The organism is Microbulbifer maximicatervae (SeqCode) (assembly GCF_052467955.1).
Map to the genome: position 1 here is coordinate 57,672 of NZ_CP174329.1, position 57,671 is coordinate 115,342.

General features: G+C 54.1%; 44 protein-coding genes (2 of these 44 cut by a window edge). 13 read left to right on the forward strand and 31 right to left on the reverse strand.

Annotation, left to right across the window (positions count from 1 at the left end):
- Positions 1–2,280, forward strand: partial view of a DUF6531 domain-containing protein gene (locus ACJJI5_RS00145; protein WP_445355223.1) — the 3' portion only. 804 nt of this gene lie to the left of the window's left edge; the window shows 2,280 of its 3,084 coding nt (coding positions 805–3,084); its start codon lies beyond the left edge, outside the window; the stop codon is at positions 2,278–2,280.
- A 93-nt stretch (positions 2,281–2,373) separates the two neighbouring features.
- Positions 2,374–3,396, forward strand: a complete 1,023-nt coding sequence (locus tag ACJJI5_RS00150; RefSeq protein WP_445356337.1) for a succinylglutamate desuccinylase/aspartoacylase family protein — start codon at positions 2,374–2,376, stop codon at positions 3,394–3,396.
- Positions 3,397–3,403: 7 nt separating this feature from the next.
- Here ACJJI5_RS00150 and ACJJI5_RS00155 read toward each other — a convergent pair whose 3' ends face one another.
- The 13 genes from ACJJI5_RS00155 to ACJJI5_RS00215 form a co-directional block, all read right to left on the reverse strand.
- A complete protein-coding gene (locus tag ACJJI5_RS00155) occupies positions 3,404–4,624 on the reverse strand; it encodes a lytic murein transglycosylase (protein ID WP_445355224.1) in 1,221 nt (406 codons plus the stop codon).
- Between the two features lie 177 nt (positions 4,625–4,801).
- On the reverse strand, positions 4,802–5,455 hold the full coding sequence (trhA, locus tag ACJJI5_RS00160; protein ID WP_282930278.1) for a PAQR family membrane homeostasis protein TrhA: 654 nt from the start codon (positions 5,453–5,455) through the stop codon (positions 4,802–4,804).
- A 141-nt stretch (positions 5,456–5,596) separates the two neighbouring features.
- Positions 5,597–6,919 carry an adenylosuccinate synthase gene (locus ACJJI5_RS00165; protein WP_445355225.1) on the reverse strand — a complete coding sequence of 441 codons (1,323 nt, stop codon included), beginning with the start codon at positions 6,917–6,919 and terminating at the stop codon, positions 5,597–5,599.
- A 112-nt stretch (positions 6,920–7,031) separates the two neighbouring features.
- Complete coding sequence (locus tag ACJJI5_RS00170) at positions 7,032–8,225, reverse strand: ATP phosphoribosyltransferase regulatory subunit (protein WP_445355226.1); 1,194 nt, start codon at positions 8,223–8,225, stop codon at positions 7,032–7,034.
- 199 nt (positions 8,226–8,424) lie between these two features.
- Positions 8,425–9,297, reverse strand: a complete 873-nt coding sequence (gene hflC, locus ACJJI5_RS00175) for a protease modulator HflC (RefSeq protein WP_282930281.1) — start codon at positions 9,295–9,297, stop codon at positions 8,425–8,427.
- Positions 9,298–9,308: 11 nt separating this feature from the next.
- The gene (hflK, locus tag ACJJI5_RS00180; protein WP_282930282.1) at positions 9,309–10,463 is read right to left on the reverse strand and encodes an FtsH protease activity modulator HflK; all 1,155 of its coding nucleotides are present in this window, start codon (positions 10,461–10,463) and stop codon (positions 9,309–9,311) included.
- Between the two features lie 186 nt (positions 10,464–10,649).
- Positions 10,650–11,960 (reverse strand): ribosome rescue GTPase HflX, encoded by a 1,311-nt coding sequence (gene hflX, locus ACJJI5_RS00185; protein ID WP_445355227.1) that lies wholly within the window; start codon positions 11,958–11,960, stop codon positions 10,650–10,652.
- A 131-nt stretch (positions 11,961–12,091) separates the two neighbouring features.
- Positions 12,092–12,376, reverse strand: coding sequence for an RNA chaperone Hfq (gene hfq, locus ACJJI5_RS00190; protein ID WP_020413623.1), 285 nt, complete (start codon positions 12,374–12,376; stop codon positions 12,092–12,094).
- A 191-nt stretch (positions 12,377–12,567) separates the two neighbouring features.
- Positions 12,568–13,491 carry a tRNA (adenosine(37)-N6)-dimethylallyltransferase MiaA gene (gene miaA / locus ACJJI5_RS00195; protein ID WP_444935152.1) on the reverse strand — a complete coding sequence of 308 codons (924 nt, stop codon included), beginning with the start codon at positions 13,489–13,491 and terminating at the stop codon, positions 12,568–12,570.
- Between the two features lie 70 nt (positions 13,492–13,561).
- Positions 13,562–15,448 (reverse strand): DNA mismatch repair endonuclease MutL, encoded by a 1,887-nt coding sequence (mutL, locus tag ACJJI5_RS00200; RefSeq protein ID WP_444934689.1) that lies wholly within the window; start codon positions 15,446–15,448, stop codon positions 13,562–13,564.
- A 45-nt stretch (positions 15,449–15,493) separates the two neighbouring features.
- Complete coding sequence (locus ACJJI5_RS00205) at positions 15,494–16,804, reverse strand: N-acetylmuramoyl-L-alanine amidase (RefSeq protein ID WP_444906617.1); 1,311 nt, start codon at positions 16,802–16,804, stop codon at positions 15,494–15,496.
- A 55-nt stretch (positions 16,805–16,859) separates the two neighbouring features.
- Positions 16,860–17,354 (reverse strand): tRNA (adenosine(37)-N6)-threonylcarbamoyltransferase complex ATPase subunit type 1 TsaE, encoded by a 495-nt coding sequence (gene tsaE, locus ACJJI5_RS00210; RefSeq protein WP_108731443.1) that lies wholly within the window; start codon positions 17,352–17,354, stop codon positions 16,860–16,862.
- Positions 17,354–18,835, reverse strand: a complete 1,482-nt coding sequence (locus tag ACJJI5_RS00215; RefSeq protein ID WP_445355228.1) for an NAD(P)H-hydrate dehydratase — start codon at positions 18,833–18,835, stop codon at positions 17,354–17,356. Before ACJJI5_RS00215 ends, tsaE begins: the two co-directional genes overlap by 1 nt.
- A gap of 134 nt (positions 18,836–18,969) precedes the next feature.
- Here ACJJI5_RS00215 and queG point away from each other — a divergent pair, with 134 nt between their 5' ends.
- On the forward strand, positions 18,970–20,079 hold the full coding sequence (gene queG, locus ACJJI5_RS00220; RefSeq protein ID WP_445355229.1) for a tRNA epoxyqueuosine(34) reductase QueG: 1,110 nt from the start codon (positions 18,970–18,972) through the stop codon (positions 20,077–20,079).
- 13 nt (positions 20,080–20,092) lie between these two features.
- On the opposite strand, the gene orn is transcribed toward queG, so the two are convergent.
- The gene (gene orn / locus ACJJI5_RS00225) at positions 20,093–20,632 is read right to left on the reverse strand and encodes an oligoribonuclease (RefSeq protein WP_413664091.1); all 540 of its coding nucleotides are present in this window, start codon (positions 20,630–20,632) and stop codon (positions 20,093–20,095) included.
- An 86-nt stretch (positions 20,633–20,718) separates the two neighbouring features.
- On the opposite strand from orn, the gene rsgA reads away from it, so the two are divergent.
- Genes rsgA through asd form a run of 3 tightly spaced genes read left to right on the forward strand, consistent with a single transcriptional unit; the run spans position 20,719 to position 23,439 of the window.
- A complete protein-coding gene (rsgA, locus tag ACJJI5_RS00230) occupies positions 20,719–21,759 on the forward strand; it encodes a small ribosomal subunit biogenesis GTPase RsgA (RefSeq protein ID WP_445355230.1) in 1,041 nt (346 codons plus the stop codon).
- Positions 21,756–22,550 (forward strand): sulfurtransferase, encoded by a 795-nt coding sequence (locus tag ACJJI5_RS00235; RefSeq protein ID WP_445355231.1) that lies wholly within the window; start codon positions 21,756–21,758, stop codon positions 22,548–22,550. Before rsgA ends, ACJJI5_RS00235 begins: the two co-directional genes overlap by 4 nt.
- Before the next feature lie 25 nt (positions 22,551–22,575).
- Positions 22,576–23,439 (forward strand): archaetidylserine decarboxylase, encoded by an 864-nt coding sequence (gene asd, locus ACJJI5_RS00240; protein WP_444934683.1) that lies wholly within the window; start codon positions 22,576–22,578, stop codon positions 23,437–23,439.
- Between the two features lie 51 nt (positions 23,440–23,490).
- Here asd and ACJJI5_RS00245 read toward each other — a convergent pair whose 3' ends face one another.
- The 11 genes from ACJJI5_RS00245 to ACJJI5_RS00295 all read right to left on the reverse strand — a co-directional run bounded on the left by ACJJI5_RS00245 (position 23,491) and on the right by ACJJI5_RS00295 (position 39,129).
- Positions 23,491–24,843 (reverse strand): cyclic di-GMP phosphodiesterase, encoded by a 1,353-nt coding sequence (locus tag ACJJI5_RS00245; protein WP_444934682.1) that lies wholly within the window; start codon positions 24,841–24,843, stop codon positions 23,491–23,493.
- Positions 24,844–25,013: 170 nt separating this feature from the next.
- Positions 25,014–26,093 (reverse strand): uroporphyrinogen decarboxylase, encoded by a 1,080-nt coding sequence (hemE, locus tag ACJJI5_RS00250; protein WP_108731435.1) that lies wholly within the window; start codon positions 26,091–26,093, stop codon positions 25,014–25,016.
- 160 nt (positions 26,094–26,253) lie between these two features.
- Entirely contained in the window at positions 26,254–27,672 is a 1,419-nt protein-coding gene (locus ACJJI5_RS00255) for a glutamate synthase small subunit GltD family protein (RefSeq protein ID WP_445355232.1), read from the reverse strand.
- A gap of 20 nt (positions 27,673–27,692) precedes the next feature.
- Entirely contained in the window at positions 27,693–32,141 is a 4,449-nt protein-coding gene (gltB, locus tag ACJJI5_RS00260; RefSeq protein ID WP_445355233.1) for a glutamate synthase large subunit, read from the reverse strand.
- Positions 32,142–32,485: 344 nt separating this feature from the next.
- Positions 32,486–33,571 (reverse strand): 3-dehydroquinate synthase, encoded by a 1,086-nt coding sequence (aroB, locus tag ACJJI5_RS00265; protein WP_445355234.1) that lies wholly within the window; start codon positions 33,569–33,571, stop codon positions 32,486–32,488.
- Positions 33,572–33,638: 67 nt separating this feature from the next.
- The gene (aroK, locus tag ACJJI5_RS00270) at positions 33,639–34,160 is read right to left on the reverse strand and encodes a shikimate kinase AroK (protein WP_413665828.1); all 522 of its coding nucleotides are present in this window, start codon (positions 34,158–34,160) and stop codon (positions 33,639–33,641) included.
- Positions 34,160–36,316 (reverse strand): type IV pilus secretin PilQ, encoded by a 2,157-nt coding sequence (locus tag ACJJI5_RS00275; protein WP_445355235.1) that lies wholly within the window; start codon positions 36,314–36,316, stop codon positions 34,160–34,162. Before ACJJI5_RS00275 ends, aroK begins: the two co-directional genes overlap by 1 nt.
- On the reverse strand, positions 36,316–36,846 hold the full coding sequence (locus ACJJI5_RS00280; RefSeq protein WP_445355236.1) for a pilus assembly protein PilP: 531 nt from the start codon (positions 36,844–36,846) through the stop codon (positions 36,316–36,318). The genes ACJJI5_RS00275 and ACJJI5_RS00280 overlap by 1 nt, the downstream gene beginning before the upstream one ends.
- Positions 36,843–37,463, reverse strand: coding sequence for a type IV pilus inner membrane component PilO (locus ACJJI5_RS00285; protein ID WP_445355237.1), 621 nt, complete (start codon positions 37,461–37,463; stop codon positions 36,843–36,845). The genes ACJJI5_RS00280 and ACJJI5_RS00285 overlap by 4 nt, the downstream gene beginning before the upstream one ends.
- A 15-nt stretch (positions 37,464–37,478) precedes the next feature.
- The gene (locus tag ACJJI5_RS00290; protein WP_444926459.1) at positions 37,479–38,051 is read right to left on the reverse strand and encodes a PilN domain-containing protein; all 573 of its coding nucleotides are present in this window, start codon (positions 38,049–38,051) and stop codon (positions 37,479–37,481) included.
- 1 nt (position 38,052) lies between these two features.
- Positions 38,053–39,129: a pilus assembly protein PilM gene (locus tag ACJJI5_RS00295; RefSeq protein ID WP_445355238.1), complete on the reverse strand. Its 1,077-nt coding sequence runs from the start codon at positions 39,127–39,129 to the stop codon at positions 38,053–38,055.
- Positions 39,130–39,277: 148 nt separating this feature from the next.
- Here ACJJI5_RS00295 and ACJJI5_RS00300 point away from each other — a divergent pair, with 148 nt between their 5' ends.
- Entirely contained in the window at positions 39,278–41,938 is a 2,661-nt protein-coding gene (locus ACJJI5_RS00300; RefSeq protein ID WP_445355239.1) for a penicillin-binding protein 1A, read from the forward strand.
- A gap of 63 nt (positions 41,939–42,001) precedes the next feature.
- On the opposite strand, the gene ACJJI5_RS00305 is transcribed toward ACJJI5_RS00300, so the two are convergent.
- The 6 genes from ACJJI5_RS00305 to pilG form a co-directional block, all read right to left on the reverse strand.
- Positions 42,002–42,481: a chemotaxis protein CheW gene (locus tag ACJJI5_RS00305; protein ID WP_282930302.1), complete on the reverse strand. Its 480-nt coding sequence runs from the start codon at positions 42,479–42,481 to the stop codon at positions 42,002–42,004.
- A 35-nt stretch (positions 42,482–42,516) separates the two neighbouring features.
- The gene (locus tag ACJJI5_RS00310; protein WP_445355240.1) at positions 42,517–48,783 is read right to left on the reverse strand and encodes a hybrid sensor histidine kinase/response regulator; all 6,267 of its coding nucleotides are present in this window, start codon (positions 48,781–48,783) and stop codon (positions 42,517–42,519) included.
- A gap of 139 nt (positions 48,784–48,922) precedes the next feature.
- Positions 48,923–51,064 (reverse strand): methyl-accepting chemotaxis protein, encoded by a 2,142-nt coding sequence (locus ACJJI5_RS00315; protein ID WP_445355241.1) that lies wholly within the window; start codon positions 51,062–51,064, stop codon positions 48,923–48,925.
- Between the two features lie 160 nt (positions 51,065–51,224).
- Entirely contained in the window at positions 51,225–51,764 is a 540-nt protein-coding gene (locus ACJJI5_RS00320) for a chemotaxis protein CheW (RefSeq protein ID WP_444892581.1), read from the reverse strand.
- Positions 51,765–51,780: 16 nt separating this feature from the next.
- Complete coding sequence (gene pilH, locus ACJJI5_RS00325) at positions 51,781–52,143, reverse strand: twitching motility response regulator PilH (RefSeq protein ID WP_108731421.1); 363 nt, start codon at positions 52,141–52,143, stop codon at positions 51,781–51,783.
- Positions 52,144–52,378: 235 nt separating this feature from the next.
- Positions 52,379–52,774, reverse strand: a complete 396-nt coding sequence (gene pilG, locus ACJJI5_RS00330; RefSeq protein WP_020413651.1) for a twitching motility response regulator PilG — start codon at positions 52,772–52,774, stop codon at positions 52,379–52,381.
- Between the two features lie 350 nt (positions 52,775–53,124).
- Between pilG and gshB the strand changes: the two genes are divergently transcribed.
- The 6 genes from gshB to ACJJI5_RS00360 form a co-directional block, all read left to right on the forward strand.
- Positions 53,125–54,081 (forward strand): glutathione synthase, encoded by a 957-nt coding sequence (gene gshB, locus ACJJI5_RS00335; RefSeq protein WP_444916177.1) that lies wholly within the window; start codon positions 53,125–53,127, stop codon positions 54,079–54,081.
- Positions 54,082–54,173: 92 nt separating this feature from the next.
- Complete coding sequence (locus ACJJI5_RS00340) at positions 54,174–55,085, forward strand: energy transducer TonB (RefSeq protein ID WP_444914979.1); 912 nt, start codon at positions 54,174–54,176, stop codon at positions 55,083–55,085.
- Between the two features lie 34 nt (positions 55,086–55,119).
- A complete protein-coding gene (locus tag ACJJI5_RS00345; RefSeq protein ID WP_282930307.1) occupies positions 55,120–55,704 on the forward strand; it encodes a YqgE/AlgH family protein in 585 nt (194 codons plus the stop codon).
- Between the two features lie 20 nt (positions 55,705–55,724).
- Positions 55,725–56,147, forward strand: coding sequence for a Holliday junction resolvase RuvX (ruvX, locus tag ACJJI5_RS00350; protein ID WP_413664071.1), 423 nt, complete (start codon positions 55,725–55,727; stop codon positions 56,145–56,147).
- 77 nt (positions 56,148–56,224) lie between these two features.
- Positions 56,225–57,142, forward strand: a complete 918-nt coding sequence (gene hemC, locus ACJJI5_RS00355) for a hydroxymethylbilane synthase (RefSeq protein WP_445355242.1) — start codon at positions 56,225–56,227, stop codon at positions 57,140–57,142.
- Positions 57,111–57,671: the 5' portion of a uroporphyrinogen-III synthase gene (locus ACJJI5_RS00360; RefSeq protein WP_445355243.1), read on the forward strand. The gene runs 255 nt beyond the window's last position; only the first 561 of its 816 coding nucleotides appear in the window; it begins with the start codon at positions 57,111–57,113; the stop codon falls past the right edge of the window. Before hemC ends, ACJJI5_RS00360 begins: the two co-directional genes overlap by 32 nt.

The window sequence follows — 57,671 nt, forward strand, 5'->3', positions numbered from 1 at the left end:
GATGGTCATATCTTCAATCTAGTGAACGGTCACGCTGTAGAAGGGCAAAATAACCTCTGCGCTTACAACTATAAGGAAGGGCAATTAGTCGAAAGCTGCTGTGGGCTTAAAAGGGAAAAATATCAATATGACAATTCTCAACTGGCTCATCTGCACAGCAGCGAGTCTGGAAGCTATCAATTTATATATGATGAACACAATCGATGCTGCTCATTAAATTCAAATGAGTTATTCACTAGCTTAAGTTGGCTTGCGAGTAACAATAGCTGCACAGTCGAATCAGAATTATCCGGCCCGATTCATATACGCTTTAACAAGTTCGGTCAGAGAGTCTCTGAACAGCAAGAATCACGTATCTGTACTTGGCTGTATGACTCCTACGGCAACCTCTGCGAAGAGATTAAGGCTGATGGCCGTAGACTTTTCTTTCGACACGATGAATTCGGCCGACTGGTTCGCACCACTTCTCACGATGTGAGTAATCGATACTTTTACGATGACCGAGGTTACCTGCGTGCGGCATCTATCAACGATGAGACTCTGTGGCAATTCCAGTTCAATGCAAAAGGCCGCCCAGAACGTATCATTGATCCAGCAAAACAAGTCTGGAAATTTCTCTATACGGATCGGGGTCAGCTCACACAGATCCGGGACCCCGAAGGTGGCAAGGTAGACTTCAGCTGGGATGGGCAGGGGCAGCTGCAATCGATATGTAGAGATAAAAAGCTCCTAGGCCTGGAATACGACCACTGGCAACGAGTCATTTCGCTGAAAATGAATGGCGAACTGTGGCGTGAATGGAGCTATGGTAGTGCCGGTGAACTACGAGAAGCTCGCCTAGGCATTCACCAATACGGCCTGGACTATTCCGAACGAGGCCTTACCAACGCTATTCACGGAGATAGCGGCCAAAGTATTCTTTGCGACCATGATAACGCCGGTAGACTCTGTCATATCAATTTTGCCGACGGCAACAATTGGGACCTCAGCTATAACCCAATCGGTGAGCTAGTCTGCCTGGAATGTCCCGCAGGAAACTACACTTGGGGATATGACTGCTTCGGGCAATTAGTTAGCCACAAGGCACCACAGGATCGAACTTGGCGTTGGCATTACAATATAGACGGCAGCCTGCATGAATATTGTGATAATGACTCTCGCTGGTACTTCAATTATAACGACAGCGGTGTATTAACCGGTATTCGCAATAACAGTGGCCAAAATAGTGAGTTCCACTACGACCAACATAACAGGCTAGTACAGGCAGACAATGCCCTTTCTTCGGTGCGATTTAAATACGACAGCCGCGGTCGGGTAACCGCAGAGCATCACGACAGTGCAGATATCCGGGATTTCAGTCTTCAGTATCAATATGACAAACGCGGCTGGTTAAAGAGTGCCAGCTCCGACAATCTCGACTTGTCTTATACATTCGCTCCTTGTGGAGCCCTGTATGGAATCGATGCCAATGGTGAAGCCATTGTTCGCACCGAATCCAAAGGCCAAGATATCCTCCAGGTTCAAGGGGAGGTTCGCAGTAGTCACAAATATTTATTTGGGCGCCTGGTAGGTATGGAGTCAGGTCAAGCACTTTCCTGGCACTTCGATAAATCCCCTCCCCTGCAAATGACCAACCCGCTGCGGGCACAGCAAAGTCCGACTCAACCTCAAACAGAAAGTGACAAGCGCGGCAATATTATTAGTGAAAGCAACATACCAGGCCGCAAGGATTATCAATACCAGTACGACGGCTGGGGCCTGATGAGCCACGCGGAGTGCGGGGAATTTAAAACCTATTTCCGCTACGACCCCTTCGGTCGGCGGTTAAGCAAGACATGTACCCACCGAAAATCAACCCGCCAGCGCCGTGTTGTCACTATTTGGAGCAGCCTGGGTATCTGGGGGGAAATTCACAATATTGACGGCAAGTCCCGAGGCTTAAGCCATTGGATTCACCAACCCCAAACCAATGCCATTCTCTGCCAATGGACTGCCGACAATATCGAGCATTACCTTTCCAACCCCGACGGCAAGCCACTCGCGATTTTTGATACCCAAGGTGCCGCTCAGTGGTCACAAGGTGGGGAGGCTGGAGAGAAAGGAAAAGACCCCCACAATCAAGGGCCAAGTGCCTGGCGGGGAACTAACTTGCTCGCGGATGTAGAGACCGGGCTGTGGTACCACCCCTCCGGCTACTGGAGCCCAGCCCTCGGCATCTGGCTAAATGGGGACCGCTCACATAACCTGACGACTTCTGCCCAATCAATCGGGCAACTGTAGCGAAGTACTCGGGCAGCTGCATCAACATTTGCTGCCCGGGTCAACTCTTATCTGCCTATACACTATGGGTATATCTATTTGCCCGTGAGTGTTATGGAAGAGCGCTCGGATTTTGAGATCGGTGGAGTCCATGTCTCCAGGGGCGAGTCCTGCCATATCGACCTGCCTGTTGTAAGGCTGTACACAAGCACAGAAATGGCAATCCCAGTTTATGTGCAGCGCGGTAAAAAAGATGGCCCCAAGATGTTCGTTTGTGCCGCCATACACGGGGACGAACTCAACGGCATTGAAATAATAAGCCGGCTTATCCAAAGCGGCCGCTTGAAGTCATTGCGCGGAACCCTGGTTGCAGTTCCAATGGTTAATGTTTACGGGGTACTGCAACACACTCGCTACCTACCTGACAGGCGCGACCTAAACCGCTCATTCCCAGGGTCGGCAAAGGGCTCTCTCGCCGCACGTATGGCTCACGTCTTTCTCAAGGAGATTGTCACCAAATGCGACTATGGCATCGATTTACACACAGGGGCCGTACATCGCAGTAACCTCCCCCAAATTCGCGCTAACTTGGACGATGAGCAAACCCGAAAACTCGCCAAGGCCTTTGGTGTTCCCGTGCTACTCAATGCTTCTATTCGCGACGGATCCCTGCGCCAAGCAGCCGCGGATCTCGGGGTAAGAGTATTACTTTATGAAGCTGGTGAAGCACTGCGCTTTGATGAACTCAGTATCCGCGCCGGTGTTAAAGGTGTGATCAATGTGATGAAGCACCTGGAGATGTTGCCGCAAACCCGAAAGACAAATGTGATAGAGCCATTTGTTGCCCGACGCAGCGGTTGGCTTCGCGCGGGGGATAGCGGCATCGCCAATCATCTTAAGGCACTCGGGGATCAGGTCTACCGGGGCGACCTGCTGGCGACCATTGCAGATCCATACGGCCAGGAACTGGACCAGCTGATCTGCAATGAGGATGGAATCATTATTGGGCGACAGAATATCCCTCTGGTCCAGGAAGGCGAGGCGATGTATCACATCGCCTACTTCCGTGAACCCGAGGGTGTTGTCGAGAACCTGGAGCTACTCCAGGATACGCTCCTACCGGATGAGAACTTTTAGGGAGTCCCTATTGTTTCTTCAACAACTCCAGGACTTCCTTGCTCGGGTAGCCCTGAACTTCAACGCCGGCACTCTTTTCAAATTCACTCACCGCTTTGCGGGTACCCGGACCTGCCTTGCCATCAATTTCTCCGGTGTAAAACCCTTTCTGTTTGAGCAACTTCTGCAACTCTTCCACTTGAACACTATCCAGTGGAGTAAATGGGCGCTTCCAATCATTTACCAAAGGCGCACCGCCGCCAATCCGATCTGCCAGCAGGCCTATAGCTATCGCATAGCGATCTGAATTGTTGTAACGCTTGAGGACAAAGAAGTTCTTGAACACTAAAAATGCCGGGCCATTGCGGCCGTCTGGTAACTTTAATTCGGCAATGGCTTTTTTGTTGGGAAAGGGCTCACCATTAGCTCGTGTGACACCAAGCTTTTCCCATTCGGCTACCGACATCTTCCCTGCAGGCATTTTACGAGCGGGAATATTGACCTCATAGCCCCAGGGTTTTCCTCGCTGCCAACCGTTACTGGATAGCAGGTTGGCGGCGGTGGCGAGCGCATCCGGAATAGAATTCCAAATATCCCGTTTACCATCACCATCGATATCCACCGCATAGGCCTGGTAGCTGGTAGGGATAAATTGAGTATGCCCCATAGCTCCGGCCCACGAGCCCAATAGGTGCTGGCCCTCAATATCACCGGCCTGCAAGATTTTTAGTGCAGCCAGCAACTGCTGTCGGCCAAACTTTTTACGCTGAGGGTCAGCGTAGGCCAGTGTTGCCAGTGAGCGAATGACACTGCGCATTACCTTATCATTGCCGAGGATGCCTCCAAAGCTGGACTCCACAGACCAGATCGCCAGCAGGATATTGGGGTCCACCCCAAAGCGTTTCTGGATCTTATCCAGCCAGGGCTTCATTTTCTCCTTTTCCCGCTTGCCTCGCTCAATCGCTCTCTTTTGCACCCGGTTATCAAAGTATTGCCACACCGGTGCTTTGAATTCAGGCTGATAGGCTGCGCGATCCAGAACCCATTGGTCCGGAGAAGTGATTCCTTTAAAGGCTTGGTCGTAAACCTCCGCAGAGATTCCACTCTTGATCGCGGTTTTACGGAACTCCTTTACCCACTGTTCGAAGGCCGGATCGGCTTTCTCTTGTGCATGGGTATTGGAAACCAGGAGAACCGCGCTTATCGCGAGGATGGCAGACAGATATTGAAACCATTGCAATTTGGGCATGGAGTTACCTTCGACACAACTTTTGCTCGCTCAAGGGTAGAACGAGCCACTCTTATCCGAAAGGTGGATTGGCCGGTAACCGTTGAACTTCCCACCTACTATTAAACTGGACAGTCACATGAGAGGGAAGTTCGTGCTGCTCACCTTTAGGGTGAGCTCTGCCGCAAAACGGGAAGATTAGGGAATGACGTAAAACAGCACCGCAAAGAAGTGCAATATACCGCCCGCCAGTACAAAGAGATGCCAAATTGCATGGTGGAAGCGCAGGCTGCGCCAGAGGTAAAAAGCGATTCCGCCGGTGTAGCAGAGACCACCGAGAACTAACAGCCACAAACCGCCAGTTTCCAGGCTATCCGACAGCGGCTTGATAGCAGCCACCACGACCCATCCCATCAAGGCACTGAGAGTGATAGATAGAGCTCGAATCTTCTTCAGCGGGGTGAACTGAATAATCAATCCGATCAGCGCGAGCCCCCAAATAATACCGAACAGCCACCAACCCCAAGGGCCCCTCAGGGTAACCAGGGTGAAGGGAGTATAGGTTCCAGCAATCAATAGAAAGATTGACGAGTGGTCCAGGGTCCGCAGTATCGCTTTGGCGCCGATATGGCTGACTGCGTGGTACAGCGTGGAGGCTAGGAAACAGAGTATCAGGGTGGAGGCATAGACGCTGGAGCTGACAATATGCCAGGCATCCCCGCGCAGGGCAGCAAATCCGGTCAATACACCCAGACCGGCAATCGCCAGAAGAGCTCCAACACCATGTGTCACACTGTTGGCGATCTCTTCAGCAAAACTGTAACGACTGGCAACGGAAACGGAAGATGACATAAATTAGCCCGGTTAAATTCAGGTCATAAGCCTGCGTGTAGTGCACGACCAATAACTTGGAACAGGTCTAATGATCAGAGGCCTCACTTAAAATAGCAAGGCCATCACCAGACTGCACATTCACAACCGGGCGGTCAGGGCTTAAACGCTAGCGTTGTGAATACCCATTTCGCACAAAGCGGAAGACTCGCGAACAATAGTTTCGTTGCGATCGGGGCCTGTAGAAACAATGTCTACCGGAGCGCCCACCAGCTCTTCGATTCGAGCGATATAGGCGCGTGCATTGGCCGGCAAATCCGCTTCACGACGCACACCGACAGTATTCTCTGTCCAACCGGGCATAGACTCATAAACCGGTTCGACACCTTCCCAACCTGCGGCATCAAATGGTACTGGTACTTCTTCACCAGCGCTGTTGCGGTAGCCCACACAAACCTTTACCTCCTCGAGGCCATCGAGAACATCCAGTTTGGTCAGGCACAGGCCAGAAATACTGTTGATTCGGATCGCGTGGCGCACAGCAACAGCGTCAAACCAACCGGTGCGGCGCTGGCGGCCAGTGGTAGCGCCAAACTCGTGACCTTTTTCACCCAGGTGACGACCAACTTCGCAGTCCAGCTCAGTTGGGAAAGGACCACCGCCAACGCGGGTGGTATAGGCCTTGGTAATGCCCAATACATAATCCAGGTACAGAGGACCAAAACCAGAACCAGTAGCGGTACCGCCAGCAGTGGTATTAGAGGAAGTTACGAACGGGTAGGTACCGTGGTCAATATCCAGCAGGGAGCCCTGGGCGCCTTCGAACAGGATATGCTCTCCGTTTTCGCGCGCTTTGTGCAGGTGATCGGCAACGTCGATGATCATCGGCACCAGTTGCTCGCGCCAGATTTTGGCCTGCTCAACGGTGTCCTCATAACTGACCGGGTCAACTTTGTAGTATTCGGTCAGGGCGAAGTTGTGGTAATCAATCAGCTCTTTCAGCTGGTGACAGAAGTTATCCCAGTTGCACAGATCACCCAGGCGAAGACCGCGACGAGCAACTTTATCTTCGTAAGCGGGACCAATACCGCGACCTGTAGTACCGATCGCTTTAGCGCCGCGTGCTTTTTCACGGGCCTGGTCGAGGGCAACATGTACTGGCAAGATCAGCGGACACGCCGGGGAAAGACGCAGGCGCTCGCGAACAGGAACTTCGCGCTCTTCCAACTCAGCCATCTCTTTCAGCAGTGCCTCCGGGGAGAGCACCACACCATTGCCGATCAAGCAGGTTACGCTGGGGCGCAGGATACCGGAGGGAATCAGGTGCAGTACGGTTTTTTCGCCATCGATAACCAGGGTGTGGCCCGCATTGTGACCACCCTGGAAACGCACTACCAGCGAGACCTTCTCGGTTAGCAAATCGACAATCTTGCCCTTGCCCTCATCGCCCCACTGGGTACCCAGTACTACTACGTTCTTGCCCATCTGTATAAATCTCTAAACTCAGGTTTTTCTCTGCGGGAGCCGGGGCCCCACATAAATGGATGTCTGCGGGTAGGCCCGCGCGATAATAGGCACATCCACTGCGCCCGAAAAATCAGTCTCGTGGTTTTACTACCCACGAATCACCCTCAGCAACCAACTCGCGGTCACAGCGGGAATCCAGTTCACTATCGGCACCACCAGCGAGGGCTATGATGACCACTTCGCCTTGAGCCCGCAGCTCGTGAATCGCCTTCCACAGTTCAGCGCCCTGGGAGCCTCTGACATCTGGCGCCAATATCGCAGCGCCCTCTTCAACAGCGGCGCTGCCCAGATTACTCAATGCCACCAGGTCACTACTGAAGCCTGTTGCTGGGCGATCGCGCCCAAACACGGCTCCGATACCGTTGTAACGTCCACCATTGGCCAATGCCTGGCCGTGGCCCGGTGTGTAGGCGGCGAATACCAGACCGGTTTCATAGTCGTATCCGCGTACTTCACTCAAATCGAAGAACAGTGTCACCTCTGGGTAGCGCTCATTCAGAGCCTCAGCTACCTGCCTCAAATCGGAGACTGCCGCCAGCAAATTTTGCGGGGCTCCAGAAAAGAGTTCGCGGGCCTTATCCAGGCATTCCCGTCCCCCAACCAGCCCCGGGAGCGCCTTCAGCCACTCGGCAGCCTTCTGGTCGCCAACATTCTCCTCGACCCACTCGCACAGATCAGCAGTCGCCTTGCTCTGCAACATGGCCAACAGGGCGCTGCGCTGCTCGTCATTGAGGCCCGCCGCTTCAACCAGACTCTGGTAAATCGCGACGTGGCCCAGGTCCAGGTGCACTTGGCTGACACCCGCTACCTGAAGGCTTTGCAGCATCAGCGAGATCACCTCGAGGTCTGCACCGAGGTTGTCCACACCAAACAGTTCGGCGCCAACCTGTATCGGCGCTCGCGAACCCATCGGGGTTCGCGGCTTGGTGTACACCACCTGACCGGCGTAGCAGAGGCGGTTAGCGCCTCTGCGGGGAAAGCTGTGGGCATCAATCCGGGCAGTCTGCGGAGTCATATCCGCGCGTATACCCAAAGTGCGTCCAGATATCTGGTCGGTAACCTTAAAGGTGCTCAGATCTACATCATGGCCCATCCCAATCAGGAGGGACTCGGTGAATTCCAACATCGGCGGTATCACCAACTCGTACCCCCAACAGTGGTAGAGGTCCAGTAGTTGGCGGCGCAGAGTCTCCAATTGCACGGCATCCGCAGGCAGAATTTCTGCAATGCCATCCGGTAACATCCAGCGATCGGCTTGAGTCATGATGAAATGAATTCGTCAGCGAAGAAATTGCGGTGCCACAGCGCTTGCCACAAACGAGCCGCAGCACTTCCCACAAAAAAACCGGGCTGGGCCCGGTTTGCGTGATTTTAGCATCAAGTGCTAACAGGAAGGTAGGGTTATCGAATCTAACCCGGCGCCTATAGCACCAGTTGCCCAGTGCTACACAGCATTTTCAGCCCTACTCTCCTTTCGGGTCTTTCAGGTAGCGGAAGAATTCGCTATCTGGATCGACCAGCAGCATATCTGACTTGCTCCGGAAGGACTCCTTATAAGCCTGCAGACTGCGGGTAAAGCGGTAAAACTCCGGATTCTTGCTGTAGGCCGCAGCGTAAATAGCTGCCGCCTCTGCATCACCCGCACCGCGTAACTCTTCCGCCTGGCGGTAGGCCTCAGACTCAATCACCACTCTTTGGCGATTGGCATTAGCCTTGATACGCTCACTGGCCTCCTGACCCTTGGCGCGATGATCCCGCGCCTCCAGCTCACGGCCAGCGCGCATACGCTGGAACACAGACTCGGAGACTTCCGGTGGCAGGTCAATCCGCTTGACGCGCACATCAATCACATGCACTCCCAGGTCATCCTGAGCCACCTTATTCAGGTTCTTGGTGATCTCCGCCATCAACTCATCGCGCTCGCCACTGACTACCTCATGCAGATCGCGCACACCAAACTCGTTCCGGAGCTGATCATTGATCCGCTCCGACAGCAGGCGCACCGCATTGCGATCGTCACCACGAGTGGCGATATAAAACTTATCCACATCAGAGATTCGATATTTGGCATACGAATCAACCATCATGAATTTGTTTTCACTGTTGAGCATACGAACGGGGCTGGAATCCACCGTCTGAATACGCGCATCAAACTTGCGCAACCTTTCCGCAAAAGGGATTTTGAAGTAGAGACCCGGCTCGGTGTAGGTGCGCACCAGCTCACCAAAGCGCAGTAACACGGCTTTTTCAGTCTCTTTCACTACAAAGGCGCTGGAAGAAAGTACCAGTACTCCAACCAGGATGACAACAATGATACCCAGTGTTTTGTTATTCATATCATCCCCTCCTAGCGAATAGTCTGACTGCGACGGGTGCTGGCGTCATCCCGACGAAGGCGCTCAATAACACGCTGATAGACTTCCTCAATCATTACAGGCGAGGTGTCCTGGCTTTGGGCTGCTCGCGCTGCTCCAGCGCCGCCTTGTGCCAATTTATCTAGTGGCAGGTACATCATGTTATTGCCGCCCTCGACATCCACCATCACCTTGGAGGTGTTGGCCATCACGTCCTGTACCGCATCCAGGTAGAGACGCTCGCGGGTAACTTCCGGGGCACGCTCATATTCAGCCAGCAGTTTCTCAAAGCGCACAGCTTCACCTCGGGCACTCTCGATGACGCGGGCTTTGTATGCCTCGGCCTCTTCGATAATGCGCTGAGCCTGACCGCGGGCAACCGGGATTATCTGGTTAGCATCAGCCTGAGCTTCATTTTGCAGACGCACCTCGTCCTCACGGGCTTTGGTTACATCGTCAAACGCATCCTGCACTTCGCGCGGCGCCTTAGCATCAGTCAGGTTAACCACATCAATGCGTATACCGGTCTGGTACAGGTCCAGATATTCCTGTAATCGTTCCTGCGTATCGGCAGATACTTGGGTCCGGTTCTGGGAAATCACACCGTTTAAAGTGAGAGAGCCCACCACGTGACGAAGGGCGCTGTCGGTGGCTTCCTGCAAGCTCTTCACCGGATCGCGAACACGCAGTACAAAAGACTCAGCATCCCCAACCTGCCACTGCACAGTGAGTACCACTTCTACGATATTGGCGTCTTCGGTCAGCATCTGACCGGTAGTGCGCTCGGTACGCACCTCAGTCATATTGACCTTGGTGACGTTATCGATAAGCGGCGGATTCCAGTGCAGGCCAGCAGATTCCGTGGAGTGGTATTTGCCCAGGCGCAAAACAACCGCCTGTTCGTTGGCGTTGACCTGGTAAATCCCCAGGCCGCCATAAATCAATACGGCGAGACCAATAACCAGTACCCAGGGAAATTTGACAGAGTCGCCACTTGGGCTGCCGCTGCCACCACCACCAAACAGGCCACCTAGTTTCTGCTGAATTTTTCGCAGTAGTTCATCGAGATCGGGCGGGCCTCCGTTATTGCGGTTACCGCCACCACCCCAGGGGTCTTTATTGTTACCACCCGGCTCATTCCAGGCCATTTAACTTACTCCAACTATGATCACTTAATCTTTTACTTCGGCGGATTCTAGCATCCATTGCCGACAAAATATTGCCGACAGGCCCTAGCCTAAGGCAAGTGGGCAGTCTGCGGAGACCAACCCCGAACAAATTCGACTAAAGGTCGCAATATGACCTGAATTTTAAAATCAATGTTTATACGACAACTACTCAGCAATGGGTTCTTCCAAAACCCATTCCGGCGCGTCATTGCCAGCAATATGTGGCGCCAGCAGACGCTGGAAATCACTACGCGGCAATAATATTTGCAATTCGCAGTCACCATTGTCGCGATAGACTTCCGACTGTACCGCATTAATTTCAAATAGCTGCGCTCGCAGTCTGGACTGATGAGGCTTCACTACCAGTTGCCCGCGCACCATTTGCTCGCCCAGGCGCTCGGCAATAGCCTCAATTAAAAGTTCACAACCCGCGCCTGTTACCGCAGAGAGCCAAACTGCCCGGGGTACACCCTGATCATCCCGGTCTATACGCGGTTCAAAATCTGCCAGCAGGTCAATTTTGTTATAAACCACCAGTTGCGGCAGTTCTGAAGCATCAATTTCCTCCAGAACCGTTTGCACCTCTTCCATCAGGTGTAACCGATCATCTGCCGCAGCGTCCACCACATGTAGAAGCAACGTCGCACTGGCGGCTTCTTCCAGGGTTGCCCGGAATGCCTCTACCAGTTTATGCGGCAAGTGAGAGACAAATCCCACCGTATCAGCCAATACCATGGCGCCAACATTGGGTAATTCAACCCTGCGCATGGTCGGGTCGAGGGTGGCAAACAATTGGTCCCTGACATAGACATCTGCATCGGTCAGGCGATTAAACAGGGTCGACTTGCCCGCATTGGTGTAGCCAACCAGAGATACGGTGGCCATTTCTGCCCGGGAACGCGCGCGGCGCCCCTGCTCCCGCTGGCGGCGTATCTTTTCCAACCGCTTCTCGATGGAGTCTATGCGCGCGCGCAGCAATCGCCGGTCTGTCTCCAACTGGGTTTCTCCGGGCCCACGCAAGCCGATACCACCCTTTTGCCTCTCCAGGTGGGTCCAACCTCGCACCAGCCGCGTTGCCATATGGCGCAGCTGGGCCAATTCCACCTGAAGCTTACCCTCGTGAGTTCGCGCACGCTGGGCAAAAATATCCAGAATAAGTCCTGTGCGATCCAGCACCCGGCACTTTAATTCGCGCTCAATATTGCGCTCCTGACTCGGAGACAGGATGTGATCAAAGATAACCAAGGCGGCTTCCTGATCTTTGACCACCTGGCGAATCTCCTCCAACTTACCTCGGCCAACAAAGGTCTTTGGGTCTGGAGTGGCGCGCTGGCCGAAAATAAAACTGACAGGATCTGCTCCGGCAGATAGGGCCAACTCCTCAAATTCACGAGGGTCGTCGGGACTGTCGATGGCGGAGAGTTCTAGGTGTACCAGTACTGCGAGCTCACCGGATTCCGGTCGATCGAAAAACAATGGGAATTCTCTATTGCGAAAAGGGCGCGATAAGCCCTGACTGAGGTGACAACCGGCAAGCCCTGCAAGGGGCTCACCGAGCTGCTGGCGCCCCGGCAAAACGGGGTGCAGGTGAAATTGATACGGATCTTTTAGCTAAAGGATTCGCGCTCACCGCCTTCACCATTACCCTCGCCGCCGTGCTGGGCTGCGGGATTCAATAGCGGTACGCGCACTGCACGCGACGGAACAACCGTAGAAATGGCGTGCTTATACACCATTTGGCTCACAGTATTTTTGAGTAACACCACGAACTGGTCGAAGGATTCAATTTGCCCTTGGAGCTTGATGCCGTTTACCAGATAGATAGAAACCGGAATACGCTCTTTGCGCAATACGTTGAGGTAAGGGTCTTGTAAGCTGTGCCCTTTTGACATCTTTTTTCTCCTTGTCAAAAAGCTGAATGCGGTATGCAGGCCGCAATCGCACCCGCGAAGAGCGCGGATCAAAAAACGACTGAGGTTGAATACGCGTATAAGTAGTGTAGTAGCGAGCCGGAAAAGGCCGGACTCTGTGAAAACTGACTGAACGGGCTTGTCGTTTAATAGCCCAACCACGTTATGGATGCTTAAGCGAGAAATTTCAAGGCTTCAGCCAATATTTCGTCATTCTCACGCACCCCACCTTGCTCATCCTGAGTGTACAAAGTTAGCAGGTCTGGCCAGCGCCGCAGCCAGGTTAACTGGCGCTTGGCAAGCTGCCTCGTCGCCGCAATTCCAGCGGCCACCATATCATCGTAATCGGTTTGGCCTTGCAAGTGTTGCCAAACTTGTCGATATCCCACCGCGCGAATTGCCGGTAAGTCCTCGTGCAGGTCTCCTCGGTCCAGCAGACCCTTGACTTCATCAATAAAGCCCGCCGCTAGCATCTTGCGAAAACGCAGTTCGATGCGCTGGTGAAGCAGGGAGCGATCGCGGGGCATAATGGCCATCTGGCACACCTGGTACTGCTCCTGTATTCCCCCAGCTTCCTGCTCGCGACGCAACTGCGAAAGCGGAACACCGGTGAGGCGGTAAACTTCCAGCCCCCTTTCGATACGCACCGAATGGTTGGGATGTAGCTCTGCCGCCAACTGCGGGTCCACCTGGGCCAGCTCTGCATGCAATGCGGGCCACCCTTCACGCTCTGCGCGAGCTTCTATTTCTGCTCTCACCGCTGCGTCCGCCTCAGGCAATTTTGCCATGCCTTCCAACAGAGCACGGAAATACAACATAGTTCCGCCAACCAGTAATGGCACTTTACCAGCAGCGCTAATTTCTGCCATAGCTTCCAGCGCATCTTTGCGGAAACGACCTGCCGAATAGGACTCAGACGGGTCACAGATATCGATCAAACGGTGAGGGTATGCTGCTAGCTCTTCTACTGAGGGCTTGGCCGAGCCGATATCAAGGCCTCGATATACGAGAGCGGAATCAACACTGATTAATTCCACGGGCAAACGATCGGCGAGCGCCATGGCCAGATCCGTTTTGCCGGAGGCCGTTGGACCCATCAAGAAAATTACACGGGGCTTATCACCCGGCAAGCTGTTATTCAAACTACCACCCACTTCTGCCGCGTACCTATTGGCCGCGCATAAACCACTTATCCATATCTGCCAGTTTAACCTGGGTCCAGGTCGGGCGACCGTGGTTACACTGGCCACTGCGCTCCGTGCGTTCCATGTCCCGCAACAGAGCATTCATTTCCGGGATTGTCAGGCGTCGATTTGCGCGAACAGAACCGTGACAAGCCATTGTCCCCAGCACTTCGTTGATACGCTCACCAATACGGGCGCTGTCGCCTTCGCCGAGCAGGTCCGAGAGTACATCGCGCACCAGCTGTTCCACTTCCGCGCCGTGTAGCATTGTGGGTACCTGGCGCACCAGCAAAGTCTCCGGGCCGGCCCGCTGCAATACGAAACCAAGCGCGGTAAACACCTCGCTGCGCTCCTCGAAGCAGTCCGCTTCCCGCTGGCTGACGGCCAGGCTTACAGGAACCAGAAGGGGCTGAGCCTGGATTCCACCGGCCGCATAAGCCACTTTCATCTGCTCATAGACAATGCGCTCATGGGCAGCGTGCATATCGACAACAACCATCCCGTGCTCGTTTTGCGCGAGAATATAGATTCCGTGCAACTGCGCCAGGGCAAAGCCCAGCGGCGGCACTTCTGATTCGCTTTCAATGCTCGCACCGGCCCCTATGGTCGCCCCGGAAGACGCTTGGGGCACAGACACTGGCCGGCTGCTAGGGGCATCCTGCAGCTGTTGTGTCGCCGGAGATGAGTCCTCATACGGTTGGTGCAGAGCGCCGTAAGCATTCATCTGCTCGCGCAAATTTGAGGGCGAGGGGCGATTGCTGAGTGGCATTTTATGCTGCCCGGCAAATTCACCGGCCTGCAAACCCGTGACCTGTTCCTGGCGTTCCTGCTCCGGCTCGCTTTCTGTTTCCTCTTTCTGCCCCGGGCGCACATCCGCCAGGGCCCGATGCAAACTGCCAAACAGGAAGTCGTGTACCAGGCGACTATCGCGAAAACGCACTTCGTGTTTGGTCGGGTGCACATTCACATCGACGGAAGCCGGGTCCAGCTCCAGGTAAAGTACAAATGCCGGATGTCGACCGTGGTACAAAACATCGGCGAACGCCCGGCGCACCGCGTGGCTGACCACTTTGTCGCGAATAGCCCGGCCATTGACATAAAAGAATTGTAAGTCGGCCTGGGAGCGCGAGAATGCGGGCTCCGCAACCCACCCCCACAGGCGCAGGCCGCTGCGCTCCACGTCGATATGCAGCGCATTCTGCATAAACGCCGGCCCACACACCTGGGCGACACGGCGCTCCATTTCCACCCGCCCGGTGCCCGCGCGCAGATTATGCACACCCTTGCCGTTGTGGCGCAGGCTGATAGAGACATCAAATCGGGACAGCGCCAAGCGCTTAATCGTCTCGTCAATGCGATTGAATTCTGTTTTTTCTGTGCGCAGGAATTTCCGCCGAGCGGGCGTATTGAAGAACAGGTCGCGCACATCCACCGTGGTGCCACGGGGGTGAGCCGAGGGCGCGAGCTGTGCCTGCATGTCGCGGCCCTCCGCACTTACCTGCCACCCCTTGCCGCTTTCATCGCGGCTGCTGGTCAATGCCAGACGCGCCACCGAGGAAATACTGGCGAGGGCCTCACCGCGAAAGCCCAGGGTGGCCACCGCCTCCAGATCCTCCAAAGCGTGAATCTTGGAAGTCGCATGGCGGGCCAGGGCCATTGGCAGGTCTTCCCGCTCTATGCCCTTGCCGTTATCGCGCACTTTCATGCGCTTGCTACCCCCGCCGTCCACATCGACCTCAAGTCGTGTAGCGCCCGCATCAAGGCTGTTTTCCAGCAACTCCTTGATTACTGATGCCGGGCGCTCAACGACTTCACCAGCCGCGATCTGGTTGGCAAGGCGGGGAGAGAGTTGCTGGATTTTATCGTGCATGAATCTGGCCTGTTAATGCTGCAAGGACCGCTCGACACTGAGGTCTCAGCCGGAAGGAATGCTCAGGGTCTGCCCCACTCGAATCACGGAGTTCTTGATGCCATTCGCTCTCATCAGGGCGGCGACGGAAATATTATATCGCGCCGCGATACCCGAAAGGGTCTCCCCGCGGGCGATAACGTGGTTGCGAGACTTATCGCTCTGGTTGGCGGCGAGCCAGGTATCCGCCGGGGGGCGACTCTTAAAGTGCGCCACTATACCGTCACTGAGCTTTTGCGCCAGCTTGCGCTGGAAACTGGGATCGCGCAGGCGTTTCGCTTCCTGGGGATTAGTAATAAAACCCGTCTCCACCAAAATTGAAGGCACATCCGGCGAACGCAGCACCGAGAAATTGGCCTGCTCCACCTGTTTTTTATGCAGGTGAGTGACGGTGCCAATCTGTGACAGCACACTGGCGCCGATATCCAGGCTGGCATTCATGGTGGCAGTCATGGAGAGGTCGAGCAATACGCCGGCAAGGGTGTCATCCTTATCGCCCAGGCTCAAACTGCCGGCACCACCGATAAGATCGGATTCGTTTTCCCGCGCGGCCAAAAAGCGGGCGGTTTCACTGGTTGCGCCTCGGGAAGAGACCGCATAGACCCCAGCGCCACGGGCATCTTTACGGGTAAAGGCATCGGCGTGGATCGACACAAAAAGGTCCGCACGCATATTGCGCCCAATTTTTACCCGTTCCCGCAGAGGAATATAGTAATCCCCGGTGCGCACCAGTTTGGCGGTAAAGCCCTTCTCACCGTTTATCTTTTTGTGCAGCTGTTTGGCAATCGCCAGCACCACATCCTTTTCCCGCAAGCGACCGGGACCGGAAGCCCCGGGGTCTTCCCCGCCGTGCCCTGCATCAATAGCGACAATGATATTGCGTTCACTACTGACCTGCTCCAGCGTCTTCTCGCTGCCTTTAACCTCGTCGTAAAGATCGATCACCAATCGATCCGGCAGGTTTTCATGGCGCCGCAAAGCAAAGCTGCGCGGATTGGCCTGCTGCTTAAGGTCCAATACAACCCGTAGATCTTTTTTATTCTGACGGGCGTGGCGCACCCGGGCGATCGGCGTCTTCTCCAGGTCCAACTTGTCCAGCTCGGCCTTCAACTCGGTATCAGAGAGGTCGACAACCACCCGGTGGGGACTCTTGAGGGTGAATAACTTGTGCTCTGCCGGGCCGCTCAAATCTAAAACCAGACGCGTATGGTCGGGTGCTCGCCAGACGCGCACACCTTCCACTTGCGTCGCAGAAGCTGGCAGGAAAACTGCCAGCCACAGCGCGACAACGAACAGAGACCGCCACATAAAACTCATTACTTCCCAGCCCCTTTGCTTATTGGTATCAGTATTTCCCTGTGTTCAGGCGTTTTCAGGATGCTCGCAGCAGCTTTTGCAGCAGGTCTATTACGCGCTCCCCCTGGGGCGAGTGCGCAATTAACCTGAGCTGGCGACCACTTTCCGGCACTTCCAACTCAACTTCCAAGTCTGGAGCGGGCAATATGCCCTCGCCCCGCTCAGGCCACTCTACAAGGCTCAAGCTCTGCGCAGAGAAATAATCCCGCACCCCCATAAACTCCAACTCTTCCGGGTCACCCAGACGATAAAGATCGAAGTGGTAAACCCGGTGAGCCTCGAGTTCGTAGGGTTCCACCAAGGTGTAGGTGGGGCTCTTTACCGCACCCTCGTGCCCAAAGGCCCTCAGTACCCCCCGACAAAAAGTTGTCTTTCCCGCGCCCAGCTGGCCATTTAAATACAGCGTCAGCCCCTGTTGCAGGCCCGCCGCAAGACAGGCCTGCCCGAGCGAGCTGCCGCCGGATACGGTGGCTGCTTCATCGGCCAAATGTAATTTCAATTCACTCGCCATCAATCTACCAAACGTCTAATCCAGGGCAATAAATCCGTAGCGAGTAATCCCCGCATACCCTCTTCGGCAGCGCGATTACCCGCCTCTCCATGTAACCACACCGCCAGTCGGGCAGCCTCCACCAGCGGCAAGTGCTGGCCAATCAATGCTGCAACAATACCGGTGAGAAGGTCTCCCATACCACCGGAAGCCATACCCGGGTTACCGCTGTTGATAAGGTCAACACCACCATCATGTGCAATCAGGGTGCCGGCGCCTTTTAATATCACCACGCCACTGAATTTTTGCTGAACTGCAATAGCAGCTGCGCGCGGATCGGCGAGCACCTCGGCGGTATCACAACCCAGGAGGCGGGCGGCCTCCCCCACATGTGGGGTCAACACCCAGTCATCCCGCCGGACCCCGGCCAGAACCCGGCCCTCGGCGAGAATATTCAATGCATCGGCATCTACGACCAAGGGCGCCTCAGCTCGGCCGGCTCGCGCCAGCAGCTGCTCACTCCAGGGGGAGCGTCCCAAACCGGGGCCCACTGCAATTACGCTGGGGCCTTCGAGCAGCGGTTCCAGCTCCTGCCCGGAAATCACCGGATGGGCCATCACTTCTGGACTGCGAGTTAACGCTGCGGACAAATGCTCAGGGCGGGTCGCCAGGGAAATCAGCCCGGCTCCACAGCGCGCTGAGGATTGCGCAGCCATCAATGCAGCACCGCCAAATCCGGTATCACCGCCGACAACCAAAATATGGCCAAACTGGTTTTTAAAGCTATCGGCGGCACGCGCTGGCAGGCGACGGATGGCATCAGCCTCGTAACGCATAGCCAAAGGCTCAACTGCTCGGTAGGCAGCCTCAGGTGCCCCCAAGCCTTCGAAAATTACCTCTCCGCAGAGCGCCGGGCCGCGACCGCAGTAGAGCCCCATTTTGCGGCCGATAAAAGTCACCGTTATATCGGCACTGACCGCCTCGCCGGCACTGCCGGTATCGGCACTCAGACCGGAGGGGATATCCACAGCCAACACCGGGCCAGGGCTTTTGCGGATTCGCTCAACCGCATGCGCCACGCCGGAGCGCAGCTCACCGCTAAAGCCCGTTCCCAGCAATGCATCCACAATCAGTGTATTGGCATCCGCCGTATCCAGTTCTGCGAGAGAGTTCACCACCTGGACACCTTCCCTGCAGGCGTACTCATAGGCCTCCCGGGCATCGCCCCTCAGGTGCTGAGGATCGGTACACGCATAGACGGTGACCGGGATTTTCTTTTGCGCGGCGAGGGCGGCAATCACATAGCCATCCCCACCGTTGTTCCCACCACCGCAGAAAACCTGGAGGCGGCCGATCTCCGGCCAGTGCCTGCGTAGATGTGAAAAAGCCGCGCGACCGGCGCGCTTCATCAGTTGAATGGAGGGGATTTCCAGTGCAGCAATCGTCTGTCGATCCAGCTCACGTACCGACTCGGCACTGTATAGAGGTTGAGGCGTGTCCATGCAGCTCCCGCGATGTGGTCAAGAATTCATCTGTGGCAAAATAGGCAATTACATCGCCATCGTTTGCGCCAACCGCAAAGTATACCGCCCCGGCCAGGCATTGTACTTGCAGGGAATATCGAGCCGCTTTATCTATGACCGAATCACTGCTCGCCGACTTAGCCCAACAGATCAAAATTTGGGGCAGAGAACTGGGCTTCCAACAAGTGGGTATTACCGATTGCCAGCTGGAGGAGGAAGGGAAACGCCTGCGCGCCTGGATTGATGCGGGCTATCACGCTGATATGGACTGGATGGGCGCTCACGGTGAGAAACGCTGGCGCCCCGAATTATTGGAGCCGGGAACACTGCGGGTAATCAGCGTGCGTCTGGACTACCTGCCGCCGGACACCCAGCCGATTAAAGTGTTGAAGGATTCGAGTAAGGCCTATGTATCCCGCTATGCGAATGGCCGCGATTACCATAAGTTGATCCGCAAACGCCTGGCCAATCTATCAAAGCAAATTGATACCTATTGCGCCGAGCGGGGCATTGAATCGAAAGGTCGGGCTTTTACCGACAGCGCCCCGGTAATGGAGAAGGCCCTGGCAGCCAAGGCCGGCCTGGGCTGGATTGGTAAAAATACGCTGGTACTGAATTCGACCGCCGGCTCTTACTTTTTCCTCGGCGAAATCTACACCAACCTGCCACTCCCCATAGATATCAGCGAGGAGCATGATCAGTGTGGCGACTGTGTCGCCTGCCTCAGGGTTTGCCCCACCGATGCCTTTATCGATGACCGCACCCTGGATGCGCGGCGCTGCATCTCCTACCTCACTATTGAAAACAAAGGCCCAATCCCTGAGGAATTTCGCGAGCCCATCGGCAACCGGATATACGGCTGCGACGACTGCCAAATAGTGTGCCCTTGGAATAAATTCGCCAAACCCACCAAGGAAAAAGATTTTCATCCACGACATGGACTGGACAATGGCGAGCTGCTGAAGTTGTTTACCTGGAGCGAAGAGGAGTTCCTGCGCAAGACTGAGGGTTCGGCGATTCGCCGAATCGGCTACGAGCGCTGGCTGCGCAACCTGGCTGTTGCCTTAGGCAATGGGGAGGCCACGCCCGAAGTCATCGATACCCTGGAGAGTGCCCGCGCCGACGCCACGCCCCTGGTTCTGGAGCATATCGATTGGGCGCTGGAGCGGTTGCGCAGCGGGCGCAGGCGCAAGCGTAAAATCAAACGCAAGCCCGCTGGCTAATCAGGGGTGGTCGTCAGAGGCGGAAAAAAGTCTCGCGGTAGTGGCGTAATTCCTCGATAGAATCGCGGATATCGTCGAGCGCCAAATGGCTGCTGTGTTTTTTAACCCCGTCCAAAACCTCTGGGCGCCAGCGGCGAGCCAATTCCTTCACCGAGCTGACATCCAGGTTGCGATAGTGGAAATAGGATTCCAACTCCGGCATATATTTCACCAGGAACCGGCGATCCTGGCCGATAGAGTTGCCACACATGGGAGATGCTCCCTCAGGGACCCACTGTCGCAAGAACTCCAGGGTCTCCCTCTCCGCGTCCCTTTCGGAAATACTGGATTCTTTGACCCGAGCTACCAGCCCGGAACCACCGTGCTGTTCGGTATTCCATTCATCCATTGCATCTAGCAAGGCATCGCTCTGGTGAATGACCATTGAGGGACCCTCGGCGAGAATCTCCAGGCGTGAATCCGTCACGATTGTGGCAATTTCAATAATGCGCTCTTTGTCCGGATTCAGGCCTGTCATCTCCAGGTCAATCCAGATCAGGTTGTTCTGATCCACAACGGGTCTCCTCAAACTTTCCGCGCAAGTTACCGCAACTACCCTGCAATAGCTATAATCCGCCGCTAGTCTCCAGGTGCTAGTGCATGAGTAAACGCAAATTAAATCGCCGCCAACAGTGGCGTATCAACAAAATCCAGCAGGAACGTGAAGCCCGCGCCCGCAAGCGTGAGCAATCTGCCGAAGAGGCCCTGGAAGAGGGGCAACTGGAGCAGGAACAGATCGGCCTGGTTATCGCCAACTATGGCACACAGGTTTTAGTGGAGAGCGAGAGTGATCCGAGCCTGCGCCAGCGCTGCCATTTGCGCGCCAATATCGAAACCCTGGTGACCGGCGATCGCGTTGCTTGGCACCCTGCCAGCGAAGACAGCGATGGGGGCATTGGTGTTATCGGCGCGCGCCTGCCGCGCAATTCCGAGCTGCAAAGACCCGATCGCTACGGCGACCTGAAAACTGTTGCAGCCAATATCGATCGCATATTGATCGTTATCGCCCCTTACCCAGAACCTTTTGCCAATGCCATCGACCGCTACCTGGTAGCCGCAGAGACCACCGGCATAGCACCCATGCTGCTGCTCAACAAAACCGACCTGATTGATGAACGCAATCGCGATTCATTGGAGGAGCTACTCGCCCCCTACCCGGAGCTCGGCTACCCGGTTTTACGGTTATCCACCAAAACTGGCGAGGGCCTCCCGGAGCTGCTGGAAACCCTTGCGCAGGGATGTAGCGTTTTTGTAGGGCAGTCCGGAGTGGGCAAGTCATCCCTGGTCAATGCACTGCTTCCCAGTGCCGGCGCCCGCACCGGTGCTCTGTCAGAGGCAACCCAAAAGGGGACTCACACCACCACTGCGGCGGAACTGTTTCACCTGCCCAGTGGGGGTGATCTGATAGACTCCCCCGGGATTCGCGAGTTTGGACTCTGGCATATGGAGGAGTCCGCCCTATTGGAAGGTTTTGTCGAATTCCGACCATTTATCGGGCACTGCCGCTTTCGCGACTGCCGTCACCAGGGCGAACCCGGTTGCGCTATCCAGGAGGCTCTGACCGATGGAAAAATTAGCGAGCGCCGCATGAATAGTTTTCTGCATTTGCGCAACAGCCTGGAATCGGAGAACAAGTTTTGAAACTGATCATCGAAGCGGAAGAACTCGCGACTCAGCTTGAGCGCGAAGAACTGCTGATTGTAGACCTCAGCTCACCCCACAATTACCTCAACGGCCATATTCCAGGTGCTATTCATCTGCCGTTCCAGGCGCTGATGGCTGGCACCGCGCCCGCACCAGGCAAACTTCCCGGTATCGAACAGCTGACCCAGATTTTTCAAGCTATCGGCTTGAAGCCGGAACAACATGTGGTCGCCTGTGACGACGAAGGTGGCGGTTGGGCTGGGCGCTTTTTGTGGACCTTGGAAATGATAGGCCACCGCAATTACAGCTACTTGAATGGTGGCATGTTGGCCTGGCGAGGCGCCGGCCTTCCTCTGACTACCGAGGCACCGGATATTGAGCCGAGTGATATTCAAATCACCGTCAACAGCACAGCTGCGATGGACGCCCAGCAAATCCAGGATCAACTGGGCAATGATGAATTCCTAGTTTGGGATGCTCGCTCCCCCCAGGAATATCGCGGTGAGCGGGTCCTGGCCATGAAGGGCGGTCATATCCCGGGAGCAATCAATTGCGAGTGGACCCAATTGATGGACCCGCAAAAAGACTTACGTATTCGTGCGGATGCCCGCGAATTCCTCGCTGCACTGGGAATTGATAGCTCACACAAGATTGTCACCCACTGCCAGAGCCATCACCGCTCCGCTTTTACCTGGTTAGTGGGCAAGTCCCTGGGATTTGATATTCGCGCTTATCCAGGCTCCTGGAGTGAGTGGGGCAATTTGCCCAATACTCCGGTACAGCAGTAGATACATTGAGAAAAGACGTAGATTTATGAACCCTAAACTTTTTGCCGCCCTGCAATACCTAACGCCGCAACATGCACTCTCCCGCGCTGCCGGCTGGTTGGCGAATACCGAGCTCAAGTGGATCAAAGATCCTTTCACCCGCTGGTTTGTTGAGAAGTACGGCGTGGATATGCAGGAGGCTAAAGAGAGCGACTGCACTGCCTACCGCACCTTCAATGAATTCTTCACCCGCGAGCTGGAAGACGGAGCCCGACCCATTATCGAAGGGCAACACACCCTCGCCAGTCCTGCCGACGGCGCCATCAGCCAGCTGGGCCAGATCCATAACGGCCGTATTTTCCAGGCTAAAGGTCACGACTACAGCCTGGTTGAACTGGTGGGCGGTGATCCCAAGGTAGCGGCGCAATTTAATGACGGACATTTCGCCACTGTGTATCTGTCACCGAAGGATTATCACCGGGTGCATATGCCCATGGCCGGCACCCTGCGCAGCATGACCTATGTGCCTGGGCAGCTTTTCTCTGTAAATACGGTAACGGCAGAAAACGTTCCGCGCCTGTTCGCGCGCAATGAGCGTCTGGTCTGCGTATTCGATACAGAAGCCGGCCCTATGGCAATGATCCTGGTGGGTGCGATGATTGTCGCCGGTATCGAAACCGTTTGGGCCGGACAAGTCGCTCCTATCCAGCGCAAAGTCATCAACACAGATTATCTGGAAAAGGCACCTGTCCACCTGGAGAAAGGTGAGGAGATGGGACGTTTTAAGCTGGGCTCTACCGTCATTATGCTATTTGGCGCAGACCAGGTGAGCTGGCTCGACCAGCTTGAAGCTGAGTCGCCCGTGCGCATGGGTGAGCATTTCGGTAATTTACTATCCAGCAAGGACTGATATTAATAAGGAGAGGCGGCAGTTTTAACTGCCACCTCTGAAAAAGGGAGCTTATTTTGTCAGGCGCGTCAGCAGCTGCCCCAGTCGGCCACCGCAGAATAAATAATTGTCGCGAATATTCGCCGCATCCACCTGGGGGTAAGCTCCGGGTTCTATATCCCTGAGGATACTGATCTTTTCCTCGACACTCATCTTGCCACGCTCGATAAGCTTCTGTTCTCGATCCTCAACTTCAGCCAAGTCACACAGGCGAGGCCTACTGAGCGTCTGTTTTTGCCCATCGAGAACGATCATCACCTTTGGTCGCAAGCGCCGGTCGTAGGTCTGTTCCACCACCACGCCAACCTCTCCAGTGGACAGCTCTACCTGGGTACCAGTGGGGTAGAGACCAATAGCCTGAATGAACTCCACTACCAACTGTTCCTGGTAGGCAATACCCCGCAGGTCATATAACTTGGCAACTGCCCGGGATGGCGCTACCGGCTCACTGGAACCTCTTGGGTTAGTGGCTTCATCATAGAAAGTCACTATTCCGCACATGCGCGCCAACACTGAAATCCTGTCACCGCGCAAGCCCTCAGGGTAACCACTACCATCGTGGCGCTCGCAGTGGGCACTAATGACTTCGATAACCTTCGGATCTATTTGTGGGTCTGCCGACAGCATCTTGACGCTGTGCTGCACAAACTTTCGATACTCCAATTCACTGCGCGGATCGCGCTGCTTCATCTGCAGCACTTCCCCGTCGATAGCCAGCTTGCCTACATCCTTCAGCAGAGTAGCCACCCCGAGCTTTAGTAAATCACTGCGTGAAAGACCGATATGGCGGCCGAATAGCACCGCCCAAATACTGGCACGTACCGAGTGACTATAAGTGTGCTCATCCTTATCTCGTACACGAGCCAGCCAGGCAAACGCATCGGGACTGCGCAGCACACTTTCTACTAAATCCTCAACGACTTGGTTGACCTGCTGTACCGGTATGGGCCTGTTGTTAGCGACAAGCCCCATCACTTCACTCATACCATAGAGGATCTGGCCGTGAAGCTTGCGCGCATTACTGGCTTCCCGTTGCGCCGGCTGCGGAGGGGGGTATTTTTTATGGGAAACAGTGACAAGCTTACAAGGGATAGTGACCGCTGTGCGGCCAGAAGAACGACCTCTTGCGGAAGTGTCGCTGCCTCCGAGCAATCGGCGCAGGGTAACACCGGCACTACCGACAGTTTTGTGGACATCGACATAAACAAACCGGCAGTATTTCTGTAGTTGGCGGATTTCTTCCAAATCGCGGATATAAAAACCCTGCAGCGCAAATGGGGTTCGCGTCCAAGGCCGGTCAAGCTTGGAGACAAACATGCCGCGCTGTAAATCACCGACAGAAATTTTTGCTTGTTCGATTGCCACTGGGGAAGATGCCGACAACTGTAGTTAACGCTAAAACGCTGCCCTGAAAGACCCCGTGGCGTAAGATCCTCGGTCCTCTGGGCAAGCTCACCTTTATATCATGGAGAGATATTAAGGTTCACCCGCCCAAAGTGAGACTGTATTCACAGACTCAGAGATCAGTGGCCAGTTTAGGCGTGATATTGGGCTGACAGCTCTACTACAGCTTCAATCATGGCTCCGGCATGTTTGGGATCTACCTTCGGGGTAATTCCGTGACCTAAATTGAAAACGTGGCCACTACCCTGACCAAAAGACTTCAAAACAGCCGCCACTTCTGTGCGAATTCGTTCGGGACTCGCATAGAGAACAGCCGGGTCCAAGTTGCCTTGCAGGGCCACCTTGTCTCCCACTCGGGCGCGGGCGCTGCCAATGTCTGTCGTCCAATCCAAGCCCAGGGCGTCAGCGCCAGTATCAGCCATTGCTTCCAACCACTGACCGCCTCCCTTAGTGAACAGGATGGCCGGCACTCGACGACCGTCGACTTCTTTAATTAGCCCCTGGAGAATTCTCTGCATATATTTCAGGGAGAATTCACGGTAAGCACTGTGGCTGAGTGCCCCGCCCCAGGTATCAAAGATCTGTACGGCCTGGGCTCCAGCGCGAATCTGGGCGTTCAGGTAATCGGTAACAGAGTCGGCCAGCACCGTGAGTAACTGGTGCATCAGCTCAGGGCGGTTGTAGAGCATTTCCTTACAGCGGGCAAAATCCTTGCTGGAGCCACCTTCAACCATATAAGTCGCCAGCGTCCAGGGGCTGCCGGAGAAGCCGATAAGCGGCACGCGACCATTCAACTCGCGGCGGATGGTGGACACGGCATTCATCACATAGTCCAAATCCTTTTCGCTGTTCACCACTTCCAGGGCTTCGATATCGGCCGCCGTGCGCAGGGGCTTGTGGAACTTGGGGCCCTCTCCTTCAGAGAAATAGAGACCCAAGCCCATGGCATCGGGAATAGTCAGAATGTCGGAAAACAGAATGGCGGCGTCCAGCGGGTAGCGCTCCAGGGGTTGCAGCGTTACCTCACAGGCCAGCTCAGTATTGCGGCACAGATCCATAAAGCTGCCGGCTTCGGCGCGGCTGGCTCGATATTCCGGCAGGTAGCGCCCCGCCTGTCGCATCATCCACACAGGCGTTCGATCCACTGGCTGGCGCAGAAGGGCGCGAAGAAAGCGGTCGTTTTTCAATTCGGACGGTTTGGTATCAGACATAGGCACACCGAGCGGGCTAAAAAAACGGGCATTGTACAGGGGCTTGGCCGCTATACACAGGGTGGCAAAGATATTGCGAGGTGCCTATTGGGACTGGCACAAATGTGCACGGAATAATTGGGCAGTGAGGGACCGTGCCCCCACTGCAAATCAGAAACGATTAAATATCCAGGTAATCGAGGATACCTTCACCGGCCTGGCGCCCTTCCCAGATAGCGGTCACTACCAGGTCGGAGCCGCGCACCATATCACCGCCGGCAAATACCTTCTCATTGGAGGTCTGGAATTTGTATTTTTGTTTTTCTGGAGCGACGACACCACCCCAGTCGGCAACTTCAATATTGTGCTGCGGAAACCACTCTGCCGGGCTGGGACGGAAGCCAAAGGCCAACAGAACAATATCCGCCGGGATAATTTCTTCAGAACCGGGCACCACCTGAGGGCGACGGCGGCCGTTTTCATCGGGCTCACCGAGCTCCGTAGTGACCACTTTAACCCCGGCCACCTTGCCATCTCCAACGATCTCAACCGGCTGGCGATTGAACAGGAACTGTACGCCCTCTTCCTTGGCATTGGCCACTTCCCGACGTGAGCCGGGCATATTTTCCTCATCGCGGCGGTAGGCACAGGTTACGCTCTTAGCGCCCAATCGAATCGAGCTGCGATTACAGTCCATGGCGGTATCACCACCACCGAGAACCACCACGCGCTTGCCCTCAACCGAAACAAATTCGGAAGCATCGCGCTCCCAGCCCATATTGCGATTTACGTTGGCAATCAGGAATGGCAAAGCATCGTGAACACCGGGCAGATCCTCACCGGGGAAGCCGCCTCTCATATAGTTGTAAGTGCCCATCCCCATAAAGACAGCATCGTAGTCATTGAGCAGCTGCTCAAAACTAATGTCCTTACCCACCTCAGTATTGAGACAGAACTCAACGCCCATCTCAGTAAACACTTCCCGGCGCTGCTGCATTACCGACTTCTCCAGCTTGAACTCGGGAATACCAAAGGTAATCAGGCCACCAATTTCCGGGTGCTTGTCGAACACCACCGGCTGCACGCCATTGCGTACCAAAATATCAGCGCAGCCCAGCCCAGCCGGGCCGGCACCAATCACCGCTACTCGCTTACCCGTTTTCTCAACATGGCTTAAGTCCGGGCGCCAACCCAGAGCGAAGGCTGTATCAGTAATGTACTTTTCCGCATTGCCGATGGTGACCGCACCAAAGCCATCATTGAGGGTACATGCGCCCTCACAGAGGCGGTCCTGGGGACACACCCGGCCACAGACTTCCGGCAGAGTATTGGTTTCGTGGCAGAGTTCGGCTGCCTCAATAACATTGCCCTCGCTGATCAACTTCAACCAGTTGGGGATGTAGTTGTGTACCGGGCACTTCCATTCGCAATAGGGGTTGCCACAATCCAGGCAGCGGTGCGCCTGGCTGGCCACCTGCCGCTCACTGAAAGGCTCATAAATTTCAACAAACTCGCCGGTGCGGGTGATGATGTCCTTCTTCGGCGGATCGATGCGACTTACGTCGATAAACTGGAAGTCGTTGTTCAGTCTGTCTTTCATACTGTTTCTCCACCCCGCCTTTATTCGCCGCGCTTGCGCACGTCGGAAAGAAGATCTGCAAGGCTCGCCGCCTTTGGTTTAACCAGCCAGAAACGGCTCAAGTAATCATCGAAGTTATCCAACAACTCGGCGCCCCAGGCGCTCTGGGTCTCCGCCGCATACTCCTCGATAACTTCGCGCAGGTGACTCTGGTGTGGCTCGAGAATTTCGCTGCTGATTCGGCGCAGCTCGATCAACTCATGGTTGCAGCGATCAAAGAAATCCCGCTCCATATCCAGGACATAGGCGAAGCCACCGGTCATACCGGCGCCGAAGTTAAATCCGGTGCGCCCGAGAACCGCGACCATACCCCCGGTCATATATTCACAGCAGTGATCTCCAGCCCCTTCGACTACCGCAAAGGCACCGGAGTTGCGCACGGCGAAGCGCTCACCGGCACAACCCGCCGCAAATAACTTGCCACCCGTGGCGCCGTAGAGACAGGTATTGCCGACAATACTGGTTTCCTGGGAGGCGAATGAGCTACCTTGCGGTGGTCGTATGACCAGCTTGCCGCCAGCCATACCTTTACCCACATAGTCGTTGGCATCGCCATCCAGGTACATTTCCAGACCACCGGCATTCCACACGCCGAATGACTGACCGGCGACCCCTTTGAGGCGCAGTTTCACCGGAGCTTCAACCATGCCCTGGTTACCGTAGCGCTTGGCGATCTCACCAGACAGGCGCGCGCCCAGGGATCGGTCACAGTTGGTCACGTCGTAGCTGAACTCGCCACCTTTAAAGCCTTCGATGGTAGGCAGGATATCCGCCACCATCCGCTCCGCCAGTTCGCCCTTATCCCACGGATCATTCGTCGCGGACTGACAGGTTTGCGGCTTGCTGTCCAACAGCTCATCCGTATGTAATAGAGGCGCGAGATCCAGCTTTTTCTGCTTGTCAGTTTCGCCATCCAGTACGCGCAGCAAGTCCACACGCCCCACCAACTCTTCCAGGCTGCGCACCCCGAGCTTGGCCATCCACTCGCGGGTCTCCTCGGCGACAAAACGGAAGAAGTTCATCGCCATTTCTGCGGTGCCAATATAGTGCTCGTCACGCAGGTCCTTCTTCTGGGTGGCGATACCGGTGGCACAGTTATTCAGATGACAGATACGCAGATACTTACAGCCGATCGCCACCATGGGTGCCGTTCCAAAGCCGAAGCTCTCTGCACCGAGAATTGCCGCCTTAATCACATCGAGGCCGGTTTTCAGCCCCCCATCGGTTTGTACCCGAACCTTGCCGCGCAGATCATTGGCACGCAAGGTCTGGTGGGTTTCCGCCAATCCCAGCTCCCAGGGCGACCCGGCATAGCGAATCGAGGTTATTGGGCTCGCCGCTGTGCCGCCGTCGTAGCCGGAGATGGTGATCAAATCCGCATAGGCTTTGGCAACACCCGCTGCAATAGTGCCAACCCCAGGCCGCGATACCAGTTTTACCGATACCAAGGCATCGGGATTTACCTGTTTAAGGTCGTAGATCAGCTGCGCCAAATCCTCGATAGAATAGATATCGTGATGGGGCGGCGGGGAAATCAGGGTCACACCGGGCACCGAATAGCGCAGCCGCGCGATCAGTTCGTTGACCTTGCCACCGGGCAGCTGACCGCCTTCACCGGGCTTGGCGCCCTGGGCTACCTTAATTTGCAATACCTCGGCATTTACCAGGTAGTGCGGTGTTACGCCAAAACGACCGGAGGCAATTTGCTTAATCTTGGAAACTTTATCAGTGCCAAAACGAGCTGGATCTTCACCGCCCTCGCCACTGTTTGAACGCCCACCCAGGCGATTCATCGCTTGGGCCAAAGACTCATGGGCTTCGGGGGACAGGGCCCCCAGTGACATGGCCGCCGTATCAAAGCGACGCAAAATCTGCTCTGCCGGCTCCACATCTTCCAGAGCTACCGGTTCGATGTTCTCCTTGAAGTCCAGCATATCCCGCAATGTCGCCACCGGGCGCTGGTTAACCAGCTCCGCGTAGTCCCGCCACGCGGCATAGTCACCGGTGCTGGCAGCGCGCCGCAGGGTAGTCACCACATCCGGGTTAAATGCGTGATACTCCTGGCCGTAGACAAACTTGTGCAGGCCGCCGGGGGAAACAGGTTTGCGGGCTTTCCAGGCAATTTCAGAGCGGGCCGCCATATCGGCTTGCAGCTCGGGGAAGCCGGCACCTTCAATGCGAGTGGGCGCTCCGGGGAAACACAGGTCCACCACATCCTTGGAAATACCCACCAGCTCGAACAGCAGTGCGCCGCGATAAGAGGCAACGGTGGAAATGCCCATCTTGGACAGGATCTTTAACAGGCCCTTGATAATGCCGTTGCGGTAATTTTTCTGCGCCTCAGCGGCATCCAGCAGCAATTCACCGGTATCGATCAGGTGATTGATAATGCTGTAGGAGAAATACGGGTGTACTGCGGTGGCACCGACACCAACCAAACAGGCCAACTGATGTGCATCGCGGGCGCTGGCGGTATCCACCACAACATTGGAGTCACAGCGCAAGCCCGCATGTACCAGGTGGTGGTGCACCGCGCCCGTCGCCAGGAGCGCATCGATTGGCAAGTGCCCCTCGCGAATATCGCGATCGGACAGTACTACAATCACAGCCCCCGCCCGCACTGAGGCCTCAACTTTGGCGCAGAGCTGTTCAATCGCCGACTTGAGGTCCTGTTCAGCGGGGTCGTAGTTCAGGTCGAAGATCTCGGCTTCGAAGCCCGGGCGATCAAGGGATAAGAGTGCCGTGTACTTCATATGGGAAAGAACTGGCGAAGACAGGATCACCCGATCCGCGTGCTCGGGGGTTTCCTCAAATACGGATTTCTCTCGACCCAGGCAGGTCTCCAGAGACATCACCACGGTTTCCCGCAGGGGGTCAATTGGCGGGTTGGTTACCTGGGCAAACTGCTGGCGGAAGTAGTCGTAGAGCGAGCGGTTGTAACGGGACAAAACCGCCATCGGCGTGTCATCGCCCATTGAACCGACCGCTTCCTGGCCCGCCTCAGCCATGGGCCGGACGACTTTATCGCGCTCTTCCAGGGAGGAGCTGAACAGCTTTTGGTAAACCTTGAATTGCTGGTGGGAGAAGTTGTTGTCCACCGGTGCAGTAACCAGAGTAGAGCGGATACGGCGTGCTTTATCCTTGAGCCAACGCTTATAGGGCTGTGCCCGCTTGAGCATATTATCGATGTCAGCGGTGTGGTAGAGCTTGCCCTCTTGGGTGTCCACCGACAGCATCTGCCCCGGTCCAAGGCGGCCCTTAGCCACAACATCTTCAGGGGCGTAATCATACACGCCCACTTCGGAGGCCACGGTGATCAGGTCATCCTTGGTAATCACCCAGCGCGAGGGGCGCAAGCCGTTGCGGTCCAGGGTACACACGGCATAGCGGCCATCCGTCATCACCAATCCAGCCGGCCCATCCCAGGGCTCCATATGCATGGAGATATATTCGTAAAAAGCGCGAAGGTCCGCATCCATTCCTTCAACATTTTGCCAGGCCGGCGGCACTAGCATGCGCACGGCCCGGTGCAGCTCCATTCCGCCCGCCAACAGCATCTCCAGCATGTTGTCCAGGCTGGAGGAGTCGGAACCCTCGCGGTTAACCAGGGGCACCAGCTCATTCAGCTCTGGAATCAGGTCAGTGGCAAATTTACTGGTGCGGGCAACAGACCAGTTGCGGTTGCCGGTAATAGTGTTGATCTCACCATTGTGCGCCAGCAAGCGAAATGGCTGAGCCAGGGGCCAGCGGGGCATAGTGTTGGTAGAGAAACGCTGGTGGAAAACACAGATCGCGGTTTCCAGGCGCGGGTCGGCCAGTTCTGGGAAAAACTTGGGCAGATCAGCCGGAATCATCAGACCCTTGTAGGAGAGGACACTGGTTGAAAGGCTGGCGATATAGACTTCGCTACTTAAGCGCAACTCGGCTTTGCGACGGGCCACATAGAGACGGGCATTGAATTTCGCCTCGCCGAGGGGCTCGTCTGCATTGTTGATCAGCAACTGCTCAAAGTGTGGCAGGCAATCCCGGGCAATAGGGCCCAGGCATTCCGGGTTAGTCGGTACGGTGCGCCAGCCGACGGTCTTTAGGCCCTGAGCTTGCAACTCAGTTTCGATAATTTTGCGGGCTTTATCGGCTTCGGCTTGATCTAGTGGGAGCATGATTGATCCCACGGCGTAGGTTGCTGTCAGCTCAGCACCAAACAGGGTCTTGGCTTCTGCGCGGAGGAAAGCATCCGGCTTTTGCAGCAAAAGACCGCAACCATCACCGGTTTTACCATCGGCGGCAATACCACCCCGGTGGGTCATGCAAGTGAGGGATTCAATGGCCGTCTGCACTAACTTGTGACTTGCCACACCGTGCAAATGAGCGATCAGACCAAAACCGCAGTTGTCCTTAAACTCATCCAACTGATACAGACTGCTACCCATAGAATTCCTCGTCGCTATCGATTGGGGGACCACTGGCGCTTAAAAAAAAAGAAGTGCCTGTTATGGGCGAATGTCACTTTAAGCTTCGCGCTACGCTCTCCTGCGGTCCCTTGGAAAAAGATCCCGAGATAAAAAAAGCCCTCTGCTGGGGCTTTTTTTGTTGTTATTGGCGGTTTTTTGCCCCGCCTTTCCTTTCGGGGGGGCGCAATATTACTTGTCCAACACTACATTTTCAACTTTTAGCAGTGTATTAGTCTGTCAAATCAAACAAAACCAAACTTATCTTCTAGCAGCTAACCTTTCTGGTACTCAGTCCTATTATTTAGACAATAAGAGCAGGATTATCACTCGGCACCACAGTTTTTCAGTGCATTTATAATCATTTTTCTGGGGCTATCATCGACAATAATTGCTTCTCCCAGTGCCTTTAGCAGCACCAAACGCAATTTTCCGTCCAGCACCTTCTTATCCACCTGCATTACTTGGAGGAATTCATCGGTTGTCATACCCTGCGGTGCCTGCTGCGGCAAATCAGCCGCCTCTAGCATCGCTCGCAACCGTTCCACCAGCTCTGCATCGATATCTCCGCGCAACCTGGATAACTCCAGCGCCATAACCATTCCGGCGGCAACGGCCTCACCATGTAACCAACTGCCATACCCCTGCACTGCCTCAATGGCGTGGCCGAAGGTATGACCAAGATTCAGTATCGCCCTACGACCACTCTCGCGCTCATCACTGGCAACAACATTCGCCTTGTCGGCGCAGCAGCGCTCAATAGCGTAAGCCAGTGCTGCGGGCTCCCTCGTTAATAACTTTTGTAAATTCTCCTCGATCCATTCGAAGAATGGGCTGTCACAGATCAATCCGTATTTAATGACCTCGGCGAGGCCTGCGGAAAATTCACGTGCAGGCAATGTGGCAAGGGTACCGGTATCCGCAAGGACAAGGCGGGGCTGGTGGAAGGCGCCAATCATATTTTTACCAAGGGGATGGTTAACGCCGGTCTTTCCCCCAACAGAGGAGTCAACCAAAGACAGCAGGGTAGTCGGTACCTGGATAAAGTTAACCCCGCGCTGATAACAGGCTGCAGCAAAACCGCACATATCCCCAACAACACCACCGCCCAACGCGATTAGTGTCGTAGTACGGTTGTGACGCTTTTCCAGCAGCACATCAAAAATTCGATTCACGGTGTCGAGTGATTTAAAAGCTTCCCCATCGGGAAGCTCGACAACATCCACTTTATCGAGCCCTTTTAGCCCTTCCAATAATGTCGCCAAATAAAGAGGAGCAATAGTTTCATTGGTAACAATGCAAACTTGCCGGCCTTTAATGTAAGGGAGGATATATTGCGGGTCACCGAGCAAACCTGAACCAATAATTATCGGATAACTACGCTCGCCGAGTTCTACGTTAAGGCTTTGCATACTGCTCTCAATCCCCTAGTGCTTATCTCAACAGAAGTGAGACGCACTTTAGCACAGACGCTTGGGACTAATCGGACAGCAGGCTGCCTAAGTGTTCTGCGACCAGGAGGGATGCTTGTTTGGGGGAGAGGTCATTGGTGTCGCAAATAATATCTGCAACCTCACGATACAGAGGCTCGCGTTCCTGCAAAATTTCCGCAATACGCTGACGGGGGTTGGGTACACGAAGCAACGGGCGATTGGTATTCTTTGAAGTGCGTTCCAGAAGCTGATCGATATTGGCCTGCAAATAAACTACATGGCCATATTTTTGTAGCTGGCGTCGATTCTCCTCGAGCAAAACTATTCCGCCACCGGTACCAATAACCTGGCACTCACCCTGGCAGAGCTCTTCCAATATTTCAGTCTCACGGCGGCGAAATCCCGCTTCGCCTTCCACATCAAAAATCCAGGGAATATCCGCACCAGTGCGCTCTTCGAGCACTTTGTCGGTATCGGCAAAAGGCAGCTGCAATTGCGCTGCCAACAACCTGCCGATTGTAGACTTGCCGGCCCCCATGGGGCCGACCAGGAAAATAGAGCGGGTGATCACTTAGAGTAGAAAGCCTCGTCTTCAAGAATACGCGGTGTGATAAACATCAGGATCTCACGTTTATCGTCCGTGCGTATAGTCTTTTTGAACAAGTTGCCTAGATAGGGGATATCGCCCAACAACGGAATTTTGGATACTCCTTCAACAATATTACTTTCAAATACCCCTCCCAGGACGATCGTCTCACCGTTTTGAACCAGCACCTTGGTTGCCAGAGTATTTACATTGATCGAAGGTACTTGCCCACCGCCTACAGTGACATACTCACCCACACTATTTTGTTCAAGATTTAGGTTCATAATAATATTGTTATCTGGAGTAATCTGCGGAGTCACATTGAGTTCCAGCACAGCTTCGCGGAACGTAACAGAAGCAGCGCCAGACGAGGTCGCCTCCAAATAAGGGATTTCAATACCCGACTGAATAATGGCTTCCTGTTTATCGCCCGTAACAACTTTTGGTTGTGAAACAACTTCAGCTACACCGATGTCTTCAAGCGCAGACAGCTCCAGGCTCAAATAAAAATCATTTTTCAAAATGGCGTAAGCAATGCTCCCTGCTGGGTTACTCACTCCAAGATCCACCAAGAGTGGATCAAAGTCACCTGTTAGGCTACCAAGGGCTGTACCTTCATCTAAAGCTAAGCTACCAGAGCCGACACCAGTGGCATCATCAGAAAGATCTGCACTACCTACATAGTCCCACTGAACTCCCAACTCTTTTTGGAAGTCACTGTTGGCGGTAACAATCCGAGCCTCAATCATCACCTGGCGGATGGGGACATCGATGACCTCTATCAGCTCACGGAATTGGGCAATCTTGTCTTCTGTGTCAGTAAGGATAATTGTGTTCGTTCGTTCATCAACAATGGCACTTCCGCGCGCGGAAAGGATACTCATCTGCTGGCCACCACTACCCCCAGCTATCCCATCAGCTCCACCTTGGCCAGAGAATAAGTTAAAAATTTCGCCAGCATCTGCATAGCGAACGCTAATAAATTCCGTAAGTAAAGGGGCAAGCTCCTGCAACTGTTTGCGAGTTTCAAGCTCCTGACGCTCGCGCTCAGCAATCTCTGCAGCTGGCGCCACCATGATAACGCTACCTTCCTGACGCTTATCTAACCCCTTCGCTTTCAGAATAAGGGCCAAGGCCTGATCCCACGGCACACCGTCGAGGCGTAAGGTTATTCTGCCTTGTACTGTATCACTGGCAACCAAATTGAGATCGGTAAAATCGGCAATAACCTGCAAGACGGACCGGACCTCAATATCTTGGAAGTTGAGGGACAACTTCTTCCCATTGAACTGAAATTCCTTCTCCTTCTCACGAATTTCTTGCGCAGATAAAGGTTTAATACTCAATACATACTCTGTATCAGCTTGATAGGCCAAGTAATCATATTCAATATCATTTGGATCAACTGCAATTACCGTGTTGCGCCCATCATAATCCACAGTAATATTATTTACTGGGGTGGCGAAATCAGTAACATCTAGTCGCTGACGCAATGACTCAGGTAAGTCCGCGCCTAAAAATGTTAGATAAATTTTACCGTTAGTCCGTTCAACATCGATATTAACTGCAGGGTCATTAAGGCTAACAATAACCTTGCCTTCTCCTTCCTCTCCTCGACGAAAATCCACATTATTTACTGCAATGCTTTCCGAGCGCTGAAACTGCTTTTCACCGCCGAGGTTCAAGCCACTATCGTGTTCAACTGTATTTTGCACTGGAAGATCGCGCTCAGAAGACTCTGCACCAATTACTACAATTAACTGGTTACCTTGTCGCTCACTCGAATAAGCGGGAAGCTGATCAAGGTTTACTATGAGACGAGTGCGATCTTCACCGGAAACAATAACTGCACTTCTAGCTGAGCCAATACCTAAAGAATACTTCTTCTGCGGGAGAGCGCTTTCTACGCCGGCAAAGTCTAAAACAATTCGAGCTGGTTGCTCTATCGTGTAGCCGGTGGGTTCTGGAGGCACATCATTAAAAGTTAAGCGCAGCTGAACTCGGCTACCCGGCAATTCTGCAAACTGTATGTCATTAAGCTTGTTTACCTGGGCACTAGAAGCTATTGGAAACAGCAATAAACCAAGTAGCAGTAACTGAACCCGAGCCATTAAATAGGCAAACCGTTTTCCGTTCATTATCCGTTGTCCCTCTCTTCCAACGCCAGTGCCCGTGGCCGCTCAATCCAGCCTCCGGTACCATCAGGTATAATCTCAAGAATATCTAACTGGGAGCTTGTTGCATTCACAACGCGACCATGATTCTTACCAAGGTAATTGCCCACAGTAATACGGTGAATCCCACCAGTACCATCGTTAATCAGTGCCCAGATTTGACCTTCACGAGCCAAACTGCCAACCATCGATAAGAGGTCAATGTTAATTCCCTCCAATAGTTCACGCTGCCGAGTCAGGTCTGGAGCAATATCTAATTTTCGCCCTACTATTCGCTGCTCAGATTCCAATATCGGGCGGGTAAAAGGGCTGCGCCTTGCAGCAGCGGTATAAACATAAGGGCTATAAGGCGTAAAAGTGGGGATTGGTTCTATCTGTCCTTTAGGCTTCCGCTCAATTGCAGCCATCCTCTCGCGCAACTCACTATGATCGGTATTTAGACCACAACCAGAAACAAAGAATAAGGCAATCAGTATAGGTAGGTATTTTGTCATCCCTCTTCACCCTGATCCTTGTATCGATAAGTTTTTGCATTAATGATCATATTGAGAAGCCCTCCATCACTCCGCTCAGTGGAGATATCAAAATCATGAAGGGTAACAATTCTGGGCATTCCAGCTATACCACTAATGAAAGCTCCAAACTCGTGATAACTTCCTTGAACTTCTATCCTAATAGGTAGCTCTACGTAAAATTCGCCTACCCGCTCTTGCTCCAACTCAACTTTGCTAATTGTAAGGCCACTACCACTACCATACTCGTCAATGTCCTCGAGTAAGCCTGGAACCTCTGTGTCTTTCGGCAGTTGCTTTAGTAAAGCACCAAAGGTTTCTTCCATCTCAAACAGTTGGGCCCTATAAGCCTCAAGATTTGCAGCCTCAAATTGCTTTTTCTCAAACTGACTGAAGAGATCTGACTCTTTATTTACGGAGAATTCAAGCTTGCTATAAATATCTTTAATCAGAAAATAATAACCAGCACCGATAACCAGTGCCGCACTAAGTACCAGAACAGCAATTCGTCCAGATAGAGGCCAAACACCTATCCGGGTAAGATCAATATCATTGAAATCAATATCATTAAGCTGTCTTACAGTATCTGCCAGTGCCATTACTGAAGTCCTTTGCTATTTTGCGCTATCTTGATCATCTTCTTTCTTGCGCCCACTGACCTTCACCGTAAGCTGGAACTCACTCGCCTGATCGCCGTATTGCGGGGTTGCGGTTACACCTGTTAATTGGGGGGCCTCGTACCAATCTGAATGGTCTAAATTTCGCATAAAAGAAGAAACGCGATTATTGGATTCAGCCACGCCAAGTAAGTCTAATCGATCACCTTCTCTTTTTAGCTCACTAAGCCATAGCCCCTCGGGGGTTGCTCGCACTATCTCATCAAAGTAACGCACTGCGAGAGGTCGATTACCTTGCAACTCCTGAATTACCCGCATTCGATCAATCAATTCCTGGCGGCGCTTCTTCAGGTCTTTTATTTCTCTTACCTGAACATTAAGAGCGTTAATACGGGTTTGCAGGATCTGGTTTCTTTCATTTTGTCGAACAACCTGTTGATCAACCGTTTTCATCCACAGAAATACCGCCATTGCAGCCGCGATAAAAACCAGCAATGCCAATTGCTGGAATTCTTTTTGCTTTTGAGCGCGGTACTCCTGACGCCAGGGAAGAAGGTTAATTTTTGCCATGTCAGTAGTCCTTCTCCCTCATAGCCAAACCTGTGGCAATCATCAGGGATGGAGCTTCACTCGCCAAAGCTTGTTGGTTGACTCTTGACGAAACACTCATCCGCAAAAATGGATTAGCAATTAAAGTGGGTCTGCCCAACTTTTCGCTAATCAAATCACCGACTCCCTCCATAGCGGCAACACCGCCACCGAGCAGGATAAAATCTACATCACTAAAGGATGTGGAAGAGTAAAAGAATTGCAGGGAACGGGTTACCTGTTGCACGACTGCATCACGGAAGGGCTCCAACACTTCAGCAAAATAGTCATCCGGCAGCCCGCTCCCTCCCTGACGTTTCGCCAAAGTAGCCTCCTCCGCGGAGAGACCGTAGCGACGCTGGATCTCATCGGTGAGCTGCCGCCCACCAAAAAGCTGCTCTCGGGTATACACGGTCTTACCGTCCACAAGGACAGATAAAGCACTCATTGTCGCCCCAACATCAATAACGGCTACAACTAGCTGCTCCTGGGGAGGAAGTTGGTCTTCCAATAGAGAGTAAGTTCTCTCTATTGCGTACGCTTCAACATCAACAACACCGGGCTCAAGGTCCGCCTCTCCCAAGGCGGAGATTCGCTGTTCAATATTCTCTGTACGACAAGCTGCAAGTAGAACCTCCACTTGCCCCTCCCCCTTCTCAGAAGGCCCCTGTACTTCAAAGTCCAGGCTAACTTCCTCTAGCGGATAAGGAATATATTGGCCAGCCTCAAATGCAATTTGAGCCTCAAGGGCCTCATCATTGAGATCTGCCGGCATTTCAAGGGTCTTGGTGATCACCGCCGACCCAGACACAGCGACAGCCGCTTGGCGCAGGCGAGTTTTGGAGCGTCGTACAACTTTGCGAATAGCCTCAGCCGTCGCCCCCACATCATTGATATTCTTATCAACTACGGCATTGGGTGGGAGAGGTTCCACGGCGTAACTTTCGACACGATATTTGTCGCCGTTGCGACTTAGCTCCAGCAACTTGACCGCAGTAGAGCTAATATCGAGTCCCAACATGGCCTTGGGGCCTTTGCTCAGAAAAGGGAAAATTCCCATTTTTTCTTATCTTTTCCGTGGGTTATGAGGGTTTGATGTTATAGCACTTTAAATTAACGCTTCAACCTGCATTTGCATAGGTAATAGCGCACAATATTCGTATAATTATTCACCTAATCACTTTGATGAAGTACACAGAAGCAGTTTCATGACCGTAAAAGCCCGCAATCGTCTGCTCGCACTGCTTTGGCTCGGCCTTGCCGGTGTAGCCGCTACAGCAATGGCCCTAGCCAGTATCTACCTCTATCTCAAACCGGGGTTGCCCTCAGTGGAGAGCCTCCGCGATATCCGCTTACAGACCCCTCTGAGGGTCTACTCACGGGATATGAAACTGATCGGTGAGTTCGGTGAAAAGCGGCGCAACCCTATCACGATCGAGCAAACGCCAGAACCCTTTATCAAAGCGATTCTCGCCGCTGAGGATGCCAGCTTTTACTCCCACAATGGTGTTTCCATCAAAGGCTTGATGCGGGCCGCCTCGCAGCTGATTAAGACCGGTTCTATCCAGTCTGGTGGTAGTACACTGACAATGCAGGTGGCGCGCAACTTCTTTCTCAGCCGAGAACAGCGTTTTGTGCGCAAGTTCAATGAAATTTTGCTATCGCTGCAAATCGAACAGGAGCTGACCAAGGACGAGATCCTCGCCCTTTACATCAATAAGATCTTCCTTGGAAACCGTGCCTATGGTTTCCAGGCTGCAGCTCAGGTGTATTACGGCAAAGATATCAAGGATCTGAATCTGGCCCAGTGGGCTATGATGGCGGGACTCCCCAAAGCGCCATCAACCTTCAACCCTCTCGCCAACCCCTCCCGAGCCCTAGTACGCCGCAACTGGATCCTGATGCGGATGCTCGACCTTGGCTATATCAACCAGGATCAATATAACCAGTCTATTACTGCGCCAGTAACAGCCAGCTATCACAGCCGCGACCTCGACCTGGATGCACCCTATATTGCCGAGATGGCACGGAAAGAGGCAGTAGACCTCTTTGGCGACAACGCTTATACCGATGGCTACCAGGTCATAACAACGGTAGACAGTCGCCTGCAGGAGTCGGCTCGCAATGCGCTTCAGCACGGTCTGGAAACCTATGATGCGCGCCACGGCTATCGTGGCCCAGAACAGCGTCTTGCACCGGAATTGCTGCAAGATAGCGACCAACTTATCGATTTACTCAACGAGATTCCGATTCTCGGCGGTTTGGAACCCGGCGTTGTCACCGCAGTAGAACCCAAGAAACTTCAGGTTCAACTGAGAGATCGGCGCGTAATTGAATTGCCTTGGAGCAATGGGCTCAGTTCTATCAGGCCCTATATTTCTGAGAGCGCTCGGGGCGCACGCCTTCAATCCGCTGAAAAAATGTTTGCTCCCGGGGATGTTATTCGGCTGCGCAAGGTCGTTAAGGAAAAGAAAGAGAGCAACTCCAGTAGCGAGATGATCGCCACCGCTGTAGATGAGCCTCTTCAAGCCGATCCATTTGCGGATCCCGAGGGCGGTGATGTCGAGCCTGCTGAACCCCAGGTGACCGAGGAGTGGGTTCTAGCCCAGGTCCCGGAAGCACAGGGCGCCCTGGTATCTATTGAACCGGAAGATGGCGCTATCCGCGCCCTTGTCGGTGGTTATGACTTCCGCCAGAGCCACTTCAATCGGGCCACTCAGGCAGCCCGGCAACCCGGCTCCAGTTTCAAGCCCTTTATTTACGCCTCGGCGATCGAGCGCGGATATACAGCGGCCAGCATTATCAATGATGCCCCGATTATCTTTGAGGAAACCAACCTGCAAGATGTATGGCGGCCTGAAAATGACGGGGGGACCTTCCTCGGCCCAACCCGCCTGCGTATGGCGTTGTACAAGTCCCGCAATATGGTCTCAATCCGGTTGCTGCAATCCCTAGGACTGGACTACGCCCTGGGCTTTGTCGAGGGCTTTGGGTTTGAGCGCAGCAAGCTCGCCCGCAACCTGACCATTGCTCTGGGTAGCTCCGCTCTCACGCCCTTGGAGATGGTGCGAGGCTATGCCGCGTTCGCCAATGGTGGCTACCGAGTGGAGCCCTACCTGGTTGACCGGGTATTGGATGTTAATGGCGAAGTCCTATACCAGGCACTGCCTCTCACTGTATGCGATAACTGTCCCGAGCCGGGCACAGGCTCTGAAACTCTGTCCGCTGAACCCGTCGATCTCGCGGAATTACAGCTGGAAGGACAAGGGGTCGATCAAGGTGAAGAGCCAGCAGAACTACACGTACTGCCCGTTGGCCCCCTCGACCCGAGCAAGAGCCAAGCGCGTCCTCGCGCTCCGCGAGCCATGTCCGCAGAGACGGCATACATAATGGATTCGATGCTCAAGGATGTTATCAAAAAGGGGACCGGGCGCCGCGCTCTGGCGATGAAACGCGGTGATATTGCCGGAAAGACCGGAACCACCAATGGTCCACGGGATGCGTGGTTCTCCGGTTACAGCCCCTACCTGGCAACCAGTGCCTGGGTTGGCTTCGATTCCTATGGCGAACTGGGTAAAAATGAATACGGTGGCTCGGCCGCTCTACCTATTTGGATCGATTTTATGAGCAGTGCCCTCGAAGGTCTTCCCGAGCGCCACCTGGCTCAACCAGATGGCATAGTTACGGTACGCATCAACCCTCAAAATGGCTTGCGCACCTCCTACGGGGGCATGTTTGAGATATTCAGGACCAACCGGGTGCCCGGCCGCGAGGTATATAACCCATATCGCAATCGCTACACCGATGAAGATATGGATATGCCCAGCCAGGATGGCCGGGAGGATTCTTTACCGGAAGAGCTGTTCTAAGCGAACAGCCCAATCAAAAAAGGGGCCTCAGGCCCCTTTTTTGGTGATACATCGCAAAACAACTCAGTCACTGCGATAGCGCAAGCAGGCCCGCTCTAATCCCTGCAGGTCGGGAATAACCGCCTCCTCACCAGAAAGCGCCACATGCATTAATTCTCCAGGGCTTAGCGGCTGCTCTCGCAGTGCCAACTCCTCAGGGGTAACCCGTACCAGGCGCGGAGTGCCGCGCAAGAGCAATGCAAAATACGGCAGCTCACCATCGGGATTTCCCGTACTCAGCACCGCAATACGCCCCTCTTCTGCAACTGCTCCCAAGGCACCACCACGCATCACTTCAAAAGATACCACCGGCAGGCGCTGTTCCCGCCAGATCAGATCTCCCAAATACCACTCGGGTACATCTTGAACTGCCATCGGCGTCTGCATTGCAACAACCTCTGAGAGGCTGTCCACCGGCACCAGCAGCTGCCCCTGCTCAAGGGGCAATAACAGGCTGCTCACTTCCTGGGGGACATCTACCGGCAGCGCTTCAACTTCACTCATTGCCTATCTCTATATTATTCCTGATATTTGCCGTCTCAGCTTCCGACAGCTTCGGCATCCGCGTACTCACGAATAGCCGCCAGCAGTACATCTTCCTGGTAAGGCTTACCCAGGTAGTGGTTAACTCCCAGGGACATAGCGTGATCGCGGTGCTTATTACCGGTACGCGAGGTGATCATTACGATAGGAATATCGCGCAGGCGGCTGCTGGAGCGAATATGGCGGGCAACCTCGAAGCCATCCATACGCGGCATCTCAATATCCAGCAAGATCAGATCCGGGATCTTATCCTGCAGCTGGATAACCGCATCCTGACCATCCTTTGCAGTGCTAACCAGATAGCCCTCTCGCTCCAGGAAGCGCGTAGTTACCTTGCGCACTGTAACCGAGTCGTCCACAACCATAACGGTCTGCTGGCGCGCCTCCTGCTCGGACTGCACTTCAGGCTCTTCCTGAATTTGAAGCTGCGGCACTTCAGGCCTTGCCAGCTGGGTGGCCTGGCGACGCAGCAGGGCGTGAGCGTCGAGAATCACCACGACGCTACCATCACCAGTTACTGTTGCACCTGATACCCCTTGAACCCCGGAGAACTGCGGGCCGAGGCTTTTCACTACAATCTCGCGACTGCCCTTAATGGCATCCACCTGTAACGCCATAGCGTGCCCTTCAGAGCGCACCAGCAGCACGGGCAGTTGCATATCATCGACACTGAGTTTGGGATGAGCACCAGACTTCAGCAGAGTACCGAAATAGCTAACCTGATAGAGTTCTCCGGCGTATTCGAAGCGCGCCTCATCCGAGCGATAGTAGTGCTCAAGCTCAAATGGGCTGAGGCGTACAATACCTTCGATGGTATTCAGCGGCAGTGCAAACAGGTCATCGCCAATTCGCACCATCAAAGCGCGGTTAACCGAAACTGTGAACGGCAGACGAACGACAAATTCTGTTCCTGCGCCTGCCTCTGAGTTGATATGGACGCTGCCACCGATCTGCTTCAGCTCGGCGGATACAACGTCCATGCCCACACCCCGGCCAGAGATCTGGGTAACTTTTTCTGCAGTGGTAAAACCGGCCTGCAGAATGAACTGAAGAATCTCATTATTCGAGAGCTCAGCATCCGGCCTCATCAGGCCATTTTCCACCGCCTTTTCACGCACCCGAATCAAATTGACACCGGCACCATCATCGCGGATGGTGAGGACAACTTCACTGCCCTCCCTTTTCAGCGCTACATCGATACGCCCACGCTCAGACTTGCCGGCAGCCAAACGCTCCTCTGGCATTTCAATGCCGTGGTCCACAGCGTTGCGCAGCATATGCTCCAGTGGCGCAACCATACGCTCCAACATGGACCGGTCCAGCTCGCCTTCAACGTTGGAGAATCCCAACTCGACCTGCTTGCCCAGCTCAGCACTTACTTGGCGCACGATGCGACGCAGGCGCGGTACCAGACGGGAGAAAGGTACCATGCGGCTGCGCATCAGACCTTCCTGCAATTCGGTATTTACTCGGGACTGCTGGAGCAACAGGGTCTCTGTATCCCGCGCCTTGTTATTCAGAGTGGAGCGCAGCTCCATCAAGTCAGATGTGGACTCCAGCAGGGAACGGGATAACTGCTGAATAGAGGAGTAACGGTCCATTTCCAGCGGATCGAAGTCGCCGTCCTGTTCTGCCAACTGCTCCTGGCGGAACAGGATCTGAGCCTCGGTCTCGCGGTCCAGGCGGCGCAGCTGTTCGTTGAGACGCACCAGCGTCACATCCATCTCGTCCAGGGCGAGACCGAACTCACTCATCTGCTCTTCAAGACGACCACGGGAAATTGCAGTCTCACCGGCGAGGTTTACCAACTCCTCCAGAAGTTCAGCAGCTACACGCACCATCTCCTGGGGCTGGTTCCGGGTCGGTGCCGCTACCTCCTGCTCTGCATTACCGGCCTTGCGGATAAACGGCAAAACGTTATCGCTTTCCTGACCTACAGCGATCTCGGGCAGCTGCGTAGCAACTACATCAGCATCCGGCTGAGTACTCTCGGCCGCAATGATTTCATCACCTTGTTCCGCATCCGCTACGAGAACAGTTTCTTGAGGTTGTTCGTCTGAAACTTCAGATTCAATAACTGCTTCTGCAGCTGCCGAGTTAGCCGGCTTCTGATCCGCCCAATCGGTGCTGACCAGCTGTACAAAAGCATCAAGCTGTTCACCAGCCATCCAGGCGCGAACTGTCTCTACTCCATCGGCGAGACGATCGTGGATACCATGGGCATTGGCGAAGAAATCTGCGGAGGGCCGATCGTTGTCGCGCATGCCTTCGATCACCGTTTCAAAACGGTGAGCTACTTCACCCAACCCCATTAGGCCAGCCATACGTGCACCACCTTTAAAGGTGTGCAATACACGCTTCAGGGCCTCACCTTGCTCGCGGCCTTCCGGCTCCTCTTCCCAACTCTGGATCAGTTCCTCCAGCTCATCGGTAAGATCTCCCGCCTCCTCCATAAAGACATCGACAACATCCGGGTCAATGTCTGCCAACAACTTCTGTAAATCGACTGATTGAGCGGAATCCTGTGATGACACCTCGCTACCCGGTTGCTCGATAGCCAGGTCGCCAGCAGGTTCAACTTCAGGTGCAGAGAAGGGTTCTTCAAATTGAGAAACGTCCTCAACGGCGGCCTCAACTTCTATGGCCTGCAATTGAGGAATTTCCGAATCCTCAGCCTCGCCATCGAGAGATCCCCCATCGTGCGACACCTGTAATACAGGTGGCTCAATCCACTCATCAGGGGATGCTTCTGAAACCAGAAGCTCGGTTACTTCCGTGGGCTCCGGCGCCTGCTCTTCAGGCTCGGCAATAGCCAGTGCTTCGCTATCGATTCCCAGTTCATCGAGGTCGTAGTCATCTTCTGCTGAAGAACTGGTTTCCTCACCCTGAGCCAGGTAGCGAAGCGCCTCTTCCACAGCTTCGCTGACTTCAGGGAGGTCTTGTGCTGCTGCTACTGCATCGATTAAATCGAGCAACTCGTTGTGTCCCTGCTCAAGAGAGGCCCATAGTGCGGGCTCCTGCTCAAGGTCACCAGCAAGGACTTTGCGATAAACATTCAGCAACAGCTCAGCGAGCTCAGCCAGGATCGGCAACTGCGCTCGGCTGGCCGCCTCCTGCAGAACATTGAGCTCATCAGCGACCAATACAACACGACTTTTATCTGCCGGGTCGGCGCGCCACTCAGTCAGCATTTGGTCTGCATCAAGCAGCACCCGCATGCCATCAGCCATCAAGACTTCGAGAAGCTGGGGATCGACCGCGCGAGGTTCATTCGCCTCACGCTCGCGAATCAAGTGGCCTACAGAGCGCTCCTGCAATTCAGCAACGCGAGCAAGGAACTGTTCCGATTTCTCTATTGCGAGAGGCTCTGAAGAGCGAATCTGTTCCAGCACGTCACGCACATAGGTGGCGCTATCATTGATCAGATCAAAAATATCTGCATCGATAGGCACCTGATAAATACGCAGCTCTTTAGCGAAGCGCTCCAGTGGCGCCATAATTTCGGCAACCACTTTGACTTCCGCCATATGTGCGGAGCCTTTAAGTGTGTGGAGTGCCCGGTGCATTGGATCGCTGGGAACACCATACAAAGGCGCGGCAGCCTGCATATCCTGCAAATACTCATCTACGACATTGAGGTGCGTCTCTGCCTCCTGGGCAAAAATTTCCCAGAGTTGAGCCAGGTCTTCTCCGGTGTCCTCAACAACGTCAACTGCCGCGACACCGCCTGCACTTTGGGCTTCCAGATCAGCGGGCATCTCTCCCGCACTCAGCTGCTCAGCCCAAGCTTGTAACTGCAGGGTAAGCTGCTGATCGGGGTCGCTCTGTCCGTGTTTAAACGCCTCAATCATTGAGGGGAACTTCTGATACACCTGCTCAATCAGGTATACATGGGCAGGCCCGGGTTTCACGCTGCCATCGATAACCCGGTTGAGCATATTCTCCACAGACCAGGCCAGTTCACCAATATCCAGGGCCTCGACCATACGGCCCGACCCCTTCAGGGTATGGAAGCCCCGACGAAACTCTACCAGGGCATCCTGATTGGCAAAATTGGCAGCCCACTCCGGGAAGTAGCAACTGATATGCGCAAGAACTTCTCCGGCTTCTTCCAGGAAGATCTCGATAATTTCATCGTCGATCAGGCTCTCAGTGTCATCACCGAGCTCCTCCGCCGTGTCCGCGACCTCTGCAACTGCAGCAACCTGCTCAACCTCAGCAGACTCTACCATCGGTGCAGCTTCAATGAAGTCAGCAACCTCAGCAGGCGCTTCCTCAGCCTCAGGAGTCTCTATCCCAGTTTCAACTTCAAGTGTCGGGGCAGCTTCAACCTGAGGAGCCCCATTAGAGAACCAAGATTCCTCCGGAACTGACTCTTCGTCGATTTCCAGCTCGGACTCCACAACAGAACCTGCGTCCTCGACAGGCAGCTGCAAAGTTATGGCAGATGACTCTTCCGCTTCTATTTCAGCTTGAGAGTCCAGAGGCTCGTCAGAAACCGCAGTGGCTTCGTCATCGGGGATTAAATCGTAATCAACTAGATCTGGCTGTTCGGGTTCTGATACCGAGGACACTTCTAGACTGGCGTCGGCCTCACTCTCTTCGGCGACCTTCAGCGAAACGCCCAAAGCCTCTACGCTATCTTCAGCCAGTGCCAAAAGCATTTCTGCATCAGCCAGACCTTCCGCACGGCGCTCCAGGTAGTATTCAACACTGGTAATGGCATCTGCCAGAGTATCCAGCATTGTCCATTCGGGCTGTTCTCCAGCCTCAATCAGGGAGCTGCCAATATAGCGGTTGCAAGCGGAGATGATTTCACCCGCTCGCTGGTAACCCACCATTTCGAGACCACCACAGACTTCCTGTAAGCGCTGTGGCACACGGCTCAGGTAACTGATATCCCAGTGGCTGGCCACATACTCCATGACCGCTTCTTTTACCGCTTCCAGACCGAGTCTGGCCTCGCGTAATACAGAGTCAGTGGCGTCGCCCATAATGGGCTGCTCATCGTCGACTTTTTTATTGCGATCGACGGTGGCGGCAAGCGCTGAATCGAGCTGAACCAATTCCCCGGCGGCACGCATCAAGTACTCTTCAACGTCAGTACCACGGGAGGCGTCGCGAAGGTCTTCGTAGACACTGCGAGCGCGAACCCGCTGCGCTTCCAATCCCAAAATACCGAGTGTATCCGCGAGGCGCTTGGCCACAGCGGCAGTGTCAGACAGCGAGGGTTGTTCTGTATCGGTTGTACTGGGCTCCAGTGCTTCACGCACCAACTGCAGTTCATCGCGCACTGCAGCAATTGCACTGCCCAGGGCTTCTGGCCCCATCGCCAATACGTCTTCAGTATCCGGGCGAGGCGTACCGGGAACCGCCTTATCTAGTGCGAAGCGCTGGTAGAGTTTCTCGCAGTGCGGCCCATTCGGACCGGCGAGGTAGACATAAAAAAGTAGGTTGCGCAGAAAGTCCTGATCCAGGCGCGCATCCAATACCTTTGCGCCACGCCCCTGCAACAACCTGAATTCAATATCCACCTTGCGCAGTAAGTGGCGCAGTGCGGGCTGCACATTAATACGGTGCTCGCCGAGCGCCTCCAAAATACCGAACAGTACTTCCCACAGGGATTGGCGACAGCTGCCACTGTAGAGCAGCTGCATTTTTTCAATAATCTTGGTGAGGTAAGCCAGGCTTTCGCCACTGTTTACATCCCGGATCAGACCCGCAGCCGCAACGTGATACATCTTGCGCAACTTGGTGACCAGGTCATTTAAGCGGGCGCTATCGGCGACGAGGGGCTGGCGCTTTCCAATCACCGTTGCCAATGAAGACAATTCTGGCGAGAAAAGTGCTCCTTCACTGATCAATCGCTCTCGGCGCACTGCGCGCAAGTCATTCATCAGGGGAAGTAAAAGAACGGCATTGTCACGACGCTGAAAAGAAACCTTTTCGAGGTAAAGGGGCAACTCCAGCAATGCGCGCATCAAAAATTCGCGCGTCTCGTCGGTATTTTCAACCGCACCAGTAGCCAGGGCCTGGATAAGTTGCTCCATCTCTTCTGCTAACATCGCGGCACCACTGAGCTGTGCCATATGCAAGCTACCGTGCACCTGGTGCACTAGCGACAAGCTGTTTTGCAGAAGAGAGGCACCCGCATCGGGTTCTACAGCGAACGTCTCAAGAAATTGGCGCGCTTGTGCCAAAGTCTCGTTAATTTCACCGATCAGCCAATCCAAGGCCATGAAGTTCGGATTGTCGTGACTCACGCCAAGTCCCCAATAATTTATTCAGTACTCAAGCGCTACAGTTTTCTGCGAGAAAAACCCGCGGATTTATCGGAAGCAATTCCGTGCGCCCCTTTTGCGCCCGGCCAACTTTCATAATGGCCGGGCATTATTGTGTGGGTTAGGCCAGGGCCCGGTCTTCGCGGGACTCCAATGAATGAGTATCTTCACCTTCAATAGCGAAAGTATCTGTATCCATTTCCGGCAACTCCACGTCATACAGCTCGCTGTTGCTTTCAACACTTTCCTCTTGCGGAAGTTTGAAGCCGGCAACGGATTCGCGCAGTGCACTCGCGGTCTGCGCCAGGTTACCAATGGACTGGGCGGTAGCTTGGGTACCCGCAGAAGTCTGCGAGGTAATTTCCTGAATCACGTTCATCGTGTTGGAAATGTGGCCTGCAGACGAAGCCTGCTGACGAGCAGCGTTAGAAATGTTCTGAATCAACGATGCCAGGTTGTTGGATACACTTTCAATTTCTTCCAGTGCAACACCCGCATCCTGGGCCAGACGAGCTCCACGTACCACCTCACTGGTGGTTTGTTCCATGGAGATTACCGCCTCGTTGGTATCAGACTGAATCGCTTTTACCAGACCTTCGATCTGCTTGGTTGCAGCTGCAGAGCGCTCCGCAAGTCGCTGTACCTCATCCGCAACCACCGCGAAGCCTCGACCGGCATCACCGGCCATGCTCGCCTGGATCGCAGCATTCAATGCAAGAATGTTGGTCTGGTCGGCAATGTCGTTAATCAAACTTACGATATCGCCAATTTCCTGGGAGGATTCACCCAGGCGCTTAATTCGCTTGGAGGTATCCTGAATCTGCTCGCGGATGTTATCCATGCCTTTAATGGTGTTCTGTACCACCTTGGCGCCATTACTTGCGATATGTACCGAGCGCTCGGCTACCTGGGCAGATTCGGAGGCGTTGGCAGATACCTGGTCAATGGTGACCGCCATTTCGTTAACCGCAGCAGAAGCTCCGGCAATTTCCTGTGCCTGGTGCTCAGAGGCCTCGGCGAGGTGCAGTGCAGTCTGCTGGGTTTCCTGGGACAAGCCAGATACTTCCTGTGCAGCACCATTAATCCGCGATACCAGCACACGCAGCTGGTCAATAGTAAAGTTAATGGAGTCGGCAATCGCACCAGTAAAGGCTTCGGTTACCGTTGCAGAGGTGGTCAAGTCACCGTCGGCGAGGTCGGCCAGCTCGTCCAGCAGCTGCATAATCGCGTGCTGGTTACGCTCGTTGGTATCTTCCTCTTTTTTCAGGTTTCGGCGGGTACCGGAGAAGGCCATCGCCATCATACCGAAGATCAACAAAACGAAGACCAAAGCCAGTGCAGCAATGGTCAAGTTGTTGGGCTGGCGATCATCTGAAAGGTTTACGATTCGGTCATTCAGCGTACTCAATGCTTCGATCAGCTGGGGAGATGACGCGATAATGCCGTCAGAGGCCTGGCGAGTAGCAAACAGGGCCGGAGTTGCTTCAAAGATATCCCGCACGGAGGTGCTTACGAAGCCGAACAGCTCAGTAATTTCATCCAATGAGTGGCGAGCCTCTTCATCGGTAATACGGGAAATCCCCATCACCACATCGCCGCTCTTCATACCGTCAACCACCTTACCGAAAAGGCTGGCGTCGGTATTAAACTGGTCAGCGGCGGCTTCGGCATCATCGCCACCTTGGAGCATTTTATCGATATTTCGACCAATACGCTCCGCACGCCAAACCTGTAACTGGGCCTGTTCCACCTGATTTGCCGGGGCGTTGTTAGCCAACAGAATTTCTACAATATTGTTGTGCTCCGCCTGTAATTCGGGAAGCGAGTCACTCAGCGTTGAAGCGATATCGTTAAGAAATACGATGGTTTCCTGGTTGCCGATAATCGTGTCGACCTGCTCGCGCAAGCTGCGCCAAACCTGATCATAAGCAGATAGCTGAGCACCCAGAGCGCGGCGACTGCTGTCATCCATTCGCTGGAGCTGGTTCCAGGCATTAGCCATTTCTTCTGTAACATTTTCCAGCTCAGTAAAGGCCTCGCTATCACCTGCGGTTGCCGCCGGTGCATAGGAAACTACCTGATAGGAAAGGGCCCGCAACTCGGCGACTTGCTGCAGGTACTGTTTATCCTGCTCGTCTCGAGTCTGAACTAAGTACATACTGACAATAAGCCCCGCCAGCGTGGCGAGTACCAGTAGACCTAATACCAGCGCGGCAGGGTTACTGCGCAGCGCGGAAAAGGAACTCTGGGAGCCTGGTTTCATAATTTACTCCTAGCGGGCCATTGCATTAGGCCGGTTTAATACCACTTTAGTTTTAACGCTTTAATGACAAGACCCCTCAGTCAGTGCCGTACATCCCTGCACTAATTGCGGGCCACCCGGTTGACCACCCTCGGCTACCGGAAAGAAAGAACTGGATTAGTCAGCGTAAAGCTGCATCCATAAAACGCGCATCCTTGATCAGTGCCCGCATATCGAGAACGAGCCAACGATGCTGCTGTAAAACAAATTGGCCGTGCACCATTGGCGCAAATGGTTCACTCAAATCTGTCGGTGCCTCACGGGCATACTCAAACGCCAAGTGCTGCATCCCAAACAGCTTATCCACGATAAGCCCCACGTAGGTCTTATCCCTCTCGAGCACCAAAACACGACGTTGCTGGCGCGGGCCGGAGAGATAGCCGCCGTAAAAAGCTGCGAGATCAATGAGAGGAAGCAGGCGACCACGAACATTTGAAACCCCTTTTACCCAGGGCTGAGCGCCAGGGATAAAGGTGTGTTGTGGAACTTCGAGCAATTCCACAACGTCATCCATGGAGGCGACAAAGTGGTTATCCAGAAGAGAGAAACCGATACCGGTCCAGTAGGGTTTGATTTCCCGGCGGCCGGGCAGACCCGTGGCCTGCGCTTTGGCGCGCCGTGCAATATCAACCAGAGCTAAGTAAGGTGTTTGTGACTGCACTTTTCGCAGCTGGCTATTAGGCCAACACCTCCCCGATCGCATCCAGTAACTTGCTCTCATCGACAGGTTTGGTCAGGTAAGCCCTAGCTCCCTGGCGCATACCCCAGACACGGTCTGTATCCTGATCTTTGGTAGTTACCATAATGATCGGAATTTCACCAGTATTGCTGTCTTTGCTCAATTGGCGGGTGGCCTGGAAACCGTTGAGACCCGGCATCACAATATCCATCAGGATCAGATCGGGGCGTTCGGCGCGGGCTACTTCAACTCCGCTTTCACCATTGGGAGCGGTGATTACTGCGTGGCCATTTTTTTCAAGAATGGTTGTCAGCTTATGTGTTTCTGTAGGAGAGTCATCAACTATTAGTACTCTTGCCATCATTTCCCCCATGACATCTTTTCGGCAACAACTACTGCGCTCGGCGGTTTTTGTTGTGATTATCCTCGCTAGCATGTGCCGAGATGCACTATGACTACCGATAGTGTGGGTACAAAAATCAACCGGTATGTAACAACCGGAAAATCTGTACTCTAATTAAATTTTGGTACCGAGCTTGTGGGCACAATGCCCACAATGGAGTCCGTTATCTATATTTTCTTTTTCTGTAGGCCACTTATGCGGCATGGTGCGGCTTGGCATGAGCGGAAATAGCACCCAGCAGCTCGCTCTTACTAAAAGGTTTGGTCAGATATTGATCGCAACCAACAACACGCCCTTTTGCCTTATCGAACAAACCGTCCTTACTCGACAACATTACAACAGGGGTGGAGCGGAATTCGCTGTTATTTTTTATTAACGCACATGTTTGATAGCCATCCAGGCGCGGCATCATAATATCGACAAAAATGACATCCGGACGGGAGTCCGCGATTTTTGCTAACGCATCAAAACCGTCTGTCGCGGTGACCACGGTACAGCCCGCCTTTTGCAGCAACGTCTCCGCAGTGCGGCGAATTGTCTTACTGTCGTCGATCACCATGACAGTCAGACTTTCCCAGTTAAGCTCCATAGTCTTTTTTGAATCCCCTGTTTACTTATTTTCGGGCACGCGAAAACTTTAGTTGCGCCCTTTTTTCAAACCGCTTGCGGGGTCCGGGCGCCTAGCCTGGCGAAGGTCGCACGCTGAGACGAACTTTTATCACAGAACCCCAGGCGAATCTAGCTGAGTCGACACACTGCAGGCGACGCAGTTCAAATTATCACCACTTATACATTCATTGGAGGTATTGCGTTAAGAAGGTTGCACCTTCGCAAAGCTGCTCTTACCTTATCTATCCAACAACGCTGGTAGCGGCCACAAATTTGGGAGCAAAACCAGTGATAACTGGGATAGAAATACCCAACGATTTGGAAACCCGTATGAATTATTCCCTCGGTGTGGTGATGGACCCCATCGCCCAGATCAATTTTAAAAAAGATACGACGCTTGCACTGTTACAAGCCGCACAAGATTGTGGTTTCCAGCTGTTTTATTTCGAGCAGAGCCATCTTTACCTTGAGAATGGACGCGCAACTGGGCGCGGCTGCCCTATGCAGGTTTTTGATGATGAGAATCGTTGGTTTTCTCTGGAAGAGTCTAGAGAAATGCCACTCGGCGACCTGGATGTAATCCTGATGCGCGTCGACCCTCCCTTTGATAATGAATATGTTTATTCCACTTATATTCTCGAAGCCGCAGAGCGCGAAGGTGCGACGGTAGTCAACAAGCCCCAGGCTCTACGCGACTGCAATGAGAAAATTTTTGCAACAAGTTTCCCCCAGTGTTGCCCACCGGTTCTAGTTAGTCGCGATATGGCCAAGCTGCGGGAATTTCACCGAACTCACCAAGATGTCATTTATAAACCTCTGGATGGCATGGGTGGCGCAGGAATCTTCCACTGCAAACCAGATGGCGCCAATCTTGGAGCAATTTTGGAAATGCTTACCGACCACGGTCGCCAGCAGATTATGGCGCAGCGCTACATCCCCGAAATCAAAGACGGCGACAAGCGTATCCTGGTCGTTAATGGTGAAGCGATTCCCTATTGCTTGGCGCGAATTCCCGTAGCGGGTGAGACTCGCGGCAACCTTGCAGCCGGCGGGCGCGGAGAAGCACGCCCCCTGACCGATAGAGATCGTTGGATCGTTGAGCAAGTCGCTCCCACTTTGAAAGAAAAAGGTCTGTTATTTGTCGGGCTGGACGTTATTGGTGACTACCTAACAGAAATTAACGTTACCAGTCCCACTTGTGTACGGGAAATTGATGCCGCCTACAATACGGACATAGGCGCGCGACTAATGAGCGGCATCACACACCTGCTGGCACAAAAGAGGTAAACTGGGCGTTTGATAACTCTCAGGGCGGTTTACCACTGAGAACAAGGCTGTGTGAAACGCACGCCCGAATAAGTAGTAGTTGATAATAGATAATGAATTCCTCTGCCAACGCGACACAGTTTCATGCAATGCAGCGTGAACGCTTTGTGTTCTCATTATTTCTAGCCGCCGCGTTACATGCGCTAATTGTTTTCGGAGTGGCTTTTGCTGCTCCGAAAGGTGCACAGGCGCCACCGACACTTGAAGTCACACTTTCTTTGCAAAATTCCGCTCAGGCCCCAGAGGATGCTGACTACTTGGCACAGCACAACCAATTAGCCAGTGGTACCGCAGACTCTCGGAAAGAGTTATCCACTAAGCGCCGTGCCGAGTTTGCCGATACGCAAATTCATCGCGTGACGCCTTTGCCACAACAACAATCTGCGCGGCCAGCAGAACAACGCCGCCTGTTAATTACCACAGTTGGTGAGAGCCCGATTCAGGCTCCTGAACTTTCGGCAGAAGATAAGTTATCCGAGGAAAAGCGCGGCGACGCACCCAATGACCTGCCATTGAGCAACCCTAAAATAGCTAGCCTAGAGGCGCGTCTCGATAAAATTCGCCAAACTATTGCCGAGCGCCCCCGAGTACGCAGATTGACATCTGTAGCTACCAGAGCCTCAGCCGATGCCGCTTATTTACATGAATGGCGTCAGAAGATAGAAGCTGTTGGCAGTGATAACTTTCCCGAAGAGGCCTTGGAAAAACAAATTAGTGGCGAGTTACGCATGATGGTGCGGTTGCTTCCCACCGGAGCCGTCGAGAAGGTTGTTATTCTTCAATCCTCCGGGGAGCGCATTCTCGATGATGCGGCCCAACAAATTGTGCGTCTGGCTGCTCCCTTCGCTCCCTTCCCAGTAGAGATCAAAAACGAGGTTGATCGACTGGAAATTATCCGTACCTGGCAATTCGAAAGAACCGGGGGGCTTACTACTTCTGCGGGGGATCTGCCCAACCGAGGCTAAAATGGGCTTTCAACTGGCGGTTTATTACTGATCTATGCCTAATTCGAATATCGATAGCGACCTGACTCACGGAAACCTGCGCGGCCAGTTCCTTCTGGCCATGCCCGGTATGGAGGACCCGCGCTTCAAACACGCTATCGCACTGATTGTTGAGCACAATAGCGACGGTGCCATGGGCATAGTGATCAATATGCCCAGTAAAGTGCACTGGCACGAGGTATTCGAGCAGCTGTCTCTGGAGGATCTCAGCTTGCGCGGTGACGAACCAGTTCTACTGGGCGGTCCCATGTCACCAGAGCAGGGATTTGTACTGCACGGCACCGGCATGCACTTCGACTCTACCACCGAAATCAATTCAGATATCAGCCTGACTGCCTCCAAGGACATCCTCGAATCCCTCGCCGCAGGGCGCGGCCCTGACGATGTACTACTCGCCCTCGGCTACGCGGGCTGGGGGCCCGGTCAGTTGGAGCAGGAGCTGACAGAAAACGCCTGGCTGACACTGCCGGCAGAGCCCGAAACCCTATTCGCCACACCGGTCGAAAAACGCTGGCAAAGCGCCGCCGCCCGCCACGGCATCGATCTTTCCGGCCTCGGCTCCCAAGCTGGCCACGCCTAACAGAAAAATTACTGCCCCCTATGAATAAACCCGTCACAGCGCTAGCTTTTGACTTTGGAACCCGCTCTATTGGCGTAGCTTACGGCCAGAGCCTTACCGGTGGAGCACGGGAACTGGCCCCACTACCCGCCAAAGATGGCAAGCCCAATTGGGACTCCGTCGAAGGCCTGATCAAAGAGTGGCAGCCCCACCTTTTACTGGTTGGCCTCCCCCTCAATATGGATGGCAGCGAAAGTGAATTTGGCGTGCGTGCGCGAAAATTCAGCCAGCGCCTGCACGGTCGCTATGGACTACCGGTAGAGCTGATCGACGAGCGTTTAAGCACTCGAGCCGCCAAGGAAGAGGCCAACGAACGCGGACATCGTGGCAACTACGCACAAGACCCAGTGGACTCAATAGCCGCACGGATAATTCTCGAAGACTGGCTGCGCACCAGGGGCTAGCCCCTCGGCTACAGAGAGCCTCACTGCATTGCGACTCTGTTAGAATGGCCGCTTCAACCAATAAGTGATTGAGCCGCATGTCTATAGATCGTATTCGCATTGCCACCCGACAGAGTGCTTTGGCCCTGTGGCAGGCCAACTATGTCAAAGACCGCCTGCAACAAGCGCATCCGAAACTTCTTATCGAGTTACTGCCCCTCACCAGCCGGGGTGACCAGGTTTTGGACATCCCACTAACCAAAGTGGGCGGCAAAGGCCTGTTCGTTAAAGAACTGGAAGTGGCGATGCTCGAAGGCCGTGCGGACATCGCAGTTCACTCGATGAAAGATGTCCCCATGGAATTCCCCGAAGGACTTCACCTGCCGATTATTTGCGAGCGTGAAGACCCCCGCGATGCCTTTGTCAGTAATATTTATGACAGCCTTGATGACCTGCCCGAGGGAGCAGTAGTCGGCACTTCCAGCCTGCGCCGACAATGCCAATTACTTGCCCGTCGCCCGGACCTCAAAGTCACCTTTTTACGGGGCAATGTGAATACTCGACTGGCCAAGCTGGATGCCGGCGATTACGACGCAATCATCCTCGCTGCGGCCGGACTGCTGCGACTTGAAATGCCGGAACGCATCCGCAGCTTCCTGGCAACGGACATCCTGCTCCCCGCTGGTGGACAGGGCGCAGTGGGTATCGAGTCGCGCCGCGATAGCGAACTGGAAGCCTTGATCCAACCGCTCCACTGTCCGGAAACCGCAGCCCGACTCAGTGCGGAGCGCGCCCTGGTTAAGCGCCTCAACGGCGGCTGCCAAGTGCCTATCGGCTGCTACGCCGAGCTGGATGGTGACACCCTGTGGCTGCGCGGACTCGTTGGCAGTCCCGATGGCAAAACCATGATACATGCCGACAATCGTGGCCCTGCCGCTGAGGGAGAGCGCCTGGGTACTGAGCTCGCGGAACAGTTACTGGCCGATGGTGCCGATAAAATCCTCGCCGCTATCTGATATGGGCGATCTCACCTCCGACCTGCTGCAGGGCAAACGTATTCTCAGTACGCGGCCAACGCAGCAGGCTGATAACTGGTGTGCGCTACTGCGCAGCCTGGGGGCCCAAGTAGATAACATCCCCATGCTCGGCATAGAGCTAATTGAGGATCAAGCTGCCATACAGGCCTTAAAAAACTCAATCCTCGACTTCGATCAAACGGATGTCGCGATCTTTGTTTCCCAGAACGCCGTGCACTACGGCGTAGACTGGCTTGAAGATTATTGGCCACAGTTTCCCCAGGGTCCTCGCTTTTTGGCGATCGGCGCAGCAACCGCAAGCGCCCTGGAGAAGCGCGGTATACCCTGTGAGCAAAGTGGCAATACAATGAACTCCGAGGAGTTGCTGCGCCTACCCTGGTTACAGCAGTTGGACGGGAAAAGAGTCCTTATTTTTCGCGGCTCCGGTGGCCGCCCTCTTATCGGCGACACCTTGAGTGATAGGGGTGCGCGAGTAACTTATTGCGAACTCTATCGGAGAGTGCTGCCA

Coding starts and splice junctions, on each gene's coding strand:
- gshB (WP_444916177.1), top strand. CDS start 53,125: ATGAATTATTCCCTCGGTGTGGTGATGGACCCCATCGCCCAGATCAAT.
- ACJJI5_RS00275 (WP_445355235.1), bottom strand. CDS start 36,316: ATGAACGGAAAACGGTTTGCCTATTTAATGGCTCGGGTTCAGTTACTG.
- ACJJI5_RS00170 (WP_445355226.1), bottom strand. CDS start 8,225: ATGACTCAAGCCGATCGCTGGATGTTACCGGATGGCATTGCAGAAATT.
- ACJJI5_RS00205 (WP_444906617.1), bottom strand. CDS start 16,804: ATGAGTTTTATGTGGCGGTCTCTGTTCGTTGTCGCGCTGTGGCTGGCA.
- queG (WP_445355229.1), top strand. CDS start 18,970: ATGACCGAATCACTGCTCGCCGACTTAGCCCAACAGATCAAAATTTGG.
- ACJJI5_RS00255 (WP_445355232.1), bottom strand. CDS start 27,672: ATGAAAGACAGACTGAACAACGACTTCCAGTTTATCGACGTAAGTCGC.
- ACJJI5_RS00300 (WP_445355239.1), top strand. CDS start 39,278: ATGACCGTAAAAGCCCGCAATCGTCTGCTCGCACTGCTTTGGCTCGGC.
- ACJJI5_RS00280 (WP_445355236.1), bottom strand. CDS start 36,846: ATGACAAAATACCTACCTATACTGATTGCCTTATTCTTTGTTTCTGGT.
- hflC (WP_282930281.1), bottom strand. CDS start 9,297: ATGAATAACAAAACACTGGGTATCATTGTTGTCATCCTGGTTGGAGTA.
- ACJJI5_RS00165 (WP_445355225.1), bottom strand. CDS start 6,919: ATGGGCAAGAACGTAGTAGTACTGGGTACCCAGTGGGGCGATGAGGGC.
- ACJJI5_RS00150 (WP_445356337.1), top strand. CDS start 2,374: ATGGAAGAGCGCTCGGATTTTGAGATCGGTGGAGTCCATGTCTCCAGG.
- hfq (WP_020413623.1), bottom strand. CDS start 12,376: ATGTCAAAAGGGCACAGCTTACAAGACCCTTACCTCAACGTATTGCGC.
- rsgA (WP_445355230.1), top strand. CDS start 20,719: ATGAGTAAACGCAAATTAAATCGCCGCCAACAGTGGCGTATCAACAAA.
- hemE (WP_108731435.1), bottom strand. CDS start 26,093: ATGTCTGATACCAAACCGTCCGAATTGAAAAACGACCGCTTTCTTCGC.
- hemC (WP_445355242.1), top strand. CDS start 56,225: ATGTCTATAGATCGTATTCGCATTGCCACCCGACAGAGTGCTTTGGCC.
- mutL (WP_444934689.1), bottom strand. CDS start 15,448: ATGCACGATAAAATCCAGCAACTCTCTCCCCGCCTTGCCAACCAGATC.
- ACJJI5_RS00345 (WP_282930307.1), top strand. CDS start 55,120: ATGCCTAATTCGAATATCGATAGCGACCTGACTCACGGAAACCTGCGC.
- ACJJI5_RS00155 (WP_445355224.1), bottom strand. CDS start 4,624: ATGCCCAAATTGCAATGGTTTCAATATCTGTCTGCCATCCTCGCGATA.
- ACJJI5_RS00295 (WP_445355238.1), bottom strand. CDS start 39,129: ATGGGAATTTTCCCTTTTCTGAGCAAAGGCCCCAAGGCCATGTTGGGA.
- pilH (WP_108731421.1), bottom strand. CDS start 52,143: ATGGCAAGAGTACTAATAGTTGATGACTCTCCTACAGAAACACATAAG.
- ACJJI5_RS00305 (WP_282930302.1), bottom strand. CDS start 42,481: ATGAGTGAAGTTGAAGCGCTGCCGGTAGATGTCCCCCAGGAAGTGAGC.
- gltB (WP_445355233.1), bottom strand. CDS start 32,141: ATGGGTAGCAGTCTGTATCAGTTGGATGAGTTTAAGGACAACTGCGGT.
- ACJJI5_RS00290 (WP_444926459.1), bottom strand. CDS start 38,051: ATGGCAAAAATTAACCTTCTTCCCTGGCGTCAGGAGTACCGCGCTCAA.
- ACJJI5_RS00315 (WP_445355241.1), bottom strand. CDS start 51,064: ATGAAACCAGGCTCCCAGAGTTCCTTTTCCGCGCTGCGCAGTAACCCT.
- ACJJI5_RS00215 (WP_445355228.1), bottom strand. CDS start 18,835: ATGGACACGCCTCAACCTCTATACAGTGCCGAGTCGGTACGTGAGCTG.
- aroB (WP_445355234.1), bottom strand. CDS start 33,571: ATGCAAAGCCTTAACGTAGAACTCGGCGAGCGTAGTTATCCGATAATT.
- ruvX (WP_413664071.1), top strand. CDS start 55,725: ATGAATAAACCCGTCACAGCGCTAGCTTTTGACTTTGGAACCCGCTCT.
- ACJJI5_RS00285 (WP_445355237.1), bottom strand. CDS start 37,463: ATGGCACTGGCAGATACTGTAAGACAGCTTAATGATATTGATTTCAAT.
- ACJJI5_RS00340 (WP_444914979.1), top strand. CDS start 54,174: ATGAATTCCTCTGCCAACGCGACACAGTTTCATGCAATGCAGCGTGAA.
- hflK (WP_282930282.1), bottom strand. CDS start 10,463: ATGGCCTGGAATGAGCCGGGTGGTAACAATAAAGACCCCTGGGGTGGT.
- pilG (WP_020413651.1), bottom strand. CDS start 52,774: ATGGAGCTTAACTGGGAAAGTCTGACTGTCATGGTGATCGACGACAGT.
- tsaE (WP_108731443.1), bottom strand. CDS start 17,354: ATGGCGAGTGAATTGAAATTACATTTGGCCGATGAAGCAGCCACCGTA.
- asd (WP_444934683.1), top strand. CDS start 22,576: ATGAACCCTAAACTTTTTGCCGCCCTGCAATACCTAACGCCGCAACAT.
- miaA (WP_444935152.1), bottom strand. CDS start 13,491: ATGGGTCCAACGGCCTCCGGCAAAACGGATCTGGCCATGGCGCTCGCC.
- trhA (WP_282930278.1), bottom strand. CDS start 5,455: ATGTCATCTTCCGTTTCCGTTGCCAGTCGTTACAGTTTTGCTGAAGAG.